Below are 56974 nucleotides of genomic sequence, written 5' to 3'. Positions count from 1 at the left end.
CGGCTTGTCGAGCGACGTCACCGGCTACTCCCGTCCAAGGGGTCTGAGTTCGTACTTCGGATTGAACAGCACCCTACGGCCCCGGCTCATCGAGATCCGGCCCGAGGCGATCAACTTGCGTCCCGGTTCTATGCCCACGATGGAGCGTCTGCCGAGCCAGACCACGTCCAGGGCGGCCGAACCGTCGAACAGCTCGGCCTCCAGGGCCGGGACTCCGGCCCGTGGGCGCAGAGTGACCGTGCGCAAGGTACCAGTAACCGTGACGATCTGTCGGTCGTGGCAGTCACCGATCCGCGTACAGCCCGCGGTCTCGGAGTCCTCGCGCAGCTCCTCGGACTCCAGGTCCTCCTGGGACGAGGAGAGCCGGTCGATCATGCGCCGGAACCGGCCCGCCGGCTTTTCGGAACGAGGAACAGCACTCATACCGAAAGCGTACCGGGGAGCACTGACGTCGGATGAACGTGTGCGCCCACCAGTGCTCATTCGCGCACCAGTGCCCTTCCTGTATCCCTACCCGCCCTGTACCCCTTCCCGCGGGGACTACTTCTCGAACCGGTATCCCATCCCCGGCTCCGTGATGAAGTGCCGAGGATGCGAGGGGTCCATCTCCAGCTTGCGGCGCAGCTGTGCCATGTAGACCCGCAGGTAGTTCGTCTCGGTGCCGTACGACGGTCCCCACACCTCCTGGAGGAGCTGCTTCTGGCTGACGAGGCGGCCGGTGTTGCGCACCAGCACCTCCAGCAGGTGCCACTCCGTGGGGGTGAGCCGTACGTCCCGTCCCTCCCGGTTGACCTTCTTGGCGGCCAGGTCGACCGTGAAGTCCTCGGTGTCGACGACGACGTCGTCCTCGCCGCCCCCGGTCGGCTCGGCGCGGCGCACCGCGGCGCGCAGCCGGGCCAGCAGTTCGTCCATGCCGAAGGGCTTGGTGACGTAGTCGTCGGCGCCCGCGTCGAGCGCCTCGACCTTCTCGTCCGAGGAGTGCCGGGCCGAGAGCACCAGGATCGGCACCCGGGTCCAGCCGCGCAGCCCCTTGATCACCTCTACGCCGTCCATGTCGGGCAGCCCGAGGTCGAGGACGACGACGTCGGGATGGCGGGCGGCGGCGAGCTGGAGCGCGCCGGCGCCGTCGGCGGCCGCGTCGACCTCGTAGTGCCGTGCCTTCAGGTTGATCACGAGGGCACGTACGATCTGCGGCTCGTCGTCGACCACGAGCACCCTGGTCATGAAGCCTGCCTTTCCGCTGTTGCCGTGGCCAGGTCGGGCAGGCTGTCCACCGCCCGGACCGTGAGCACCATGGTGAGTCCGCCGCCAGGCGTGTCCTCGGCGTTCAGTGTGCCGCCCATCGCCTCGGCGAAGCCGCGGGCGACCGCGAGGCCGAGGCCTACGCCCGCGCCGCGGGGAGCGTCGCCGTAGCGCTGGAAGGGCGCGAAGATGCGGTCCTTGGCCTCGTCCGGCACGCCGGGGCCGCGGTCCACCACCCGTACCTCCACCCGGTTCGCCATGCCGCTCGCGGACACCAGGACCGGTTCGTCGGCGGGGCTGTACTTGACGGCGTTCTCGACGAGGTTGGCGACCGCGCGCTCCAGCAGACCGGGGTCGACGGCGACCATGGGCAGCGTCTCGGGGATGTCCAGCTCGGCACTGCCCTCGGGTACGCCGCCCAGCGCCATCGGGACCACCTCGTCGAGGTCGATCTCGCGGATCAGCGGGGTGACCGTGCCGGTCTGCAGACGGGACATGTCGAGCAGGTTGCCCACCAGGTGGTCGAGCCGGTCGGCGCCTTCCTCGATCGCCTCCAGGAGCTCCGCCTGGTCCTCCTCCGACCAGGCCACGTCGTCGGACCGCAGCGAGGACACGGCGGCCTTGATCGCGGCCAGCGGGGTACGCAGGTCGTGGCTGACGGCGGCGAGCAGCGCGGTGCGGATGCGGTTGCCCTCGGCCAGCTCCTTGGCCTGGTCGGCCTCGTGCTGGAGGCGCTGGCGGTCCAGGACGACCGCGGCCTGGGCGGCGAAGGCGGCGAGCACCCGGCGGTCGGAGGCGGGCAGGACGCGTCCGGAGAGCGCGAGCGCCATGTGGTCGCCGACCGGCATGTCCACGTCCGCGTCCTCGGGCCGCTTCGGCGACTGGGGGCCCACGCTGCCCGCGCACGTCCACGGGTCGACGTCGCCGGCCCGCTCCAGCAGGGCGACCGACTCCATGCCGAAGGTCTCCCGGACCCGCTCCAGCAGGGCCTCCAGGCTGGTCTCGCCGCGCAGCACACTGCCCGCGAGGAAGGAGAGGATCTCCGACTCGGCGCGCAGCCGGGCCGCCTGGTGCGTGCGGCGGGCGGCGAGGTCCACGACGGAGGCCACCGACACCGCGACCCCGACGAAGATCGCGATGGCGACGATGTTCTTCGGGTCGGCGATCGTCAGCCGGTGCAGCGGCGGCGTGTAGTAGTAGTTCAGCAGCAGCGAGCCGAAGGCCGCCGAGGCGAGGGCCGGGAAGAGCCCGCCGAGCAGTGCCGCCGCGACCGTCACCGTCAGGAACAGCAACATGTCGTTGGCGAGGCCGAGGTCGATGGTGTTCAGCAGCAGAGCCAGCACCACCGGGCCGCCCACGCCGACCAGCCAGCCCCAGATGATCCGGGAGCGGCCGAGCCGCGCGCCCCGGGCGACCGGCAGTCCGCGCCCCTTGGCGACCTCGTCGTGGGTGACGATGTGGACGTCCAGGTCGGGGCCCGACTCGCGGGCGACGGTCGCGCCGACGCCGGGCCCGAAGACGTACTGCCAGGTCTTGCGGCGCGAGGAGCCGAGCACGATCTGGGTGGCGTTCACCCCGCGCGCGAAGTCGAGCAGCGCGACCGGTATGTCGTCCCCGACGACGTGGTGGAAGGTGCCGCCGAGGTCCTCTGCCAGGGTGCGCTGGACGGCGAGTTCCTTGGGCGAGGCGGAGGTCAGTCCGTCGCTGCGGGCTATGTAGACGGCCATGACCTCGCCGCCCGCGCCCTTCTCCGCGAGCCGGGCGGCCCGGCGGATCAGCGTGCGCCCCTCGGGACCGCCGGTCAGCCCGACCACGATCCGCTCCCTCGACCCCCAGATCTTCGAGACCCGGTGCTCACTGCGGTACTCGGTCAGGTACTCGTCGACCCGGTCGGCCACCCACAGCAGGGCGAGCTCGCGCAGCGCGGTCAGGTTGCCGGGGCGGAAGTAGTTGGACAGGGCCGCGTCGACCTTGTCGGACTTGTAGATGTTGCCGTGCGCCATACGGCGGCGCAGCGCGGGCGGTGACATGTCGACCAGCTCGATCTGGTCCGCCCGCCGTACGACCTCGTCCGGGACGGTCTCGCGCTGCCGTACGCCCGTGATCGACTCCACGACGTCGCCCAGTGACTCCAGGTGCTGGATGTTGACGGTGGAGACGACGTCGATCCCGGCGGCGAGGAGTTCCTCGACGTCCTGCCAGCGCTTGGCGTTGCGGGAGCCGGGGACATTGGTGTGCGCGAGTTCGTCCACCAGGGCGACGGCCGGGGCGCGGAGCAGTACGGCGTCCACGTCCATCTCGGTGAAGGAGGAGCCGCGGTAGTCGAGCTGCCTGCGCGGCACCTGCTCCAGACCGTGCAGCATCACCTCGGTGCGCGGCCGGTTGTGGTGCTCCACGAAGGCGACTACGCAGTCGGTGCCGCGCTCCACGCGGCGGTGCGCCTCGGAGAGCATCGCGTACGTCTTGCCGACGCCCGGTGCCGCGCCGAGGTAGATCCGAAGCTTGCCGCGTCCCATGGCCCCATTGTCTTCCTGTCACCGCTGTATACGCAGCGTCGACCTTACGGCCAACAATCTCGACAAATGGGGTAGGGAGTCGGCCGACGGCCGTCTTTGACGCAACCCTGATGCGCTGGTCGGCACGACCCGGATGCGCCGGTCGCCACAACCCTGATGCGCTGGTCCGGGCACTGCTCGGCCCGGCACTCGGCTCAGTGTTCGACGATCCCTCCGTCGCGCAGCTCCAGGACCCGATCGGCCAGGTCGAGCGGGGCCGCCGTGGAGGGGGCGACCAAGGCCGTCACCTGTTCGCCGCGGACGATCGCGTGCAGCAGCTCCATCAGGGCTCGGGCGGTCCCGGCGTCGAGTCCGGCCGCGAACTCGTCGGCGACCAGGAGCGCGGGTTCGCCCGCGAGGGCGCGCGCGATCGCCACGCGCTGGCGTTGCCCGCCGGTGAGCTCTCCGGGCCGGCGCGCCGCGTGGTCGGTGAGCCCGACGAGGGAGAGCAGCCGCGCGGTCCGCTCCTCGCGCGCGTGCTCCGCGACCCCGCGCAGCCGCAGCGGCACACCGACGTTCTCGGCGACCGTGAGCAGCGGGATGAGCCCCAGGGGCTGGAAGACGAAGCCGATCCGGTCCCGGCGCAGTCGCAGCAGGCCGTCCTCGCCGAGCCTGTCCAGTGCGAGCCCGTCGACGGTGATCCGCCCCGCGTCCGGTTCGTCGAGCCCGCCGACCAGGTTGAGCAGCGTGGTCCTGCCGGACCCGGGGCGGCCGGTGAGGGCGACGAGTTCGCCGCGTGGCACATCGAAGGAGACGCCGCGCAGGGCGGGTACGACGGCGGCTCCACCGCCGTACCAGCGATGCACGTTCTCGACGCGCACCATGGTCTTCGTGGCGACCTCGACCTGGCTCATGTCCCTCCCCGGTCAGCCGGGCGATTGCCTCCCCAGCCGTTCGGGCGCCCCGGTGACGGCACCGGGCGCCCGGCCGGAGAGGGCGTCAGTTGGGGTTGTCCCCGTCGGTGAGAGTCTCCCAGGCGACGAAGAGGTTGTTACTGCCGGACGGCCGGTTCTGCTCGGTCAGCTTCTGGGTGTTGGTCATGGCGATGCCCAGGCGGTTGTGCAGGGCGTTGTAGCCGGTCTCGGTCACCGGACCCAGCCCGAGGGTGAGGGAACCACCGCACAGCCAGCTCGGCACCGCCTCGCCCAGCTGGTACTTCGACTGGAATCCGAGCGCCTGCCGCAGCCGCTCGCCGACGTCGGTGCCGTACAGGTCCTCGCCCTGGATCCGGCTGGTCTCGGCGATGTGCGAGATGGCCGAGATGCCGTACCCGGTGTGCGTGAAGTCGCGGCAGGTCTCCTGAGTGAGCCCGGTGACGAAGGTGGACTGCCCCTGCCAGTAGTTGACGATCTTCGCGGTGGTGTCGAGGTTCTGGCTCGGGACGGTCTTGGGCAGCGCGCCGTCGGAGGAGAGGTAGATGTACGCGGCCGTACGGGTCCGGAACTTCGCCATGGCCTTGTCGTACGACGTCCGGTCCTCGAGGAAGACGGAGATGCCGACGGCGGCCTCCATCATCGACAGTTCCCAGTTCCCGTTGGAGTTGGAGCCGTTGATGACCTCGGGGAGGTAGACGGTGCGCAGCATGGTCGCGAAGCGGCCGGAGTTGGCCCAGGTGCCGGTGTAGGTGTACTTGATGAGCTCGGCGGCCTTGGGCCAGGAGGAGCCGGCCCAGCCGGTCTGCAGGGGCGCGTTGCTGTTGGTGTGCTCCTTGATCACGGCCGACCAGGCGTCCATCAGGGCGATCGACTTCTTCGCGTACCGGTCGTCGCGGGTGATGTACCAGGCGAGGGCGTCGGTGTACGCGGCTATCGCGTCCTCGCGCTCGTCCGTGCAGCCGTTGTTGGGGTTGGAGTAGGAGCCGCACTCCACGGTCGCGCGGGGCTTCGGGACGCGGTTCAGGTCGGCGTACTTGCTCGCCATCATCTGGTCGTACGCGGCCTTCCAGGGCTGGGCCCCGGCGTTGACCTTGGTGCGGGCGAAGTCCAGCTGGCTCTTGGAGACCGTGACTCCGGGGTGCGCGAAGGTGACGGGCGCGGCGTCGGCCTGTCGGGCGGCGGGCCAGGCGAGGGCGCCCGCGACGAGGGCGGTGACGGTGGCGAGGAGTGCGGTACGGCGCATGGTGGGGGGCCATCCGTTCTCTTATGTGAACGATGAACGCCTGTATGAACAGAGGCGCTGGGCCGAGACCATAGGTACAGACCAACTTCCCGTCAAGGGATCGCACACGAGAACCCGTCGAGAGTCCGCGCACGCGAAGCCGAGGGTCCGCGTATGCGAAGCCGAGGGTCCGCACACGAAGCCGAGGGTCCGCGCACGGGAAAAGGGCCGCACCCCCGTCGAGGGGTGCGGCCCTTTGAAGCCGTGTGGCTGTTCTGCCCGCGGAGCGTCCGGCGGACATGCTCCAGGGTCTAGCGGACTTCGGTGATCTCCGGTCCGCGCTGCAGCTGTCCCATGCCTCCGGAGAAGCGGGAACCGCTCTGCTCCTCCTGCTGGACACCCTCGGGCACCATCTGCGCGTCGTTCGGCAGCTTCAGGACGATCGGATCGCGCGGGGCCATCGGGCCCTCACCGCGTACGACGACCGTGTCCCGGAAGATCTGCTCCAGCAGGCCCGCGGCCTGCGGCTGCACGGCGCCCTGCCCGGAGATCACTCCACGCAGGAACCAGCGGGGGCCGTCCACGCCGACGAACCGCACGACCTGGAAACCACCCGTGCCGTCCGGCAGCTGCACCGGCACCTGCGCCCGCAGCTCCCAGCCCAGCGGGCCCTCGACCTCGTCGATGACACCGCCCTGCTGGGTGATGCCGGAGGCGATCTCCTCGCGCACCTCGCCCCAGATGCCCTCACGCTTGGGAGCGGCGAAGGCCTGCAGCTGGATGGCGCTGTCCTTGAGGACGACGGTGGCCGCGACGATCGCGTCGCCCGCGACCTCGACCCGCAGCTCCATGCCGTCGACTCCGGGCACGAAGAGACCGCCCAGGTCCACACGGCCCTCGGCGGGGTCCCGCACCTCCGAGTCGTCCCAGGGTCCGTCGGGTCGCGGCTCCGGCTCGAGCCTCACGCGCTCCCGCTCCGCCTCGTCCGCCTCAGTGTCGACGCTGTCGACGACCTGCTCGGCCTCGCCCGCCGCGTCCTCGGCGGCACTGCCCTTCTTGCGACGTCCGAACACGTCACTGTCCTTCCCGGTCGGATACGACCGAAGCGTATCGATTCCCACCCGTTGTGCTGCCCACGGCGGCATGACCACCAGTGGACCCGAAGCCCCCTGCGGCCCGCGCCGATTCGGGAAGTTCCGCGACCTCCTGGAAGCGGACCTTCTCGACCTGCTGGACGACCAGTTGAGCAATCCGGTCGAAGCGCTCGAACCGCACCGACTCGTGCGGGTCGAGATTCACCACGATCACCTTGATCTCCCCACGGTACCCGGCATCAACCGTCCCCGGGGCATTCACGAGGGCGACACCGCAGCGTGCGGCGAGCCCGGAACGCGGGTGCACGAAGGCCGCGTACCCCTCGGGCAGCGCGATGGACACGCCCGTGGGCAGTACGGCGCGCTCGCCCGGCTTCAGTTCACGGCTCTCGGTGGTGCGCAGATCGGCTCCCGCGTCACCGGGCTGCGCGTACTCGGGAAGCGGTACGTCCGGGTCGACGCGGCGGATCAGCACAGCGAGTTCTTGACGGGGCTCGCGGGTCACGGGTTCACCTCGAAGGCACGGACACGGCGGATCTGGTCCGGCTCGTTCATGGCGGCCCGGATCTCCTCCGGACGGCCGTTGTCGATGAAGTGGTCGACCTTGACCTCGACGAAGAGGGCGTCCGCACGAACGGCGACGGGCCCGTCGGGGCCACCGATCCGCCCGGTGGCAGTCGAGTAGATCTTGCGGCCGGCCACCGCCGTGACCTCGGCCTCGAGATACAGCACCGTGTCCACGGGGACGGGCAGGACGAAGTCGGTCTCCAGGCGGCCGGTGACCGCGATGGTGCGCAGCAGCCAGTTCAGCGAGCCGAGCGTCTCGTCGAGGGCGGTGGCGAGCACTCCGCCGTGGGCGAGCCCCGGGGCGCCCTGGTGGGCGGGCCGTACCGTGAACTCCGCCGTGACGGTGACACCCTCCCCCGCGCGGGCCTCCAGGTGCAGTCCGTGCGACTGCTCCCCGCCACACCCGAAACACTGTTCGTAGTGGGCGCCGAGCAGCTCGCCGGGGGCGGGCGCGTCGGGGTGTCGCACCGGCTCGACGGCGTCGGTGGGAGGCTTCAGAGCTGCGGAAGTACGACTCACAGCCGCAGACCTTACCCGCGCGTCCACCAAGTCTTCGCACCGTGCCAAGCTTGGCTTCATGCAGCTCTCCGCCTCCCCGTACGAAGAACGCCTCACCGCCCCCCGTAGCTGGTGGGCGATCTGCTTCCTGATCGGGATAGCGATGGCGCTGGTCTTCCTCCCCTTCGGCACGCTGCCGCTGCTGGCCGCGCTGGTCGGCGGCACCGCGGTCTCGGCGGTCGTGGCGAGCGCGTACGGGTCGATCCGCATCCGGGTGGTCGGTGACTCCCTGATCGCGGGCGAGGCCAAGATCCCGGTCGCGGCCCTGGGCGACGCGGAGATCATGGACCAGGAGGAAGCGCGCGCCTGGCGCACGTACAAGGCGGACCCGCGCGCCTTCATGCTCCTGCGGGCGTACATCCCCACGGCCCTCCGCGTCCAGGTCACCGACCCGGCCGACCCCACGCCGTACCTGTACCTGTCGACGAGGGAGCCGGAGCGCCTGATCGCGGCGCTCGACGCGGCTCGGGCCGCGGCGTAGGGCCTCCGGAAGCCGCGGCGCGGGACCTCCGCGATCAGGCGCGGGACCTCCGCGATCAGGGGTGCGGCTTCGAAGTCGCACCCCGAACCACCACGGCGCGCGACGGGTGCGCCCTCGCGTTGCGGTTACCCACCGGCGCACACCCCTTCACGGGCAGTGCGCCTCCGCACCCACTGCTTTCGGCCCATCTCGAGCCGGTGCCCCGCCACGCCGCTCACCTCGACTCGGCGGGCGGCCAATGGCAGGCGGGGCTCAGTGCCCCAGTTCCTTGGGGATCTCCCCCATCCGCAGGGGATCCGCCGGCTTCTCCAGGGGCGGCAGCTCGGCAAGCGCGTCCCACGGCACCTGGGACTTGCGCAGGTCCTTGCGGATACGTGCCGCCAGGCGCTTGGTGTCCCGGCGGTTCATGACCGCCCCCACCGCCGCGCCCACCATGAACGGCATCAGGTTCGGCAGATCCCGGACCATGCGTTTCATGATCTGCTGGCGCAGCTCGCGCTTCATCTGGCCGCCCAACGCGGCGTTGATCGTCGACGGTTTGGTCACGTCGATCCCGCGCTCGGAGGACCAGGAGTTCAGATACCCGGTACTGCGCTGTTTGAGGTTGCCCGGCGGCCGCAGGCCGTAGACCTCGTGGAGCTCGGCGATCAGCTTCAGCTCGATCGCGGCGACGCCGGTGATCTCGGCGGCCAGCTCGGTCGGCATCGCGGGCGGCACCGGCAGCATCGCGGCGGCACCGATCCCGGCGCCCACCGTGGACGTCGCGTTGGCCGCACCCGCGACGAGCTTGTCCGCGAGCTGTTCGGGGGTGAGACCCGGGAACTGCCTGCGGAGGGTCGCGAGGTCCCGTACGGGCACGCGGGGCGCGATCTCGATGATCCGGTCGGCGAGGTGGGACAGGCCCGCCCTGGCCTTGCTGCCGCCCTTCTGGACGCTCTTCATGACCCCGTCCCGAATGCCGGCCGCACGGCGGCCGGTCGCGGGAACGGCGACATCCGCCGGAACCGATTCGTCCGACGGTTCCGGATCGTCGGCCGGCATCACCTCGCCGGCTCGCTCGAAGGCGCCTGTCGGCGCTGTGGCGGGCGCCCGCTCGAGCGAGGCTGATCCTGGTCGGGAAGAGCCCCGCTCGTCGTCACGCACGCCTTCAGGGCCGTCTGAGGGCCCTTCGTCCGCTGCCCGGGAAGGGAAGCGGCGCTTCCAAGGTGGGGTCGAGCCAGTCACGGCCGACCCTGCCTCAGTCGCAGTCGCGGCAGATCGGCTGACCGTTCTTCTCGCGGGCCAGCTGGCTGCGGTGGTGCACCAGGAAGCAGCTCATGCAAGTGAACTCGTCCTGCTGCTTGGGCAGCACCCGGACGGCCAGCTCCTCGTTCGAGAGGTCGGCTCCGGGCAGCTCCAGGCCTTCTGCGGCCTCGAACTCGTCTACGTCGACCGACGACGTCGACTTGTCGTTCCGGCGAGCCTTCAGTTCTTCAAGGCTGTCCGAGTCGACGTCGTCGTCGGTCTTGCGTGGGGTGTCGTAATCCGTTGCCATGTCGCTCTCCCCCTCTGGGTGTCTGCGGTGTCTCAGCGCACGTAACGCGTGAGAGGCCGGACTTGTGCCCGACCTGAGGCGGAGATTTTGCCTCACATCAAGGTCTGTTACTCAATCGACACCCAACCGGACTCCTCATGAGTGATCGGCTTGGATGGCGATGCGGACCGTACACGGTCCGAAGGGCCCACTTCAAAGGCGTCCCACCGTGTACTTCCCGTGATCTGGACCCCCGAAAACCCGGATTTTCCCGGCTTTACGACAGCCTTCGTGACCACGGAGAGTAGATGGCCAGAAATTCGCCCTTGTGATCGATCACACACGGGCCTCCCGGATGGGCGACCAGAAAATTCCGCGCAAAGCGAACATCGTCGCGTGTCCGGGACATGTTCTCAGATCGGCAGGGTGACGCGCATCACGAGCCCACCTCCCTCGCGCGGCTCTGCCGCGATATGGCCCCCGTGTGCGCGGGCCACCGAACGGGCGATGGAAAGGCCGAGACCCACGCCCTTGTCGCTGCCCGTGCGCTCCGTGCGCAGCCGCCGGAAAGGCTCAAAAAGATTGTCGATCTCGTACGCGGGAACCACCGGGCCCGTGTTCGTGACCACCAGCACCGCCTGACCGTGCTGGACCCGCGTCGTGACCTCGACCCAGCCGTCCTCCGGCACGTTGTACCGCACCGCGTTCTGGACGAGGTTCAGGGCGATCCGCTCCAGCAGGACGCCGTTGCCCTGGACGACCGCCGCGGCGCGCTCCCCGCGGATCGCCACACCCTTGGCCGCGGCCTCGGCGTGCACCTGGTCGACGGCCTGTGTGGCGACCTCGGCGAGGTCCACGGGCTTGCGCTCGACGATCTGGTTGTCGCTGCGGGCGAGCAGCAGCAGGCCCTCGACGAGCTGCTCGCTGCGCTCGTTGGTGGCGAGCAGCGTCTTGCCTAGCTGCTGGAGCTCCACCGGGGCTCCGGGGTCGGACAGGTGCACTTCGAGGAGCGTGCGGTTGATCGCGAGCGGGGTGCGCAGTTCGTGCGAGGCGTTGCCGACGAACCGCTGCTGGGCGGTGAAGGCGCGCTGCAGCCGCTCCAGCATGTCGTCGAAGGTGTCCGCCAGCTCCTTCAGCTCGTCGTCAGGGCCGTCCAGCTCGATCCGCCGGGACAGGTCCGAGCCCGCCACCGCGCGCGCGGTGCGGGTGATCCGGCCGAGCGGCGACAGGACGCGGCCCGCCATCGCGTAGCCGAAGGCGAAGGCGATGATCGCGAGGCCGAGCAGAGCGAGCAGGGAGCGGCTGAGCAGGTCGTCCAGGGCCGTCTGACGCTGGTGGTCGATGCAGTTGCTGATCGCGACGTTGAACTCGTCGAGGGACAGATTGCCCGCCTGGACGGCGGGGCAGTTGTCGCTGCTCACCTTGATCGACGTACCGCTGACGATCTTGAAGAGCGGCTCGGCACCCGTGTTCAGGGCCTGCGCCGCGAGCAGATAGATGATCGACAGCAGCATGATGCCGGCGATCAGGAACATGCCGCCGTACAGCAGCGTGAGCCGTATGCGGATCGTCGGGCGCAGCCAGGGGAACGGGGGCTCCGCCCTTCTGGGGTCCCAGGTGGGCTTCGGAGGCGCCGCAGGGGGCGCGGGCGTCGTGGCCACCGCGGATCAGATCCGGTAGCCGGAGCCGGGCACCGTGACGATGACCGGGGGCTCCCCGAGCTTGCGGCGCAGGGTCATGACGGTGACACGGACGACGTTGGTGAAGGGGTCCGTGTTCTCGTCCCAGGCCTTCTCCAGGAGCTGCTCGGCGGAGACGACGGCGCCCTCGCTGCGCAACAGCACCTCCAGGACGGCGAACTCCTTGGGCGCGAGCTGGACCTCCTTGCCGTCGCGGAAGACCTCGCGCCGGTTGGGGTCGAGCTTGATCCCGGCGCGCTCCAGGACGGGCGGCAGCGGCACGCTCGTACGACGCCCGAGAGCACGCACGCGTGCCGTCAGCTCGCTGAACGCGAACGGCTTGGGGAGGTAGTCGTCGGCGCCGATCTCCAGGCCCTCGACACGGTCGCTGACGTCGCCGGAGGCGGTGAGCATCAGCACGCGCGTGGGCATGCCGAGCTCGACGATCTTGCGGCAGACGTCGTCGCCGTGCACGAGCGGGAGGTCACGGTCGAGAACGACCACGTCGTAGTCGTTGACGCCGATGCGCTCCAGGGCGGCCGCACCGTCGTACACGACGTCGACGGCCATGGCCTCCCGGCGCAGTCCGGTGGCCACCGCATCGGCGAGCAGCTGCTCGTCCTCGACGACGAGTACGCGCACGTCGCTGTCCTTCCTCTGTCCACCCGCGTAGCGCCTCTCGGCACACGTGGGCAGGGGGGTCTGTCATGGGTAAGGCCTCCATCCTGCCCTTTTCGGCCATAAACCGGCTGTAAGACGGGTGAGAGGCGCCCGCTGGGACGGTCTCGGGCTCCCGGGAATGCGAGATTTTCTCGACGGGTTGAGGTTTCCACGGAAGGGAGCGGGGGGAGGACGGCTTTACACCCCGCGATCACGCTCTGCATGTGGCAAGCCACCTAGTGGTACGTCCAACCGCTTCCGCAGAGCGGGCGTGGGTGTCCGGCACCGTCGCCGCCCAGCCCGGGCAGCGCTGGGCACCCTCTGGAGACGTGATCGCCCCTTCCCAACGGCACACCCCCGTGCCACCGACCCACGACCCAGGACGAGGGGGCGCAGCATGGACGCATTCACCGCAGGACTTCTGCAGCGCATAAGGGCGACCGAGTCCGACCTGACGCGGGCTCGCGAGACAGGCGACGACTTCCTCGCGGAGGTCGAGCAGGCCGAGCTCGAGGACCTGCGCCGCCTTGCCGCCGAGCACGGTGTGGAGGTCGGCGCGTCGCGCGTCTGAGCAGTTCGTACAAGAGCGGGGCCCCGGCATCGATCCAGTGCCGGGGCCCCGCTCCGTTGTTGTGCGTACCGAATCCCGTAGCCGCTGTACGCACCGGGAACGGCGGGTGTCCTCAGTCGTGCCAGGCGCCGAACTCCTCCAGAAGCCGCTGGAGGGGCTCGAAGACGCCCGGGGAGGCCGCGACCGCCAGATCGCCCGCGGGGCGCTCTCCGGGGCGTCCACCGGTCAGGGCGCCCGCCTCACGGGCGATCAGGTCGCCCGCCGCGAGGTCCCAGGGGTGCAGACCGCGCTCGTAGTAGCCGTCGAGGCGGCCCGCGGCGACGTCGCACAGGTCGACCGCCGCCGAACCGCTGCGCCGGATGTCGCGCAGCAGGGGGATCAGCCGGTGGGCGACCTCGGCCTGGTGGACCTTGACCTCGGTCACGTAGTTGAAGCCGGTCGAGACCAGGGCCTGGTCCAGGGGCGGCGACGGGCGGCAGGTCAGCCGGCGCTCGCCGACCCAGGCCCCGGTGGCCCGGGCGCCCCGGCCGCGCACGGCGCTGTAGGTCTCGCCGCGCATCGGTGCCGCGACGACTCCGACGACGGTCTCGCCGTTCTGTTCGGCCGCGATGGACACCGCCCAGGTCGGCAGCCCGTAGAGGTAGTTCACCGTGCCGTCGAGCGGGTCGACGACCCAGCGGATGCCACTGGTGCCCTCGCTGGAGGCGCCCTCCTCGCCGAGGAAGCCGTCGTGGGGGCGGTGCTGGGAGATCAGGTCGGTGATCAGCTTCTCGGCGGCGATGTCCATCTCGGTGACGACGTCGATCGGGCTGGACTTGGTGGCGGCGACCCTGAGGTCCGCCGGGCGGCCGTCCCGCAGCAGCTCTCCGGCGCGGCGGGCGGCGTCGTGGGCGAGCTGGAGCAGTTCGGTGTGCAGGGGCTCGATCAAGGGGCTCCTCAGGCGTACGGGCTGTCGGCGCCCGCGGCGGCGGGCTTGGGGGCGCGGGCCGGACAGCAGCCCACAGGGCACAGGCCGTGGCTCGCGCCGAGCGCGCCCAGGGCGCAGGGTGTCACCCGCAGCCCGTTCTCTGTCGCGGCGCGCTCCAGGACGAGGTCGCGGATCGCCGCGGCGAAGCGGGGGTCGGCGCCCACGGTGGCCGAGCGGCGCACGGGCAGCCCCAGCTCCTCCGCCTTGGCCGTCGCCTCCGTGTCGAGGTCGTACAGCACCTCCATGTGGTCCGAGACGAACCCGATGGGGGCCATCACGACGGCCGGGACCCCGGCCCCGTGCAGCTCCTCCAGGTGGTCGCAGATGTCGGGCTCGAGCCACGGGATGTGCGGGGCTCCGGAGCGCGACTGGTACACCAGCTGCCAGGGGTGCTCGATCCCGGTCTCCTCGCGCACGGCGTCGGCGATCAGCTTCGCCACGTCCAGGTGCTGCTTGACGTAGGCGCCGCCGTCTCCGTGGTCCTCGGCAGGGCCGGAGGTGTCGGCGGCGACGGTGGGGATGGAGTGCGTGCTGAAGGCGAGGTGCGCGCCCGCCCGTACGTCCTCGGGGAGCTCGGCCAGGGACTTCAGGACGCCCTCGATCATGGGCTCCACGAAGCCGGGGTGGTTGAAGTAGTGCCGCAGCTTGTCGATCTTCGGCAGCTCCAGGCCCTCGGCCTCCAGGGTCGCCAGGGCGCTGGCGAGGTCCTCGCGGTACTGCCGGCAGCCCGAGTACGAGGCGTACGCGCTGGTGGCGAGGACGAGGACACGGCGGCGGCCGTCGGCGACCAGCTCGCGCAGGGTGTCGGTGAGGTACGGCGCCCAGTTGCGGTTGCCCCAGTACACCGGCAGGTCAAGGCCGTGGTCCGCGAAGTCCTTGCGGAGGGCGTCGAGCAGGGCACGGTTCTGGTCGTTGATCGGGCTGACCCCGCCGAACAGGAAGTAGTGCTGCCCCACTTCCTTCAGCCGTTCCTTGGGGATGCCTCTCCCCCGCGTCACGTTCTCCAGGAACGGAACCACGTCGTCCGGGCCTTCGGGGCCGCCGAACGAGAGCAGGAGCAGGGCGTCGTAGGGGGTGGCATCGAGCACATCTGGCATGCGTCCGATCCTGCCATCCATCGTCGACAGCCGGACAACAGCCACATGGCAAGCGGAATCGGGAAGCATCCGAGGGAGTGCGTTAGGGTCCCCTAACCCGTAAGCTGTATCGGCCATCTACACGCCTTACCGGAGTCCGGCCGCACGCGGTGACCGTGCGGCCGGGCCGAGCCCACCGGAGACCCCTCGTGCCCAGCCCGTACCGCGCCCTGTTCGCCGCCCCCGGCTCCAAGGGCTTCTCCGCCGCGGGCTTCCTCGGCCGGATGCCCCTGTCGATGATGGGCATCGGCGTGGTGACGATGATCTCCCAGCTCACCGGGCGGTACGGGCTCGCGGGCGCGCTGTCGGCGACCATGGCGCTCGCGGCCGCGGTGATGGGCCCGCAGGTCTCCCGGATGGTGGACCGGCACGGCCAGCGGCGGGTACTGCGCCCCGTCACCCTGTTCGCGCTCGCGGCGGCCGCCGGGCTGCTGCTGGCCGCGCGCTTCGAGTGGCCGGACTGGGTACTGTTCCTCTGCGCGGCCGGGATCGGCTGCGTCCCGAGCATCGGCGCGATGATCCGGGCCCGCTGGGCGGCCCTCTACGGGGGCACCCCGCAGTTGCACACCGCGTACTCCTTCGAGTCCGTGGTGGACGAGATCTGCTTCATCCTCGGGCCGATCATCTCCATCGGCCTGTCCACGGTGTGGTTCCCGGAGGCCGGGCCGCTGCTCGCCGCCTGCTTCCTGGCGGCGGGCGTCTTCTGGCTGACCTCCCAGCGCGCGACCGAACCCGTACCGCACCCGCGTGATCACCACAGCAGCGGTTCGGCGCTGCGCGCGCCCGGACTCCAGGTCCTGGTGGCCACGTTCGTGGCGACCGGAGCGATCTTCGGGGCCGTGGACGTGGTCACCGTGGCCTTCGCGGAGGAGCAGGGCCACAAGGGTGCCGCGAGCGTGGTTCTGGCCCTCTACGCGGCGGGCTCCTGCGCGGCGGGAGCCGTGTTCGGACTGCTGCACTTCAAGGGGGCGCCCGAACGTCGGTGGCTGCTGGGCATATGCGCCATGGCCGTGAGTATGATCCCCCTGCTACTGGTCGGAAACTTGCCGTTTCTGGCCGTGGCGCTGTTCGTTGCGGGCCTGTCCATCGCTCCCACGATGATCACGACGATGTCCCTCATCGAACAGCACGTACCACGCGCGAAACTGACCGAGGGCATGACCTGGGTGAGCACCGGACTCGCGGTCGGGGTCGCGCTCGGCTCCTCCGTGGCCGGCTGGGTGATCGACGCCGCCGGTGCGAAGGCCGGGTACGGGGTTCCGGCGGTGTCCGGAGCCGTCGCGGTCGCGGTCGGATTCCTCGGGTATCGCCGGCTGAGCAGGCCGGTTCCGCAGCGGGAGGGGACCCATGAGCACCACAGTGAGCGGGAAGAGCGGCACGTGGCGTAACTGGGCGGGGAACGTCACCGCCCGTCCCGTACGGGAGGTCGCCCCCGCTTCGGTCGAGGAGCTCTCCGCGGCCGTACGCAAGGCGGCCGACGACGGTCTGAGGGTCAAGGCCGTCGGCACCGGGCACTCCTTCACCGCCGCCGCCGCGACCGACGGCGTGTTGATCCGCCCTCAACTGTTGACCGGCATCCGCAACATCGACCGCGAGGCCGGGACCGTCACCGTTGAGGCGGGCACCCCGCTCAAGCGTCTCAACGTGGCTCTCGCGCGCGAGGGACTGTCGCTCACGAACATGGGCGACATCATGGAGCAGACGGTCTCGGGCGCGACCAGCACCGGCACGCACGGCACGGGCCGCGACTCGGCCTCGATCGCCGCGCAGATCAAGGGACTTGAGCTGGTCACCGCGGACGGTTCGCTCCTCACCTGCTCCGAGGTGGAGAACCCCGACGTCTTCGCGGCGGCCCGGGTGGGCATCGGCGCCCTGGGGATCGTCACCGCGATCACCTTCTCCGTAGAGCCCATTTTCCTGCTCACGGCCCGCGAGGAGCCGATGACCTTCGACAAGGTCACCGCCGACTTCGACGAACTCTTCACCGAGAACGAGCACTTCGAGTTCTACTGGTTCCCGCACACCGGCAACTGCAACACCAAGCGCAACAACCGCAGCGCCGGCCCCGAGAAGCCGATCGGGCAGATCGGCGGCTGGATCGAGGACGAGTTCCTCTCCAACGGGGTCTTCCAGGTGGCCAATCTGGTCGGCCGCGCCGCGCCCGCCACCATCCCGACGATCGCGAAGATCTCCAGCCGCGCGCTGTCCGCGCGGACCTACACCGACATTCCCTACAAGGTCTTCACCTCTCCGCGCCGGGTGCGCTTCGTGGAGATGGAGTACGCCGTTTCGCGCGAGGCACTCGTCGAGACACTGCGCGAGTTGAAGACGATGGTCGAGCGCTCGTCGCTGCGGGTCAGCTTCCCGGTCGAGGTGCGCACGGCCCCCGCGGACGACATCGCGCTCTCCACGGCGTCCGGGCGGGAGAGCGCCTACATCGCCGTCCACATGTTCAGGGGTACGCCCTATCAGGCGTACTTCACCGCGGCCGAGCGGATCTTCACGGCGCACGAGGGCCGCCCGCACTGGGGCAAGGTGCACACCCGTGACGCGGAGTACTTCTCGAAGGTGTATCCGCGCTTCGGCGAGTTCACGGCGCTGAGGGACCGCCTTGACCCGGATCGGCGCTTTGGGAACGACTACTTGCGTCGGGTGCTGGGCTCGTAGGCGAACCGTTCGTGGGCGCCGGGGTGTCGGCCGGCGCCTGCGAAGCGGCACCGGAACTCGGCGTCGGCGCAGGGGATGTGGCACGGCCGTCACCCCGAGTGGCGCCGGTGCCGAACCCGCCTTCGGTGCCGGGAGTGCTGTCGGTGGCCGACGGCTCCCTCGGCGAGGACCCGCTCGAAGGGCTCGAAGGCGTCGTACCGGGCTTCGGGTACGAACCGGAGCCGCTGCCCTTGAGGGCGTCACCGACGGTGGTGCTCGTGCCGTCGCCGCTGAAGTTCTGCCCCGACACCAGCTCGTACGTCGTGATCCCCGCCATCGTGACGCCGAAGACGAGGGCCGCCGCGACCACCGGCCGCTTCCAGCTCTTGACCCGGGCGCGATAGACGGTGCCCTCGGTGAACGCCCCCGGTACCGGAGCCTGCTGGGGCCTCGGCTTCGTCTGGACCGTGGCGTCGCGGAGCTGTTCGCCGGTGCGCTTGAAGAAGTGCTGGAAGACGGTGCCCCCACAGGTGGCGATCGCGCTGACCACTCCGGCGCCCAGGATCGTCCCGTACACCCCGAAGTAGGAGGCGAGTTTGGCCGCCACCACCGCGGCCACGGCGCTGCCCGCCACTTGCGGAAGGCTCAGCTCCACCCGCTTCCCGCGCGGTGCCCCCTCATTGGCGCTCTGTCCCTCGCCGGCATCCGACTTCTCACGCATCCCCGGACCTTGCCTGCCTTTCCCGTACTTCTCGACCGCTTGCACGAGAAAGGGACGGACAGGCGAAACGTTTAGTTCCGTTTCTGGCGATTACGTGAAGTACGACACGTTTCAAGGTCACGAATACGGCACAGTGGACGACCAACTACCACCCCTCACTAGAAGTTGGGCGGCGTGCCGATCCACGCACATGGCCCGAATGGAGTACTGTTGCGAGCCCTGGGTCCGGACTCCCGCCAGGGTGTCCGGGGCCTGACAGGACCGCCGGGAGGGGGCTCGTTGCACAGGGTGATGGAGTTCGTCACTTAGCGTTGCGAATAGGTAACCGTGCCATAACGGCGACCCCGGGCCCGTGCCCGACACGCCGGGCAACTCGGCAAGGTTGTGGCAGGCTGCACCCGGGCAGGCCACACTCGACTAGCGGAAGCAGCGACGCACGTGACGTCGGCAGGCACCACCCGGGAGGTCCCCATGCCCGAACTGCGTGTCGTGGCCGTCTCTAACGACGGCACACGGCTGGTGCTGAAGGCTGCGGACAGCACGGAGTACACGCTTCCGATTGACGAGCGTCTGCGCGCCGCTGTTCGCGGCGACCGTCCCCGCCTCGGCCAGATCGAGATCGAGGTGGAGAGCCATCTCCGCCCCCGAGACATCCAGGCGCGGATACGTGCCGGCGCCTCCGCGGAGGAAGTCGCGCAGCTCGCGGGAATCCCCGTCGACCGGGTGCGTCGCTTCGAGGGCCCCGTGCTCGCCGAGCGTGCCTTCATGGCCGAGCGGGCCCGGAAGACTCCTGTCCGCCGCCCCGGTGAGAACGCCGGACCCCAGCTCGGTGAGGCCGTCCAGGAACGGCTGCTGATCCGGGGCGCCGAGAAGGACACCGTCCAGTGGGACTCGTGGCGTCGTGACGACGGCACGTGGGAAGTGCTGTTGGTCTACCGGGTCGCGGGCGAGCCGCACTCGGCGAGCTGGACGTACGACCCGCCCCGGCGGCTCGTCCAGGCCGTCGACGACGAGGCGCGCTCGCTGATCGGCGAGTCCGACGACCTCGCGGCGCCCGAGCCGAGCTTCCCGTTCGTCCCGCGCATCGCACGGCTGCCGCGCGACCGCCCCCTGGATCGTGCCCTGGACCGGCAGATGGAGCGCCCGAGCCTGCCCGGGCCCTCCCCCGAGCCGGTCGAGGAGAGCGTGAGCGACCGCGACTCGCTCACCAGCCTCCTGGAAGCGGTGCCCAGCTTCCGGGGCGACATGGTGGTGCCCGAGCGGCCCGCCCCCACGGAGCTCCCGGCGACGGAGGAGCCGCCCACCGAGCCGGAGGCGGAGGAGCCCCCGGCCCCCGCGGCCTCGGCCGGTGCCGGTTCCGCCTACGCGGACGTGCTCATGCCCCGCTCGGTCGGCAGCCATCGCGACCGTCTCGTCGGCGCGACCGACCGCCAGGCCGAGGCCGACGGCGTCCGCCCGGGCCGCAGAGCGGCGGTCCCGAGCTGGGACGAGATCGTCTTCGGGACGCGACGGAAGAAGCAGGACTAGTCAGTTGTACGGCAAAGGGGCCCGCGCCACGCTGGAGCGGGCCCCTTTGCCGTTACTGGGGGTCGGGGCCCACCGCGACCGGACGGCTGCCGTCCCGCGACCACTCCGACCAGGAGCCCACGTACAGCGCGGCCGGGATGCCCGCGACAGCGAGCGCCAACACCTCGTGGGCGGCGGACACGCCCGAACCGCAGTAGACGCCGACCTCCGAAGTGCCGGTCACACCCAGGGACTTGAAGCGCTCCGCGAGCTCGCCCGATGGCCTGAACTCGCCGGTCTCCGTGACGTTCTCGGTGGTCGGCGCCGAGACCGCGCCCGGGATGTGCCCGCCCACGGGGTCGATCGGCTCGACCTCGCCCCGGTAGCGCTCACCGGCCCGGGCGTCGAGCAGCAGCCCCGTACGGGCGAGCGCGGCGGCCCCGTCCGCGTCCAGCAGCGGCCGGGAGCCCGGCACCGGCTCGAAGGTTCCGGCGGCGGGCTTGGGGACCTCCGAGGACACCGGCCCGCTCCAGGCGGCCAGCCCGCCGTCAAGCACGCGCACCGACGGATGCCCCGTCCAGCCCAGCAGCCACCAGGCCCGCGCGGCGGCCCACCCCACGCCACCGTCGTACACGACGACATCCCTGTCCGCGGACACCCCGGCGGCCCGCATCGCCTCGCTGAAGACCTCCAGGTCGGGCAGCGGATGGCGGCCACCCGCGCCCGGCTCCCCGGCCAGTTCGGCATCCAGGTCGACGAAGACCGCGCCGGGGATGTGCCCTGCCGCGTAGGCGGCCCGGCCGTCGAAGGGGGCGGCCCCGGCGGCCGTCGCCGTGGAGAGCTGCCAGCGGATGTCGAGCACGACCGGCGGGTTCGGTCCCGCCAGGTCGCTCGCGAGTTCGGATGCGGAGATGATGGCGTTCATAGCCACCATCCTTGCGTACGGGGTGGCCCCGGCGTCCAGGTCCGGCTACTCTGCTCGGCCGGACAGGTCCGATCACCGGGCGTACGGGATCGGGCACATGCTGTACAGCCGATGGACACTCCCCGGCAATCGCGCGGAAACGGATGGGAAACGGCTCATCGGGCATTCTCCGGCAGTGGACCGCTACACGATGACGCCGCCGGGGCGCGCAGGGTGACGGGTGGTGCGAGCATCGGCACGGGGCGTGCACGCGCGCGATTGCGGTACGCGTGTTGGTAGGCGGAAGGTGAACGGCCACCGCGAGGGGCCGAGAAGAGAGTGACGATGACCGAGGCACGGGAGTCGGCCGGCCCGAACGGCACCACGAACGCTCGGCACGCACCCGGCGTGCCCTGCTGGGTGAGCCTGATGGTGCACGGGATGGCCACGACCCAGGAGTTCTACGGAGAGCTGTTCGGCTGGGAGTTCCAGCCGGGACCGCGGCAGCTCGGCCCGTATGCGCGGGCCCTGCTCGACGGCCACGAGGTGGCGGGAATCGGACAGATGCCACCCGACCGGCATCTGCCGATCGCCTGGACGCCGTATTTCGCCTCGGAGGACGTGAACCACACCGCCGAGTCGGTACGGCACTGCGGTGGCACCGTGGGCGTGGGTCCCCTGGACGCCGGAGAGGCCGGGCGGCTGCTGATCGCCTCGGACCCCACGGGCGCCGTCTTCGGGGTCTGGCAGGCGGCGGCCCATCTGGGCACGGCGCTCCACGGGGTGCACGGCACCCCCGCCTGGATCGAGTTGGTGACCCGCGACACCGAGAGCGTCGTCAAGTTCTACCAGGGGGTCTTCGGACACGAGGCGGAGCCTGTCGTCTCGGCCGACTTCGACTACATGACCCTGCACATCGACGGCCGCCCGGTGGCCGGCATGCACGGCGTCGGTCACGGCCTGCCCCGCGACCGCGGCCCGCACTGGCTGACGTACTTCGAGGTCGCGGACGTGGACGAGGCCGTCGCCCAGGCCGTCGACCTCGGCGGACACCTCCTCAAGGCGGCCCACGACTCGCCCTACGGGCGGGTGGCCACGGTGGCGGACCCGGAGGGGGCGGTGTTCTCGGTGATCCGCACCGAGCGTTGATCCACGCCGCGCGCTGAGAGTCAGGCGGAGGCGATCGGCAGTACGTCGGGCGAGAGGGCGCCCGCGCGGGCCGTCGCCGCCGTCATCCGGCGCCGGTGGTGTCGGCGGCACAGGACCTCGTAGCCGATGTCCTCCGCCTGATTGACGTCACCGACGACCACCTGGGCGCCCTCGACGACCATTTCGCCGCCTATCGTGCGGGCGTTGTGGGTGGCGCGGGCGCCACACCAGCACAGGGCCTCGACCTGGAGGACCTCGACCCGGTCGGCGAGCTCCACGAGGCGCTGGGAGCCGGGGAAGAGCTTGGAGCGGAAGTCGGTGGTGATGCCGAACGCGAAGACGTCCACCCCCAGGTCGTCGACCACCCGGGCCAGTTGGTCGATCTGCCGGGGGGCCAGGAACTGCGCCTCGTCCGCGATCACGTAATCCGCCCGGCCGCCCTGGGAGAGGTGGTCGACGAGGTAGGCGTACAGGTCCTGGTCGTCCGCGACCTCCACGGCGTCCGTGACCAGGCCGAGGCGCGAGGAGAGCTTGCCCTCCCCCGCGCGGTCGTCGCGCGTGAAGATCATGCCCTGCAGGCCCCGGGCCGAGCGGTTGTGCTCGATCTGGAGAGCCAGCGTCGACTTCCCGCAGTCCATCGTTCCGGAGAAGAACACCAACTCGGGCATGGGGAGTTGAGCACCTTTCGGCAAGAAGGGAGACGGGCGCGGGAGAGACGGGCGGGAACGGTCAGGTACGTACTTCCAGGAGCGGAACGTGCTGCTCCACCGGTGCCATCGAACCGTGATTGCCGACCATCGCCGACTCCTTCGGCTCCCGCTCGGTCGCGACGATCAGGACGTCGTCGCAGGCCGCCGCCACGACGTCGCCGATCCGGGCGTACACCCGTTCGTCGACCTGCGGCCCGAACCAGCCCGCCGCGATCGCCTCGTCGCGTGAAGCCACCCAGAACTGCTCGCCGAGCACCTCGCGCCAGCAGGTCAGGACGTCCGCCTCGGCACCCGGGACGGCGTAGACGTGCCGGGCCCGGGCCTCGCCGCCCAGCAGGGCGACTCCCGCGCGCAGCTCCCAGTCCTCGTCGAAGTCGATGCGGTGCTGCTCGTCGAAGGGGATGTCGATCATGCCGTGGTCTGCGGTGATGTACAGCGCCGCGCGCGGCGGCAGTTGCTCCGCGAGGCGCTGGACCAGGCGGTCGACGTACATCAGCTGGCCGCGCCAGGGGTCCGAGTCGACGCCGAAGCGATGCCCCTTGCCGTCCACCTCGGCGTAGTAGGTGTACACCAACGAGCGGTCGCCGGCGGCCAGTTGTTCGGCCGCGAGGTCCATGCGCTCCTCGCCGGACAGCCGCCCGTGGAACGTTCCGCCGCTCAGGGCGATCTTCGTGAGCGGGGTGTTCTGGAAGGTCGGGGACGAGACCTGGGCCGTGTGCACACCCGCCGCGTCCGCGAGCTGGAAGACGGTGGGGTACGGCTGCCAGGCGCGGGGTTCCGTCCAGGGACTCCAGCGCAGCTGGTTCATCAGCTCGCCGGTCCGCGGGTTGCGCACGGTGTAGCCGGGCAGGCCGTGCGCTCCAGGCGGCAGGCCCGTGCCGACGGAGGCCAGGGAACTCGCGGTGGTCGCCGGGTAGCCGGCGGTGATCGGGCGGCCGGTGCCGCCGCGTGAGCTTCCGAGGAGGGAGCTCATGAAGGGGGCCTCGTCAGGGTGCGCCTTCAGTTGCTCCCAGCCGAGACCGTCGATCAGGAAGACGCAGTTCCGGTCGGCTTCGGTCAGTTCCGGTATGGCGGTGGTCATGCCGGGGACACCCATGCCTGCGGCGAGCGTGGGCAGCAGATCGGCGAGCGAGCCCGCGCCGTACTCGGGGACGGGTGCGGAATCGATGGCCAGCGGTTCCGGGTGGTCCCAGGTGGGCAGAGCCATCAGCGGGTGATGTCCGCGGTCGCCTCGGAGAGGGACTGCGCGAAGGCGAGGGCCTGGCGCACCGTCTCCGGGCCGTCCCCGGCCTCGCTGACGCGCAGGCTCAGGTCGTCCGCCGTCGAGTTGCCCGTGTAGCCGTGGTCCGCCTCGCAGTTGGGGTCGCCGCAGGCCGCGGGCTCCAGGTCGATGCGGGCGACCGCGCCCCAGCCGATGGTCAGGACGACCTCGCGGGGCAGCGTGCCCGGCGTGTACGACTCGGGGTTGGCGACGACCCGGCTGACGACGACCGACGAGATCCGGCCGAGTTTCACGGACTCGGTCGAGGTCGTGGCGTACGGCGTCGGTGAGGTCGTGTCCGCGTTCTGCTCGTCGGTGTGGCTCACGATGAAGCGGTTGCCGGTGAGGACGAGCACGGTCACGTGCCGGCGCACCTCGTTGGCGTCGAACGTCGTCTCCTGGTGGACCAGGTACGACCGGATGGTGTCGCCGCCGATCGCGGCCTCCACCGCCTCGGCCACGAGGGCCGGGTAGTAGCCGCTGCGCTCGATCGCCGCTCGCAGCCCCTGGGTCGTCGTACTGGTCTTGGCCATGACGTCCATCCTACGGTGGCCCACTGACTGCGAGGCACCGCTCGCGGGTGTCTGTCGTGGACGGATCAGAACGATTCCGCGACGGCGGCGGGGCCGGTACGGCTCGGGCGGCTGGACCGGTACGCCTCAGACGACGGGAAGCGTGCGGGGGCCGAGGTCGTCGCGGACGGGGGCGCGGGCCAGCCGCACGGTGGCGCCGAGCACGCTCAGGCCGCGCGGGGCGACCACCACCGGCTCCAGGGAGACGGCGACGACCTCGGGGTGGTCGTCGACCAGCCGCGAGACGCGCAGCATCAGCTCTTCGAGGGCCACGGTGTCGACCGGCGCCGAGCCACGCCAGCCGAACAGGAGCGGCGCCGTCCGGATCGACCGGACCAGCGAGCTCGCGTCCCGGTCGGTGACCGGAACCAGTCGGTGCGCCGTGTCCCCGAGCAGCTCCGACGCGGCTCCGGCCAGGCCGAACGAGAGCACCGCTCCGGCCGCCGGGTCGATGACGGCCCGTACGACCGTGTCGACCCCGCGCGGCGCCATGCTCTGCACGACCGGGCGCAGTACGTCGGGCGTTCCGAAGAGGTCGGTCAACTCCGTGTACGCCCTCCTCAGTTGCGCCTCGTCCGTCAGGTCCAGGCGTACGCCGCCCAGGTCGGCGCGGTGTCTGAGGTGCGGTGCGGTGGTCTTGAGGGCCACGGGGTAGCCGAGGGTACGCGCGGCCGCTGCGGCCTCGTCGGGCGTCGGCGCGGGCAGTGCCCGGTGTACGTCGATGCCGTAGCGCCCGAGCAGCACGCAGGCGTCCTCGGGGGCGAGCGTCAGTCCCGAGCCCCGGGAGAGCAGCTCGTCGATCTGCTCGGCGGCGCCCTTCTCGTCGATGTCCTCGTACTCGGGGACCTTGCCGGGGTCGGCCACCTCGCGCCGCCACTGGGCGTACTTCACGGCCTCGCCGAGGGCGCGGACGGCGCGCTCGGCGGCGGGGTAGGCGGGGATGAGCCGGGGGCTCGCCTCCGGGGGGCCGCTCACCGCGGTGGCCGGGCGTTCGGCGGGACGGGGTGCCTGACCCGCGCCCGGCGCCGTGGACGCCGCCTGTGGTGCGGTGCTGGCCGCCGCCGACAGGGCCTCCGCGAGCCCACCGAGCTCGACGTGCACCACGAGCACCGGCTTCGCCGGGGCCGAGGCCGAGGCCGATCGCAGGGCCTTTGCCAGGGCCGCGTCCTGGGCCGACGTCTCCCCCACCGCCGGGATGGCGGTCACCACCACGGCGTCGCACCTGTCATCGGCGAGGGCTTTCGTCAGCGCCCTGTGGAAGTCCTCCGCCGAGGCCGCGGTGGTCAGATCCAGCGGAGGAAGCGGTCGCAGTCCTTCGGCGAGGCACGCGTCGAACGTCAGCAGCCCCAGGGACTCCGAGTTGCCGAGGATCGCCACCCGGGGACCCGCGGGCAGCGGCTGGCGGGCCAGCAGGAGCCCCGCGTCGACGAGCTCGGTGATCGTGTCGACCCGGATCACCCCGGCCTGCCGCAGCAGCGCGGACACGGTGGCGTGCGGCAGCCGTGTGGCGCGTACGGCATGCCCCTGGGGAGCGGCGGCGTGCCGCGCGCCCTGGACCACGACCAGCGGCTTGGCCGCCGCCGTCCGCCGGGCGAGGCGGGTGAACTTGCGCGGGTTGCCGATGGATTCGAGGTACATCAGGGCGACGTCGGTGTCCGGGTCGTCGTACCAGTACTGGAGTACGTCGTTGCCGGACACGTCCGCCCGGTTCCCGGAGGAGACGAAGGTGGACACTCCGGTCACGCCGGTGACGCCGCCGCCGCGCCGGTGCAGCCGGGAGAGCAGGGCGATCCCGATCGCGCCGGACTGGGCGAACAGGCCTATCCGCCCGGGGCGCGGCATCTCGGGCGCGAGCGAGGCGTTGAGGCGCACCTCGGGGGAGGTGTTGATGACCCCGAAGGCGTTCGGTCCGATGATGCGCATCCCGTACGTACGGGCCTGGCGGACGAGCGCGCGCTGGCGCTCGCGTCCGGCGGGGCCGCTCTCGGCGTACCCGGCGGAGACGACCACGAGGCCCTGCACCCCGTGCTCGCCGCACTCCGCGACGACTTCGGGGACGTACGGCGCGGGCACGGCGACGACCGCGAGGTCGACGGGCTCGGCGATGTCGCGGACGGAGCGGTGGGCCGGAACGCCGTCGAGCTCCTTCTCCTGGAGTGCCTTGTTCACCGCGTACAGGCGCCCGGTGAAGCCGGCCTCGCGCAGGTTGTCGAGGACGCTGCGCCCCACCCCGCCGGGGGTGCGGCCCGCTCCGATGACGGCGACCGAGCCGGGCGCGAGCAGTCGCTGCACGGACCGCGCCTCGGCGCGCTGCTCCCGCGCGCGCTGCACGGCGAGCGAGCGGTCGGTGGGTTCGAGGTCGAACTCCAGGCGTACGACGCCGTCCTCGAAGTGCCGCTTCTGCTGGTACCCGGCGTCCGTGAACACCTTGATCATCTTGCTGTTGGCGGGCAGCACCTCGGCGGCGAAACGGCGGATGTCCCGCTCTCTGGCGACGGCCGCGATGTGCTCCAGGAGGGCCGAGGCGACGCCGCGGCCCTGGTGGGCGTCCTGCACGAGGAAGGCGACCTCGGCCTCGTCCGCGGGTAGGGAGGCGGGCCGACCATCGGCATTAATACGGTCATAGCGTACGGTGGCGATGAACTCGCCGCCGACCGTGGCCGCGAGTCCCACCCTGTCCACAAAGTCGTGGTGCGTGAAGCGGTGGACATCCTTGGCGGACAGGCGCGGGTAGGGCGCGAAGAAGCGGTAGTACTTCGACTCGTCCGAGACCTGCTCGTAGAAGCTCACCAGCCGCTCGGCGTCGTCGACGGTGATGGGCCTGATGCGGGCGGTGCCGCCGTCGCGCAGCACCACGTCGGCCTCCCAGTGGGAGGGGTACTCGTGCCGGTCCGACGAGGTCTGCATGGGCCCCAGAGTACGGCTCGCGTCCGACAACGGCGCGAGGCAGGCTAGGGGCACCGAAGTCGGATCCAGGCCGGGGTCCGACGCGGAGTCCGGGACAGGTTCGACGCCTGCTCCGGGCTCGCTTCACGTTGTGGAACACTGGTCTAGACAACCCTGAACACCGAAGGGCAGCATCACATGGCTGAGCGCCGCGTCAACGTCGGCTGGGCCGAGGGCCTCCACGCCCGTCCCGCCTCCATCTTCGTCCGGGCGGCCACGGCCTCCGGTATCCCCGTGACGATCGCCAAGGCGGAGGGCAACCCCGTCAACGCGGCCTCCATGCTGGCGGTCCTCGGCCTGGGCGCCCAGGGCGGCGAGGAGATCGTCCTCGCCTCGGACGCCGAGGGCGCGGACGCCGCGCTCGACCGGCTGGCGAAGCTGGTGGCGGAGGGTCTCGAGGAGCTCCCCGAGACCGTCTGAGAAAGAGCCCCCACGCGGGGTTCCTCAATTGATGGCGGGAGTGGTCTTCGCACCAAAAGACCCCGCCCCGCACACATTCGAAGGGCTCGCCTGAAAACATCGGGCGGGCCCTTCGCTTTTCCCAATTGCGGGCAGCAGAAATAATCCCCCGCGAATTACCCCTCTTTGTATACGGCGCCGGTGTTAATGACGCACGCCCGTCATGTTTACGGGATGTTGCGAAGTCCTCACACGCTCCGGGCGGTCTCCCCCGCCGGGAAATCGCAGCCGGTGCGCGACCGTCGCACGCTCGGTGTGCAGCGCCGTGACGGCCCGCGCCCGCTCGCTGTCGCCGCGCGCCACCGCGTCCACGATCCCGCCGTGCTCCGCCCAGGACTCCGCCGGATTGGCCGGCGCCTCGACCGCGTACATCCAGGCGATCTTGTGCCGCAGCTGGGCCAGCGTGGAGGTCAGCGCGGGGCTGCCGGAGGCCTGCGCGAGGGTCTCGTGGAACCAGCCGCCGAGCGAGCGCAGATCCTCGCTGTTCCCCCTCCTGGCCCGCTCCTGACCCAGTCTGACCAGGCCGCGAAGCACCTTGAGGTGGGCCTCGGTGCGCCGCTGCGCGGCCCTCGCGGCGCCCAGCGGCTCCAGGAGCATGCGCATCTCCAGCAGGTCGGCGGCCTCCTGCTCGGTGGGTTCCGCGACGCACGCGCCCGCGTGCCGACGGGTGACGACGAAGCCCTCGGCCTCCAGCGTGCGCAGGGCCTCGCGCACGGGGACCCGCGAGACGCCGTAGCGGCGCGCGAGCAGTTCCTCGGTGAGCCGGCTGCCGCGCTCGTAGACACCCGCGACGATGTCGTCACGGATCGCCGTGCATACCGAGTGCGCGGGAATGCGCATGACCGGACCTCCGCCTTAATCCCCGCGAAACGCGGTCGATTGACGCTTGTTCAGTGACTCTATTGCAGAGAGCCGGAATTTCCGATGGCGGGCCGGAATCCATGGATATTTTTTGGACAGACAGCAGTTCGAAACGACGAAGCCCCGGCTGAGGGGAGCCGGGGCTTCGGAAGTGTTGACGCCGGTCGTCAGACGTTCACGGTGCGCGAGCGTCGGAGGATCACGCCGTGCGAGCGTCAGACGTTCAGGCCGTGCGAGCGGAGGTAGGCGACCGGATCCATGTCGGAGCCGTACTCCGCCGTCGTGCGGGCCTCGAAGTGGAGGTGCGGCCCGGTGGTGTTCCCGGTGGAGCCGGAGAGGCCGATCTGCTGGCCCGGGGTGACCGTCTGCCCCACGGAGACACCGATGGACGACAGGTGGCCGTACATCGTGTAGGTGCCGTCGTGCATCTTCAGGACGATCTGGTTGCCGTAGGCACCGCCCCAGCCGGCCGTGACGACCGTGCCGGAGCCGACCGCGTGCACCGAGGTTCCGGAGGCGGCGTGGAAGTCGACGCCGGTGTGGCTGCCGGAGGACCAGAGGCTGCCGCCGGTCTTGTAGCCGGTGGAGATGTACGAGCCGGTGACCGGCAGGACGAAGGTGTTGAGGCGCTTGCGCTCGGCGGCGCGGGCGGCACGCTCCTTGGCCTCGCGCTCCTGCTTCGCCTCCTCGGCGGCCCTCTTGCGCGCGGCTTCTTCGGCCTTCTTGCGCGCGGCAGCCTCGTCGGCGGCGCGCTGCTGGGCGGCGGCCTGCGCGTCGATCTGGGCGGCGACCCTGTCGCCGAGGGTGACGGCCTGGGTCAGCCCGGTCTGTTCGACGGAGGCGTCCGCGGCGAGCGCCGGGGCGGCCAGGGTTCCGATGACACCGGTGGTGGTGAGCGCGGCGACGCCGACGGCGTTCTTGGTGGAGCGCTTCACGCGGCTCGGACGGCGGTGTTTCCCGGGGCCACAGGTGAACGCCATGTAGGGGTTGATCCTTTCCTTCCCTCTCGCCTACCGGGTTAGCTGACGGGTTCGGAGCAGGAAGGTCTCCTACGGACCCCCTCCAGGGAGGGCGCCCGATTCACCCCAGGGACTACGTGTGGGTCCCCGGCTCCCCTGGCTCGCGCCGTACGGGGACTCGGCGATGACTGTCCGGTGCCGCGGGCGCGGCGCACTGCCTGACGAACAGCCGCACCGACGCTAGACGGGGCGTCTTTCAATCAACAAACGGATCACGGCTTTTGTAGTGCATGCCACAGGGCAGACGGGCAACCTCCCTACCAATACGGACATCTTGGGGATGAAGGCCGAGCGGAACCCGAGCGGAAATCCGAGCAAAAAGGGGCCCGGGCGACTCTTCGGTCACCCGGGCCCTACGGAGTCACGCTCTTCCGCTCCGCGTGCGGCTCGGCTTCCCGCCGGCCGCTACTGAGCGGCTGCTCCGCCGAACCTCTACTCCGCTGAAACGACGGTCACTTCACCGATTCCGAGGGCCTTGACGGGCTCCTGGATCTGCGCGGCGTCACCTACGAGGACGGTCACCAGACGGTCCACCGGGAAGGCGCTCACGGCGGCCGCGGTGGCCTCCACGGTGCCGGTCGCGGCGAGCTGCTGGTACAGCGTCGCCTGGTAGTCGTCCGGCAGGTACTGCTCGACCTGGTCCGCGAGCGTGCCCGCGACGGCCGCCGCGGTCTCGAACTTGAGGGGCGCCACCCCCACCAGGTTCTGTACGGCGATGTCGCGCTCGGCGTCCGTCAGGCCCTCGGCGGCGAGGGTGCGCAACACCTTCCAGAGGTCGTCGAGCGCCGGGCCGGTGTTCGGGGTGTCCACGGAGCCGCTGATGGCGAGCATCGCGATACCGGTTCCGTCCGGCGCGGCACGCAGGACCTGGCCGAACGCCCGCACACCGTAGGTGTAGCCCTTTTCCTCGCGCAGGACGCGGTCCAGGCGCGAGGTGAGGGTGCCGCCGAGGCAGTACGTGCCGAGCACCTGGGCGGGCCACACACGGTCGTGCCGGTCGGCGCCGACGCGGCCGATGAGCAGCTGCGTCTGGACCGCGCCGGGGCGGTCCACGATGATCACACGGCCGGTGTCGTCGGCGGCCACCGGCGGCACGGGGCGCGGCTCGGCGGACGAGCCGGTCCAGTCGCCCAGCGTCTCGGCGAGCAGCGCGTCGAGGTCGACTCCGGTCAGGTCGCCGACGATCACGGTGGCGGCCGTGGCGGGACGTACGTGCTTGTCGAAGAAGGCGCGTACGGCCGTCGAGTCGATCTTCTGGACGGTCTCCTCGGTTCCCTGGCGCGGGCGCGACATGCGCGAGGTCGCCGGGAACAGCTCCTTGGAGAGCTCCTTTGCGGCACGCCGGGCCGGGTTGGCCGTCTCGTGCGGGATCTCGTCGAGCCGGTTGCGCACCAGCCGCTCGACCTCGCTTTCCGCGAACGCCGGTGCCCTCAGGGCGTCGGCGAGCAGCCCGAGCGCCTTGGGCAGGCGCGAGACGGGCACTTCGAGCGACAGCCGTACGCCGGGGTGGTCGGCGTGCGCGTCGAGAGTGGCGCCGCAGCGCTCGAGCTCGGCGGCGAACTCCTCGGCGGAGAGCTTGTCGGTGCCCTCGGAGAAGGCGCGCGCCATGATCGTGGCGACGCCGTCGAGGCCCGCGGGCTCGGCCTCCAGCGGCGCGGCGAGCAGCACCTCGACGGCGACGACCTGCTGGCCGGGGCGGTGGCAGCGCAGCACGGTCAGGCCGTTGTCCAGCGTGCCGCGCTCGGGCGCCGGGAAGGCCCAGGGCTTGGGCTGACCCGCCTGGGGCTGCGGGTGGAAGTCCATGGTGGCGAGCTCGGTCACTTCGCCGCCTCCTCGTCCTCTTCGGTGGTGTCGGCTGCGACCGGCTCGTACACGAGCACCGCGCGGTTGTCGGGGCGCAGGCGGGACTTGGCGACCTCCTGGACCTCCTTGGCCGTGATGTCCAGGACGCGCTGTACGGCCGTCAGGGCGAGCTGCGGGTCGCCGAACAGGACGGCGTACCGGCACAGTTCGTCGGCGCGGCCCGCGACCGTGCCGAGCCGGTCCAGCCACTCGCGCTCCAACTGGGCCTGGGCGCGCTCCATCTCCTCGTCCGTGGGACCCTCCTCGGCGAACCGGGCGAGCTCCTCGTCGACGGCGGACTCGATCACCGGGACCTCGACGTCACCGGACGTCTTCACGTCCAGCCAGCCCAGGGAGGGCGCTCCGGCGAGGCGCAGCAGGCCGAACCCGGCCGCGACGGCGGTGCGGTCGCGGCGTACGAGCCGGTTGTAGAGCCGGGACGACTCGCCGCCGCCGAGGATGGTGAGCGCCACGTCGGCCGCGTCGGCCGCACGCGAGCCGTCCTCCGGGAGCCGGTAGGCGGCCATCAGGGCGCGCGCCGGAACCTCCTCCTCGACGACCTCGCGCAGCTGCTCGCCGATGACCTCGGGCAGCGAACCGTCGCGCGGGGCGGGCTTGCCGTCGTGCCCGGGGATGGAGCCGAAGTACTTCTCGATCCAGGCGAGCGTCTGCTCCGGGTCGATGTCCCCGACCACGGAGAGCACCGCGTTGTTCGGCGCGTAGTAGGTGCGGAAGAAGGCGCGCGCGTCCTCCAGGGTCGCCGCGTCCAGGTCCGCCATCGACCCGATCGGGGTGTGGTGGTACGGGTGGCCCTCGGGGTAGGCGAGTGCGGTCAGCTTCTCGAAGGCGGTGCCGTAGGGCACGTTGTCGTAGCGCTGGCGGCGCTCGTTCTTGACGACGTCCCGCTGGTTCTCCATGGACTCGTCGTCGAGGGCGGCCAGCAGCGAGCCCATGCGGTCGGCCTCCAGCCAGAGGGCGAGCTCCAGCTGGTGGGCGGGCATCGTCTCGAAGTAGTTGGTGCGCTCGAAGCTCGTCGTTCCGTTGAGGGAGCCGCCCGCGCCCTGCACCAGTTCGAAGTGGCCGTTGCCCTTCACCTGACCGGAGCCCTGGAACATCAGGTGCTCGAAAAGGTGAGCAAGGCCGGTACGGCCCTTGACCTCGTGCCGTGAGCCGACGTCGTACCAGAGGCACACCGCCGCGACCGGGGTCAGGTGGTCCTTGGAGAGCACCACGCGCAGGCCGTTGGCCAGGCGGTGCTCGGTCGCTGTCAGGCCGCCGGAGCCTGCCTCAGCTGTGGCCGTGTGACCCATGGGCATGTACGTCCCTTCGATCGCGGAAACTGCAGAATTCCTGCCGGTCCTGCCACTGTATGCAAGCGCGCCGACAGGTGGCGAAGTTCCCGCACCTCGTACGCCGAGAGCGAGAATTCCTGAGGTGGGAGGCCGGACTTCCGTTCACCGTGAGCGATCGGAACGGGGCGCCGTGGAGCCTCTATGGACGGGTCGCGGTCGGCGTTGTCAGTGCGGCGGTCCACAATGGTGCGCGTCAGAACCCGTTCATGCCCCGGCAGAGACTGTGAAGGAGCCGCAGCAGCGATGGCCCGCCGCAGCACGAAGACCCCGCCGCCCGACGACTCGTACGAGGAGAAGATCCTCGACATCGACGTCGTGGACGAGATGCAGGGCTCCTTCCTCGAATACGCGTACTCGGTCATCTATTCGCGAGCCCTGCCGGACGCCCGTGACGGCCTCAAGCCCGTGCACCGCCGCATCGTGTACCAGATGAACGAGATGGGGCTGCGCCCCGACCGCGGCTATGTGAAGTGCGCCCGCGTCGTCGGCGAGGTCATGGGTAAGCTCCACCCGCACGGCGACGCGTCGATCTACGACGCGCTGGTGCGCCTGGCCCAGCCCTTCTCCATGCGCCTGCCGCTGGTCGACGGCCACGGCAACTTCGGCTCGCTCGGCAATGACGACCCGCCGGCCGCCATGCGTTACACCGAGTGCCGGATGGCCGACGCCACGTCACTGATGACCGAGTCCATCGACGAGGACACGGTCGATTTCGCGCCGAACTACGACGGCCAGGAGCGGGAGCCCGACGTCCTTCCGGCGGCGTACCCGAACCTGCTGGTCAACGGCTCGTCCGGGATCGCCGTCGGCATGGCGACGAACATGCCGCCGCACAACCTCGGCGAGGTCATCGCGGCCGCCCGCCACCTGATCCGCTATCCGGGCGCCGACCTGGACACGCTGATGAAGTACGTGCCGGGCCCCGACCTGCCCACGGGCGGCCGGATCGTCGGCCTCAACGGGATCAGGGACGCCTACGAGTCGGGCCGCGGCACCTTCAAGATCCGCGCCACGGTGTCGGTGGAGGACGTCACGGCGCGCCGCAAGGGCCTCGTCGTCACCGAACTGCCCTTCACCGTCGGCCCGGAGAAGGTGATCACCAAGATCAAGGACCTGGTCAACGCCAAGAAGCTCCAGGGCATCGCCGATGTGAAGGACCTCACCGACCGTTCACACGGACTACGCCTGGTCATCGAGATCAAGAACGGCTTCGTGCCGGAAGCGGTCCTGGAGCAGCTCTACAAGCTGACGCCGATGGAGGAGTCCTTCGGCATCAACAACGTGGCGTTGGTGGACGGCCAGCCGCTCACCCTGGGCCTCAAGGAGCTCCTCGAGGTCTATCTCGACCACCGCTTCGACGTCGTGCGCCGCCGCAGTGAGTTCCGCCGCAGCAAGAAGCGCGACCGTCTCCACCTGGTCGAGGGCCTTCTCGTCGCCCTCTTGGACATCGACGAGGTCATCCGCCTCATCCGCTCCAGCGACAACTCGGCGCAGGCGAAGGAGCGCCTGATCGAGCACTTCTCCCTGTCCGAGATCCAGACGCAGTACATCCTGGACACGCCGCTGCGCCGCCTGACCAGGTTCGACCGCATCGAGCTGGAGTCGGAGCGCGACCGGCTCAACGGCGAGATCGACGAGCTGACCGGCATCCTGGACTCGGACGCCGAGCTGCGCAAACTGGTCTCCGGAGAACTGGCCGCGGTCGCCAAGAAGTTCGGTACCGACCGGCGCACGGTGCTGCTGGAGTCCGCGGGCACCCCCGCCGCGACGGTCTCGCTCCAGGTGGCCGACGACCCGTGCCGGGTGCTGCTGTCCTCGACGGGTCTGCTGGCCCGTACGGCCAATGGCGACCCCTTCGGGGAGGCCGAGGACGCCAAGCGCACCAAGCACGATCTGATCGTCTCCGCGGTCCCGGCGACGGCCCGCGGCGAGATCGGGGCGGTCACGTCCTTGGGCCGTCTGCTCCGGCTGAACGTGATCGACCTGCCGCGACTGCCGGAGACGGCGTCGGCGCCCAACCTCTCCGGAGGCGCGCCGATCGCGGAGTTCCTGTCCTCCCTGGAGCCGGGCGAGACGGTGGTCTGCCTGACGACGCTCGACGAGTCCTCGCCCGGCCTGGCGATCGGCACCGAACAGGGCATCGTGAAGCGTGTGGTCCCCGACTACCCCTCGAACAAGGAGGAGTTGGAGGTCATGACCCTCAAGGACGGCGACAGGATCGTCGGCGCGGTCGAACTGCGCACCGGCGAGGAGGACCTCGTCTTCATCACCGACGACGCCCAGCTGCTGCGCTACCAGGCCTCGCAGGTCCGCCCGCAGGGCCGGGCGGCGGGCGGCATGACGGGCATCAAGCTCACCGAGGGCGCGAAGGTGATCTCCTTCACCGCGGTCGACCCGGCGGTGGACGCGGTGGTCTTCACGGTGGCGGGCTCGCGCGGCACGCTGGACGACTCCGTCCAGACCACGGCCAAGCTGACGCCCTTCGACCAGTACCCGCGCAAGGGCCGCGCCACGGGTGGCGTGCGCTGCCAGCGGTTCCTGAAGGGCGAGGACTGCCTCTCGCTGGCCTGGGCGGGCGCGGTTCCGGCGCGGGCCGCGCAGAAGAACGGCACGCCGGCCGAGCTGCCGGAGATCGACCCGCGCCGTGACGGCTCGGGAGTGTCGCTGGCGAAGACGGTGTCGGTGGTGGCGGGCCCGGTGTAGATCAACCGGTCTCTTCGAGACCGTCGGGCTCCGCGTCCTGTACGTGGCTGTCCTGTGCGTAGTGGTCCTGTGCGTGGCTGTCCCGCACGTAGCGGAGGACGCCCCACATGCTGTGTTCGTCGGCGTGTGGGGCGTCCGCTTTGCACGCCTCCAGCTCCTTGGTCAGAGCCGTGGTGTCGATGCCGGAGCCGATCAGCACGAGCTGGGTGAGGCGTGCCTCGGCCAGGGCCCAGGGCTCCGGGTAGAAGCGCAGAAACCGCCCGACGGCATGCACGGCGTACCGGTTGGCCCGGTCCTGGACGCCGAAATCGACGTAACCCTTGATGCGGTAGAGCCCCTCGGGCCTGCTGTCGAGGAAGTCCATCAACTCCCGGGGACCGAGCGGCACTTCGGAGCTGAAGGAGAGGGATTCGTAGGCGGAGTGCAGGTGGTCGTGGTGCCCCTGGGGTTCGCTCTCGTCGTGCCGGTGGAGGTCGTCGAAGGACAGCTGCCCGATGCGCTCCTCGCTCGGCCTGCAGTCGAAGAGGAACTCGGGGTCGACGCGGCCGTAGGTGGCGGGCACGACGGCGGCCCGGTCGACAAGCCCGCGTACGGTACGCAGCACGCGCTCACCGTCGTCGGCACGGTCGATCTTGTTGACGACGACGAGGTCGGCGAGGGCGAGATGCCGGTCGATCTCGGGATGCTTCTCGCGCGTACCGTCGAACTCGGCCGCGTCGACCACCTCGACGAGGCCCCCGTAGACGATCCGCGGATGCTCACTGGCCAGCACCATCCGCACGAGTTCCTGGGGCTCGGCGAGGCCGCTCGCCTCGATGACGATGACGTCGATGCGGGCCGAGGGCCGGGTCAGCCGCTCGAGGTACTCGTCGAGCTCACTGGCGTCGACGGCGCAGCACAGGCATCCGTTCCCCAGCGAGACGGTGGAGTCCCCCAGCGCCCCGGCCACGGCCATCGCATCGATCTCGATCGCCCCGAAGTCGTTGACGACGGCGCCGATTCGGCTGCCTCCGCTGCGGTGCAGGAGGTGGTTGAGCAGGGTGGTCTTGCCTGAGCCTAGAAAGCCGGCGAGGACGACGACCGGGATCTGCCGGGCGGACGTTCCGTCGACGTGGAACTGGTCACCGTAGGCCTGGTCGATCGGGACCTGACCTGAGGTCTGGTCGATAGGGACCTGACCCGAGGTCTGGTCGGTCGGGACCTGCTGCGGGCTGGGCTGGCTCAACGGGCGACCTCTTTCACACCGACGCGTGCACCGGCTCATGAACCGGCTCTTGGACGAGGACGGCTCGTACACCGGCGCTCGTACGGGGAATGGCTGCCGACCAAGGATACGAGTGGGAGAATCCCCGCGAAGTGAACGATTGCCGGCGGCGCTCGCGGAGCACACGGCCGGCGTGGCACTGCCGCCACCTGTACCTCCCTGCGTGCGCCTCGTCTCCGCCTCCCCGGCGATCAGATCCGCCTGGCGACATCGGGAAACGTCAAGGACCACGAACCGAGTTGGCCGAGCGACGAGCGAACTACCGCATGTCGATAAACTGATACATCCAGGCAACCTGCACCTGCCGCACTTCGCGGACACCCGGCTTGGCACCCGGGTAGCCTGCCCGCAGTCCGCTCCGGAAACGACACATGGACCAGCGCGGCACTTCTCTGAGCAAGGATGCGTCCCCACAAGGACAGCCCACTCATGAGCGCGCCGCTGGACACGAGCACAAGGCCATCAGCCCTGGCCGCGTCCAGCGCACCCTCACGGCCCACCCCCGACTGAACCAGGACCCGCCGTTGAAGATCGTGCGTCGACTCGGAGTCTCCCCTCGGGAGCGCAACTGCGCCACTGGGCAGACCTGCCCTGACATCTTCGAACTGAGCGACGGAAGCTTCGCCGTCATCGGCACCGACGCCACAGCCGCTCTCGAGAGCGAACTGCCGCCCGACTCCGCGCGTGCAGACTACGAGCGCATCGTCATCATCACCCGGGAAACCCTCGTCCGCGCGAAGGCCGACATTCCGGCCGCGTGACCGAGACGGACCCCTGGCTCGGGCAACGGTCTGCCACTGCGACAGCGGCAGACCGTTGCCCAGCGGGTTCCCTGCTTGTCGCGACGGTGAAGACCCGCGAAGATGGTGCTCCGCCGCGCAGCGAGACTCCGCAGCGACAGGGGGGGAGGATGCCCAGCAACCGCGGAACGGTCAGACAGTACGGGCTCCATTGGGGCAGCGTCGGTATTGCCGTCGTGGCCCTCGTCCTCGCGACCCCGTTCGCGTTGAACTCCCTGGCCCCCAAAGATCTGGACTGGGGGCGGCTGAGCGACATCAGTCAGACGTACGGCGCCATCTCCGCCTTCGTCTCCGCGGCAGCCCTGATCGGTGTGGCGCTTTCCCTCGTCTATCAGGCACGGCAGACCCACATACAGAACGAGGAAGCCCATCGCTCGGCACACCGGGAGTTGGTTCTTCTCACCCTGAGCGACCCCGCGTACCAAGTGTGCTGGGAGCCGCCCAACACGCGCATGACGGAAGAACGGTGGCGGCAGCTCCTCGTCGCCAACTTGATCGTCAGCATGTGGAGCAGCGACTACAAGCTGGGGCTCTACGACGACCGCACCATGCTCGCCGTGCTCAGCGACTACTTCCGTGGCGAGATCGGCCGCGCCTACTGGCACAACAGTGGACCGTCCTGGCGCGCCTACTTCAACGAGAGTCGTCATGCTCGGCAGCGGCGATTCGTCAACCTCGCGGAGAAGGCTTACACGACCGCTGTCGCCGCAGGTCCGCCTCTCCTCACCCGCGACTACTTCGAGCCGCCGAGCACTCCCGCAACCCAGTGAGTTCAGGCTGCGGAAGCCGCCGCTCCGGGGTGAGTCGGCCGATGGCCCGTCAAGAGGCGTCGGGAACCGGTGCCGGGGCCGGCTTCCCCACATACCGTGCCGCCGGACGGATGATCTTCGGGTCCTCCGCCTGTTCCAGGATGTTGGCGCTCCAGCCGACGACGCGGGCCGCGGCGAAGGTGGGGGTGAACATCTCCCGCGGGAGGCCGCACAGTTCCATGACCACGCCCGCGTAGAACTCCACGTTGGTGTGGAGTTCGCGGCCGGGCTTCAGCTCGGCCAGGATCGCCTCCACCCGGTGTTCGACCTCGACGGCGAGATCGACCAGAGAACCGCCGAACTGCCGGGCGATACCGCGGAGCATGCGGGAGCGGGGGTCCTCGGTGCGGTACACCGCGTGCCCGAAGCCCATGATGCGATCGCCCGCGAGGACTCGTTCACGGATCCAGGAGTCGATACGGTCGGAGGTGCCGATCGCATCGAGGGTGTCCAGAGCCCGGCTCGGCGCACCACCGTGCAGCGGGCCCGACAGCGCCCCGACCGCACCCACCAGGCACGCGGCCACGTCCGCCCCCGTCGACGTGATCACCCGCGCGGTGAAGGTTGACGCGTTGAATCCGTGATCAATGGTTGATATCAAGTACTGCTCGACCGCCCGAGCCTGCGCCGGGTCCGGCTCCGAGCCCGTCAGCATGTAGAGGTAGTTCGCGGCGTACCGCAGGTCGTCACGCGGTTCCACCGGCTCCAGCCCCCGCCCGAGCCGAAACAGCGCGGTGAGCAGCGTCGGCACGGCCGCGCACGCCGCCAGCGTGTCCGCACGACGCCGGTCGACGTCGATGTCGTACACCGGCCGGAACCCCAACGCCGCGCCGAGCAGCGACAACGCGGTCCGCAGTCCCGCGAGCGGTCCGGACGGACCGGTCGCCGCGGCGATCGCCGGCAGCGCCGCGCGCACCTCGTCCGGCAGCCCACGCAGTGCCGCGGTCCGCGCGGCGAAGGTGGCACCGCGCGCCGCGTCCGGCAGTTCACCGTGGACCAGTAGATGCCAGACGTCCTCGAACCCGCGGGTCTGCGCGAGTTCGACGGCCGAGTACTGGCGGTAGTGGTAGAAGCCCTCCCGCCCCCTGACGTCGCCCAGCGTGGTGTCGGTGACGACGACGCCCGAGAGTCCCCTCGGTATGTCGACAGGGGTGATGGGCGGTGCGGTCGTTGCCCGGTTGTTCGGCATGCTTTCCTCCCTGAACTTGATGCGACTGTCCATGCTTGACTCAATCCCTGTCAATATTGATTGAATCAATATACTGATACATAGATCGATGCACAGATACGGTGGCGTCCATGAGGGATCGAGAACCGGCAGGGTTGACACGCGAAGGCCACGGAGGCCACGAAGACCCCCGAGGCCACGAAGGTCGGCGGCTCAGCACCCGGGAGACCGCCGAGCTGCTCGGCGTGAAGCCCGAGACCGTGTACGCGTACGTGAGCCGCGGTCAGCTCAGCAGCCGCCGCGACCCCGGAGGTCGCGGCAGCACCTTCGACGCCAAGGAGGTGGCGGCGCTGGCTCGGCGCAACAGACGTGGGTCCAGCGGGAGTTCGAACACCGGCGGCGAGCTGTCCGTCCGTACCCACATCACTCTCATCGACAAGGACCGGTACTACTACCGAGGCGTCGACGCGACCGAGCTGGCCGCGCGTCACTCCTACGAAGAGATCGCCGAATGGCTGTGGACCGGAGAGCTGCGCCCCGGCGTCACGTTCACCGCCCCGGAGGCGTCCGTCACCGCCGCCCGCCGCGCCGTGGACGCGCTGCCCGAGCACAGCGGCCCCACGGACCGGCTCCGGGTCGCCGCGATCGCCGCCTCGGCCGCCGATCCACTGCGCTTCGACCTCTCGGAGAGCGCCGTCCTCGGCACCGCGCGCACCCTCATCCCCACCCTCGTCGCCGCCCTCCCGCCCCTGCGTCACGACCACCGCGACGAAGGCCCGCTGGCCCACCGGCTGTGGGGACGCCTTACCGGCCGGACTCCCGACGAGGCGTCACTTCGAGTGCTGGACACGGCACTCGGCCTGCTCGTCGACCACGACCTGGCCGCCTCGACGCTCGCGGTGCGGGTCGCCGCCTCGGCGCGGGCACACCCGTACGCCGCCGTCTCGGCGGGCCTCGGCGTGCTCGAAGGCCCGCTGCACGGCGCGGCCAGCGGTCTCGCCCACCGGCTGCTCCTCGACGTCCTCGACCAGGGCACCGCGGCTCCCGTGGTCGCCGACGAGCTGCGCGCCGGACGCCGTGTCCCCGGGCTCGGCCACCGGCTCTACCCCGGCGAGGACCCGCGCGCGCGTGCCCTGTTCGTCCTCCTGGAGGAGGTCCCGGGCGCGGCGCCCGCCTTGGCGGCGGCCCAGGACATCGTGACCACCACCGCCCGGCACACTCCCCTGCACGCCAATGTCGACCTGGCGCTGGCCGTCCTCACGGTCTCCTCCGGCATGTCCGCCTCCGCCGGGGAGACGGTCTTCGCCGTCGCGCGAACAGCGGGATGGATCGCCCACACCCTGGAGGAGTACGAGGAACGCCCGCTTCGCATGCGCCCGAGTGGCCACTACGTAGGGGCGCGGCCGCCGCAGCCACTCCCCGAGTGAGCCCCGGAGCGCCCCACAGCGCTCCGAATGCGCCCAAAGTGCGCCCCCATACGCACGGTCGGAAGTCTCCCTGGGCGAAGTCAGGTTAGGCTCACCTCTGTGAGTACGTGCACGACCGTGTCCCGGGACCTCGACGAGCCCCTCGCGGGGACCGCGGCGACCGCGAGGACATGGCTGCTCCTCGAACAGCCGGGCCCCTGGGGTGCCAAGGCGCTCACGTCGAGCCACCTGGACCCGGCGCTCGGCCGCGCACTCGAGGCCGCGGCCCAGGACACCGGGGTGCGGATCGCACTCATCCGCCGCCCCGGGCGGCACGCCGACTGCGGTACGCCCGCCGAGCGCCAGGTGTACGCGGCTCACACCGCCCCGGGCAACGTGTGGCTGCACAGCGCCACGACGTGCGCTCCCGAGCGGTTGCTCGACCTGGACTTCACCGCGCTCGGCACGGGAGACCCGCGCACCTTCGACACGGCGCTCCAGGGTCGGCGCCACACGGGCGACCCGCTCGCGCTCGTCTGCACCAACGGCAAGCGCGACCGCTGCTGCGCACTCCTGGGCCGGCCCCTCGCGGCGGAACTCGCCGCCTCGGGCGTGGCGGGCGCGTGGGAGGTCACCCACCTCGGCGGTCACCGCTTCTCGCCCACCCTGCTCGTCCTGCCGTTCGGCTACGCCTATGGGCGGGCCGAGGCCCACGCGGTCAAGGAGATCCTCCAGGGCGTACGGCAGGGCCGCGTCGTCACGGAGGGCTGCCGTGGCAACTCGGCGTGGGAGCGGCCCGGGCAGGCGGCGGAGCTGGCCGTGCGCAGGGCCTGCGGAGAGCACGCCGCGGAAGCCCTCGGCGTCGTGCGCACGGACGGCGCGGCGCCGCGCTGGGAGGTGACCGTCGCCCACACCGACGGGCGCCTGTGGCGCGTCATCGTCGCGCAGGGCGCCTCACTGCCGCCCCGCCCGGAGAGCTGCGGTTCGGCACTGGGTTCCCCGGCCCGGATGGACGTGGTGGCCGTACGGGAGATGCCCCGGGCCGCGATCCCCATGGCCTGTTGACCGAAGCTCCTGAACGGGCCGGCCCATACCCGCCGACCACGGCTTCCCCACACGCCGCTCAAGAGATCCACGCCACACTCCCTTCGGCGCGGCGCGCGCTCCCCCGTACCGTCATGGGTATGAGCCCCACTCCCCCCGCACGACGACTGCGCCTCGGTCTGCCGCGGCGGGCGTTCTCACAGGTGCTGCTGATGCAGGTGGCGATAGCCGCCGGGGTCGCCGTGCTCGTGACCGGGCTGTTCCTCGCCCCGCTCAGCGCCCAGCTCGACGACGAGGCCATGCGCCGGGCGCTCGCGATCGCGCAGACCACGGCGGCCCAGCCGCAGATCGCCAGGGACCTGCAGACGACCCTGCCGTCCGTGAAGGGCCCCGTACAGGTCGCCGCGGAACGGATCCGCAAGGCCAGCGGGGCCGAGTACGTCGTGGTGATGAACACGCACTGGGTGCGCTGGTCGCACAAGGACACCTCACAGATCGGCGAGGTCGTCTCGACCAGCCCCAGGAAGGCCCTGGCCGGCAAGGACGTCATGGAGATCGACACCGGCACGCTGGGGCGCTCGGCCCGCGGCAAGGTACCGCTGCGCGACGCCGACGGGCACATCATCGGCGCGGTCTCGGTGGGCATCAAGTACGACAGTGTGCGCGCCCGGCTGATCCACGCGATCCCGGAACTCCTCGCGTACGCGGGCGGGGCGCTGGCCGTCGGCGCGTTCGCCGCGTACCTGCTCTCCCGACGGGTCCAGCGGCAGACCCGTGACCTGGCCTTCTCCGACATCTCGGCGTTGCTCGCGGAGCGCGAGGCGATGCTGCACGGCATTCGGGAGGGCGTCATCGCCCTGGACCGTGCCGGCCGCGTACGGCTCCTCAACGACGAGGCGCAGCGCCTGCTCGGGCTCGACGCGCAGGCCATCGGCCGGCCGCTCGACGACGCGCTCGGGCCGGGCCGCACGACCGATGTGCTGGCCGGACGGGTCACCGGCACGGATCTGCTGACGGTGCGCGGTCAGCGCGTCCTGGTCGCCAACCGCATGCCGACCGACGACGGCGGCGCCGTGGCCACCCTGCGCGACCGCACGGAACTGGAGCAGCTGGGCCGTGAACTCGACTCGACCCGCGGTCTGATCGACGCCCTGCGCGCGCAGGACCACGAGCACGCCAACCGGATGCACACGGTCCTGGGGCTGCTCGAGCTGGAGATGTACGACGACGCCGTGGAGTTCGTCGGCGAGGTGGTCGGCGACCACAGGGTCACCGCGGAGCAGGTCACCGAGAAGATCCACGATCCGCTGCTGGCCGCCCTGCTGGTCGGCAAGGCCACGGTGGCGGCCGAGCGCGGGGTGGCGCTCTGGGTCGCGGACGGTACCCGGCTGCCCGACCGGCTGGTCGACCCGCGGGGGCTGGTCACCGTCGTGGGCAACCTGGTCGACAACGCACTCGACGCCGTCGCGGGCACCCCGCACGCGCGTGTGGAGGTCGAATTGCGCGCCGAGGGACGCACGGCCGTACTGCGCGTACGGGACACCGGGCCCGGAATTCCGGCGGAGCGGCGAGAGCTGATCTTCACGGACGGGTGGTCCACCAAGAAGCCACCCGCGCACGGCAAACGCGGACTCGGGCTCTCCCTGGTGCGCCGGCTCGCCGAGCGGCAAGGAGGCAGCGCGGAGGCGGCGGAGGCCGACGGAGGGGGCGCGCAGTTCACGGTCGTACTGCCGGAAGCGCTCACGGAGGCCGGTCTCGGGTCGGCGGAAGGTCCCATGTTGGCGGAAGGTCTCGTGCCGACAGAAGGCCTCGTGCCGGGCCCGGAGGGCGAACCCGGCCGCGGGCCCGCACCGGAACTCGTACGACAGCCGGACGCGTTCTCCAAGGACACCACCGGCGCCACCGCCGCCACGACCGCCGAGGAGGAGTCGCGATGATCGAAGTCCTGGTCGTGGACGACGACACGCGGGTCGCGCGGGTCAACGCCGCGTACGTCGACAAGGTGCCGGGCTTCCGTGCCGCCGGCGAGGCGCACAGCGCCGCCGAGGCGCTGCACCGGATGGAGACCCTGCCCCACCTGGACCTGGTCCTCATGGACCACTACCTGCCCGACGAGACGGGCCTCGCGGTCGTCCAGGAGATGCGGCGGCGCGGCCACCAGACCGACGTCATCATGGTGACCGCGGCCCGCGACATCTCGACCGTCCAGGCGGCCATGCGGCAGGGCGCCCTCCAGTACCTGGTCAAGCCGTTCGCCTTCGCGGGCCTGCGCGCCAAGCTGGAGGCGTACGCGGATCTGCGCCGCACACTCGACGGCGGCGGCGAGGCCGAACAGGCCCAGGTGGACCGGATTTTCGGCGCCCTGTCGGCGAGTGCGGAGCCGAACCTGCCCAAAGGACACTCCCCCACGACCGCGGAGCTCGTCCGGCGGGCCCTGGTGACCGCCGAGGGGCCGCTGTCGGCCCAGGAGATCGCCGAGGAGACCGGGCTGAGCCGCCAGACCGCCCAGCGCTATCTGAAGCTCCTGGAGCGCACGGGACGGGCCAGGCTGACCCTCAAATACGGCGACGCGGGCCGCCCGGAGCATCGCTACGTCTGGGCGACCCGCGCCTGAGGGCACGGCCGAAGAGGGGGAGGTCCTGAAGAGGCGGCCACGGGGCGGGGGAAGAGGCCGCGCCCCGCTCCGGGCCCGCGGCGGCCTTAGCCAGTGACGGCCTTCTTCACGAACTCCGTGGTGTACGTCTTGCTCAGGTCCACCTTGGCGTTCTTGATGTTGGGGTTGAACGCCTTGAGCACCTTCTCGACGGTCGCAGGGCCGTCCACGGGCATCACGCCGTCCTTGGTGAACATCGGCAGCGTGCTCTGGATGGCGGTCGCGTAGAGCGTCTTGTTGCCCTGGGAGTAGTCGGCGGGCATCTTGGCGGCGATCTCGGAGGCGCTGTGCGTGGACATCCACTTGAGGGTCTTCACGAAGGCGTTGGCCAGCTTCTGGACCGTCTCCTTGTGGCCGTTCACCCAGTCCGTCTGCATGTAGAGGCTGGACGAGGGATACGGCCCGCCGAGCGCCTCCTGCGATCCGCTCGGCGTACGCATGTCGATGAGCACCTTGCCGAGGCCCTTCTGCAGGACCGTGGCGACGGTCGGGTCCGTCGTCATGCCGCCGTCGATGGCCCCCTTCTGGAGCGCCGAGACGAAGGTCGGACCCGCGCCCACGGCGACCGGCGCGAACTCGCTGACCTTCACACCGTTCTTGACCGCGAGGTACTTGGTGAGGAAGTCGGTGGAGGAACCGAGCCCCGTGACGCCGAGCTTCTTGCCCTTGAAGTCCTTGGGCGAGGTGAGGTCGTCCGCGCGCTTGTTGGAGACGATCTCCACCTCACCGGGCGCGTGCGAGAACTGCACGACGGACTCCACGGCCTTGCCCTTGGTCTGCAGGTCGAGAGTGTGGTCGTAGAAGCCGACGGCGCCCTGGACCTGTCCCGACACGAGTGCGGTCTCCGCCTGCACACCGGCCGGCTCACTCAGGAGTTCGACATTCAAACCCTCGTCGTTGAAGTAGCCGAGCCGCTGCGTAAGCATCGCCGGCATGTAGATGACCTTGTCCAGGCCACCGACCATGATCTTGACGTGCTCCCCCTTGCCGCCGCCCCCGTTGCTGCCGGAGTCGGCGGTGGTGGAGGCCGCGTCGTTGGCGCAGGCGGTGAGCGAGGAGAGGGCGAGCAGACCGGCGGCTGCCAGCGCGGAGTATCTGGCGGTCTTGCGCATGATGGGTCACGTCCTTGTGAGAGGGCAGTGCGGGAAAAGGGGTGCCCTGGAGAGCGCTGAGCGAAAAAGGGGGCACCCTGGAGAGCGCTGAGAGGAGATCGGGCGCCCAGAAGAGCTCCGAGAGGAACTCCGGCTCCGTGGGCGGGTGTTGTCGTCCGCCGATCAGCTCTCGGAGTCCGACGGCTTCCAGCGGAAGATGCGGCGCTCGGCGAAGGTGAGCAACCCTTCGGCCAGCAGGGCGACGACGGCGAGGATGACCATCGCGGCGTACACACCGGCCGCGTTGAAGGTGCCCTGGGACTGCGCGACGAGCAGGCCGATGCCCTTGGTGGCGCCGATGTACTCGCCGACGATCGCACCGATGAGGGCGAAGCCGAAGCTGACGTGGAGGCTGGTGAAGATCCACGAGGTGGCGGAGGGGATGACGACCTGGAGCGTCACCCGGCGGTCGCTCGCCCCCAGGATCCGGGCGTTGGCGACGAGGTTGCGGTCGACCTCACGGGCGCCTTGGAACGCGTTGAAGAAGACCGGGAAGAAGACCAGGACCACGGCCGAGGCGACCTTGGAGGCCGGCCCGAGCCCGAACCAGATCACGAAGATCGGCGCCAGGACGATCCTGGGTATGGAGTTGAGCACCTTGATGTATGGACCAAGGACATCGGCGAGGAAGGCGATGCGGCCCAGCGCGATACCGAAGACCACGCCGGCCACGACTCCGATGACCCAGCCGAGCAGTGCCTCCTGGAGCGTGTACCAGACCTGCTCGCCGAGTGAGCCGAGCGCCGTCCCGTGGGTCACCCAGGTGTAGACCTGGTCCCAGATCTTCGACGGCATGGAGAAGTTGAACGGGTCGATGATCTTGGCGCGTGCGAACACCTCCCACAGGCCGAGCACGGCGACCAGGAGCACCGCACGGGCGACGGCGACGATCATCCTGCGTCGACGGGCGGCACGGGCACGGGAGTGGGCGCGTCCCGGCTTGGCGGGCTCGGTGGCGGTCGCCGCGACGACGGTCTCGGGCATGACGTCAGGCGACATTCGCGGCGCCCCTCTCTCGGGTGATGCGGACCTCTTCACCGAGGGACTCCCAGATCTCGCGGTAGATCTCGATGAACCGCGGCTCCAGGCGCACCGATTCGACCTTGCGCGGCCTCGGCAGATCGATGTCGAAGACCTGCTTCACGGTGGCGGGGCCCGCGGTCATCACGACGACCTTGTCGGCGAGCGCGATGGACTCCTCCAGGTCATGGGTGACGAAGACGACCGAGGCACCCGTGCCCTCCCACAGCTCCAGCAGCTCGTCCGACATCAGGGCCCTGGTCTGCACGTCGAGCGCCGAGAACGGCTCGTCCATCAGCAGGATCTCGGGGTCGTTGACGAAGGTCGCGGCGAGGGCGACGCGCTTGCGCTGACCGCCGGAGAGTTGGTGCGGGTAGCGGTCCTCGAAGGCCGACAGACCGACCCTGGCCAGCCATTCGCGGGCCCGCTGCTTGGCCTCCGTCTTCGGCACACCGCGAAATCGCGGGCCCGCCATGACGTTGGACAGGACCGTGCGCCAGGGGAAGGTGGCGTCCTGCTGGAAGACGAAACCGACCTTGTCGCCGACGCCCGCGACCGGCTCACCGGCCACCAGGACCTCGCCCTCGGTGGGCTCCTCCAGACCGCTCACCAAGGTCAGGGTGGTGGACTTCCCGCAGCCGGTGGGGCCGACGACCGCCACGAACTCGCCACGGCCGATGGTCAGATCGAGCTCCCTGACCGCCGTGTGCAGACCCCCTGACGGGGTCTTGAAGATCTTGCTCGCGCCCCGCAGCTCAATGGCGGGGCTGGTGTCTGCGCTCATGGCCCGGGACCGTAGATGTGGCGCGGGCCACAGCATCAGTCTTCTGGGCGCAAGGCCTTCTTATGCTTGCAAGAGTCTGTTGTGCTCGTTTTGCTCGCGCTACAACAGCGGAGCCGAAACACGGGCTTAACGCTCGCCAGGCCTTGAGAGAAAGAGGCCCGATGATTGACGTCCTGGTCGTGGACGACGACTTCCGCGTCGCTGAGATCAACGCGAAGTACGTGGGGAAGGTTCCCGGATTCCGGGTGGCCGCCCGCGCGCACAGCGCTGCCCAGGCCCTGGCCGCCGTGGAGCGCGCGCCCGTCGACCTGGTACTGCTCGACCACTATCTGCCCGATCAGACGGGCCTCGAACTGGTACACCGCATGCGCGAACGCGGCCACGGCACCGACGTCATCATGATCACCGCGGCCAGCGATGTGACAACCGTGCAGGCCGCGATGCGCCTGGGCGCCCTGCACTATCTGGTCAAGCCGTTCACCTTCGCCGCGCTGCGCACCCGCCTCGACTCGTACGCGGCCCTGCGGCGCACCGTCGACCGGGTCGGCGGGCGCGGCGTGGCGGGTCAGGAGCAGGTCGACCGGATCTTCAGCGCCCTGCGCACCACGCCCGTCCCGTCGTCGCCGGGGCTGCCCAGCGGCCACTCGGAACCCACCACGGACCTGATCTGCGGTGTCCTCCACCGCGCGAGCCAGCCGCTGTCGGCCCACGAGGTCGCGGCCGAGACCGGGCTCAGCCGCTCCACCGCCCAACGCTATCTGCGCCACCTCGAACAGGCGGGACGGCTGCGCCTCTCGCTCAAGTACGGCGACACTGGCCGCCCGGAACACCGGTACGCCTGGCTGGCGCCCTAAGTCCTGTCGTCGCATTCCCGTCTGCCCCACGTCGAGCCCATGGCTGGCACCCACCCGGCGCACTCCGTACGTCGCTGGGCCGTACGTCGCCGGGGGGCGCCCCCGCTCGCTGGGGGGCGCCCCCCGGACACTCACCTGAGGCCGCCTCAGACCGCCCCAGCTCCTGTCAGCGAGCGCACCTCGGTCTCCGCGTGCTTGGCCTCGTCCGGGGGCTCCGCGGACGTGACCGTGCCCAGCCAGCCCGCCAGGAAGCCGAGCGGAATCGACACCAGGCCGGGGTTCTGCAACGGGAAGTACTGGAAGTCCACGCTCGGGAACAGCGAATCGGGACTCCCCGACACCACCGGCGACAGCAGGACGAGCAGCAGCGCGGGTACCAGGCCCCCGTACACGGCCCAGACGGCGCCGCGGGTCGTGAAACTCCGCCAGAACAGCGAGTACAACAGCACCGGCAGGTTCGCGGACGCGGCGACCGCGAAGGCAAGGCCCACCAGGAAGGCCACGTTCAGGTCGCGGGCCAGCAGCCCGAGCGCGATCGCGACCACCCCGATGCCCACCGCCGCCGTACGCGCCACGGCGACCTCGCTGCGGGGCTTCGCATGCCGACGGCGCAGCGAGGCATAGAGGTCGTGGGCCACGGACGCCGAGGACGCCAGGGTGATCCCGGCGACGACCGCGAGGATCGTTGCGAAGGCAATGGCCGCGACGACGGCAAAAAGAACCGTTCCTCCCGCAGAGTTCGCGCCGCCGCCCAGATCAAGCGCGAGCAGCGGAACCGCCGTGTTGCCCGCCGCGTTCGCTCCCCGCACCGCCTCCGGGCCGACGATCGCCGCCGCGCCGAAGCCCAGCACGATCGTCATCAGGTAGAAACCCCCCATGAGCCCGATCGACCAGACCACCGAGCGCCGCGCGGCCCGTGCGGTGGGCACGGTGTAGAAACGCGACAGGATGTGCGGCAGCCCGGCCGTTCCGAGCACCAGCGCGAGCCCCAGGCTGATGAAGTCGAAGCGCGCCGTCCAGTCCCCGCCGTACTTCAACCCGGGTGCGAGAAACGCGTCACCGTGCCCGCTGCGCTCCGCCGCCGAACGCAGCAACTCGTTCACGTCCCCGTGGAACCGCACCAGGACGAGCACGGTCAAGGCGATGGAACCGCTCAGCAACAGGACCGCCTTGACGATCTGAATCCACGTGGTGGCCCGCATCCCTCCCAGCGACACATAGATCACCATGAGCGCGCCGACGCCGACCACCGTCCAGTTCCGCGCGGCCTCGCTCGAGCCTCCCAGCAGCAGCGCGACCAGGCTGCCCGCCCCGACCATCTGCGCCACCAGATACAGAACGGACACGGTCACCGAGGAGGTTCCCGCCGCGATCCGCACCGGCCGTTCGTTCATCCGGGCCGCGACAACGTCGGCGAGCGTGAACCGCCCGCAGTTGCGCACCAGTTCGGCTACCAGGAACAGGACGACCAGCCAAGCGACGAGAAACCCGACGACGTACAGCAGCCCGTCGTAGCCGTAGAGCGAGATGAGCCCGGTGACCCCCAGGAACGACGCCGCCGACATGTAGTCGCCCGAAATGGCAAAACCATTCTCCATCGGCGAGAACAACCGGCCGCCTGCATAGAACTCCTCGGCCGACCCGTGCCGGTTGCGACTTACCCACGTCGTGATCCCCAGCGTCACGGCCACGAACGCGCTGAACAGCAGCAGCGCGAGCGTCTGATGGTTACCGGTCACCGCTCACCGCCTCTGACGCTCCGGGTCAGCTCCTGGGTGTCCCAACGCAGATCGAGCGCGGCCCGGTCCCTGCGCAGCCGCGCATGCCGCGCGTACGCCCAGGTGAGCAGAAACGTGCTGAGGAACTGCCCGAGCCCCGCCACCATCGCCACGTTCACCGCGCCGGCGACGGGCCGGGCCATGAACCCGGGCGCCGTCGTCGCCGTCACCACATAGCCCACGTACCAGGTGAAGAACACGGCGACGCCCGGCACCACGAACCTCCGGTACCGGCTGCGCACCTCCTGGAAGGCCGCGCTGCGCTGCACCTCCAGATAGACGTCGGCCGTCCCCCCCGTGCGGCCTTCGTGCTCCAGGCGCGCGGACGGCACGGTGGGAGCGGGCGCGCCCGTGCCGTCCAACTCACCCCAGCCGGAGGCGAGCGCGTCGTACCAGGGGTCATCGAACCGGACCTCCCCGGTATCGCGACCGTCGTGCTTCTCCACCGAACTCTCCTTGTCCGCGACCCTTTTTCGGTCGCGTGCCCAAGGATGGACAGATCGGGAAGATCCCGGACTCTTCTCTCCGCGCTCTTCACCCCATCAGGTGACTCATCGCGTCGGTGGCCGTACGAGACCCTTCCCAAAGGCGTACCGCACCGCCTGAGCACGGTCCTTGAGGCCCGTCTTGGCGAAGAGGTTGTTGATGTGGGTCTTCACGGTGGCGGTGGAGACATGCAGCCTGCGAGCGATCTCCTGGTTGGTGAGGCCCTCGGCGATCAGCAGCAGCACCTCGGTCTCCCGCGTGGTGAGCCCATCGGGCGGCTCCACGGGCACATCGGCCGCGGGCGCCGGCTCCGACAGCCGTTCCAGCAGTCGCCGTTGGATACTCGGCGAGAGTCCGGCGTCCCCCGACAGCACGCTCTCCACCGCGCGCACGATCTCGTCACCGCCCGCGTCCTTGGTGAGATAGCCACGGGCTCCCGCTCTGAGCGCGGGGAACAGCGACTCGTCGTCCGCGTACGTGGTGAGCACGACGACCTGTGTCCCCGGATGCTCGGCGCGAATGCGCCGGGTCGCCTCCACGCCGTCGCAGCGCGGCATGCGCAGGTCCATCAGCACGACGTCCGGGGCGAGCTCGGCCACAAGTGCCACGGCCTCGTGGCCGTCCCCGGCCGCACCCACGACCTCGATCCCCGGCAGCAGGCCCAGCAGCATCACAATGCCTTCGCGCACCACGGTCTGGTCGTCCGCCACCACGACCCGAGCCGGCTTCCTGGTCTCCTCCTCCGTCATACGGGCACCCTCAGCGTCACCACGAACCCCTCCTCGTCCGGCCCCGCCTCCAACGAGCCGCCCAGCAGCTCGGCACGCTCCCGCATGCCCAGCAGACCGTACCCGGCACCCGCACCGCTGAGTTCGCCCGGCGGTCCTCCCGAGTCCCGTACGCCCAGGGTCACTTCGTGCTCGCCGTACTCGAGCCGCATATGGACCTTGGCGCCCGGCGCATGCTTGCGGACGTTCGTCAGGGCTTCCTGCGCCACCCTGCGCACCGCCTGCGATGCCTCGGCGGGCAGCGGCTGCCGTTCACCCGCGACGGTGATGTCGGCGCCGTCCGCCGTGGCGACCAGCTCGCTCAGGAAGTCCTCCACCGGGGACATCTCCCCCCGAAGGGCGGAGAGCGCCTGCCGGGTCTCGGCCAGCCCCTCACGGGCCATCCCACGTGCAGCCACCACCCGCTCGAGGATCTGCTCCCGGTCGGCACCCCGCTCGATCAGCAGCCGGGCCGCCTCCAGATGCACCATCTGCGCCGAGAGACTGTGCGCCAGGACGTCGTGGATCTCCCGCGCGATCCTGGCCCGCTCCGCGAGCGCCGCGGACTCCGCCTCGGCCACACGAGCCGCCCGTTCCTGAGCGAGCAACCGCTGGGCACTGCCGCGGGCCTCCGCGTCGAGACGCAGCACGTATCCGGCCAGGGCCAGACCCCCCGCGGTGGCCGCCGTGGTCAGCCAGACGTCGTTGTTGACCGCCGCGAACGCGCCCAGTGCCACGGAGGCGGCAGGCAGTGCCGCCGCGAGAGGCAGCCTCTCTGTGGCGCTGACGGCGCACCCGCACCACAGAACGATGGCCGGCACCCGGAAGCCCGTGCTCACTCCCACCGTCGCGATCGCGAGCAGCAGGGCAAACAGTGCCAGAGACGGCAGCAAACGGTGTTCGAGCGTGGTCCGCCAGAAGGCCCACGCCGCCAGCCCGCAGACGAGGACCCCCAAAACGCCCGCCGCGATCTTCCAGGCGCCCAGATGACCGCTCGTGAAGGTCGTCCACAGGAGCAGGCCGAGGGCGAAGAGGCGCGCGGCCCAGGCGAGCGCGCGCCTGGGCTTGGCCACTCCGGCTCGGGACAGCGCCTCGCGGGAGGGCCAGCGCTTCAAGGCGTTCTCCGTCACACGCGCTCCTTCCACGAGCCCTGGGGCACGTCGTCACCGTACGCCGTCGCCTGCGCGACGGCCGGGTGCAGAGACTGAGAGCGCCAGGCCAGAATCCCGGAGCGGACCAGCAGAGTGGCCGCGAGGGCGAGCAGCAGGGCGGAGCTGTCCTGATGGACGCCCAGCAGGGTGCCGATGCCGAACAGCCCCAGGCGCAGGGCTATGCCCACACCCCAGACAGCCGCGCTGGCCTTGGTGCTCTTGCTCCACAGCGAACCATCCGGCTCCGCCCATATCCGTGTCGTCCACCCCCACGCGGCTCCGATGGCCAGCCCGATGAACAGCTCCGTCCCCAGCAGCAGAATCGCCTCGGTCCGATGGTGGATGTCGATCAGGCCCGGCTCACGCAGAGCGATCACGGCCAGGACGGCGGGCACGATCCACCAGCGCCTGTCCGTGCTGATCCTGCGCGTACGGAACTGGCGCGCGACGACCAGCACAACAACGGCGAGGATCACCAAGGCATTGACGAGCCCGGACATCACGACCTCCGTGGGCGAGGAAGAACGGGTCCCGACAGCGAGCGCTGTCGACGCCTTCGACGCTACGGAAATCGGCAGCTCAGCAGATCGGAGCCGGGGTGGATCGCGGGTGGATCCACACCCACCCCGCCCCTCCACCCACGGGTGGAGCCCCCACGGCCCGCACCCGCCAACCGCGCTCCTCGCCCCCGCCGCCGCTGCCCGTTACCCGTCCCATCCCTGGGGGCTGCGCCCCCCCAGACCCCCCTGTCGGCCTGAACGGCCTCGTCGTCAAACGCCGGACGGGCTGAAGGACGCACGCCAACCCTTCTCACGGGCGCGGGAAACGGCACGCCGCCCAGCCCCACCCACCCGCAGCCGGGCCTCCCACGGAAGGGCCCGTGGCGGTGCGTGGCAAGCGCGTCGCTTACGCCCGGATCGAGCAGCGGCTCCCTTGCCCGGCCCGCGTCCGATCCGGCGGCGACGGGCTCGACGTACCGCCACGGCCCCGACCCACCACAGCCACCCGGCACCGCCGGCGCAGCGCCTACGCGTCGATACGCGACCGATCCAGCGTCGCCGCAGAGCTGGAGATGAACTCCTTACGAGGAGCGACATCGTTCCCCATCAGCAGGTCGAAGACCTGCTCGGATGCCTCCAGGTCGGAGATGTTGATCCGCCGCAGCGTCCGGTGGCGCGGGTCCATCGTCGTTTCCGCCAGCTGATCGGCGTCCATCTCGCCAAGACCCTTGTAACGCTGGATCGAGTCCTTGTAGCGCACGTTCTTGCGCTGCAGCTCCAGCAGCGTCTCGCGCAGCTCACGGTCCGAGTACGTGTAGACGTACTTGTCCTGGCCCTTCTTGGGCTGACTCAGCTCGATGCGGTGCAGCGGCGGCACCGCCGCGAACACCCGCCCCGCCTCGACCATAGGCCGCATGTACCGCTGGAACAGCGTCAGCAGCAGAATCCGGATGTGCGCGCCGTCGACGTCGGCGTCGACGAGCAGGATGATCTTCCCGTACCGCGCCGCGTCGATGTCGAACGTCCGCCCGGACCCGGCCCCTATGACCTGGATGATCGCGCCGCACTCGGCGTTCTTGAGCATGTCCGTGACGGACGCCTTCTGGACGTTGAGGATCTTGCCGCGAATCGGCAGCAGCGCCTGGAACTCGGAGTTCCGGGCCAGCTTGGCGGTGCCGAGCGCGGAGTCTCCCTCGACGATGAACAGCTCGCTGCGCTCGACGTCGTCGCTGCGGCAGTCCGCGAGCTTGGCGGGCAGCGAGGAGGACTCGAGGGCGGTCTTCCGACGCTGAGCGTCCTTGTGCTGGCGGGCCGCGATCCGCGTACGCGCGGCAGCGACGGCCTTCTCCATCACGACCCGGGCCTGCGCGGCCGCGTCCCGCTTCGTGGTGGTCAGGAAGGCCTTGAGTTCGTTGGAGACCACGTTCGTCACGATCCGGCGGGCCGCCGAGGTACCGAGGACCTCCTTGGTCTGGCCCTCGAACTGCGGCTCCGCGAGGCGCACGGTGACGACGGCGGTCAGGCCCTCCAGGGCGTCGTCCTTGACGATGTCGTCCTCGGCGACCCGCAGCAGCTTCTTGGCCCGCAGCACCTCGTTCATCGTCTTGGCGACGGCCTGCTCGAAACCGGCGACGTGGGTGCCGCCCTTGGGCGTGGCGATGATGTTCACGAACGACTTGAGGTTCGTGTCGTAGCCGGTGCCCCAGCGCAGCGCCACATCGACGCCCAGCTCACGGGTGACCTCGGTGGGCGTCATCTGCCCATGGTCGTCGAGGACCGGGACGGTCTCCTTGAAGGTGCCCTGCCCGGAGAAGCGGAGGACGTCGCATACGGGCTTGTCGGTGGCCAGGTACTCGCAGAACTCGCTGATGCCGCCGTCGAAGCGGAAGGACTCCTCGCCCTTGCTGCCGCCCTCGCCGAGCCCGTATTCGTCACGGACGACGATGGTCAGACCGGGCACCAGGAACGCGGTCTGGCGGGCGCGCTGGTGCAGGTTCTCCAGGGAGAGCTTGGCGTCCTTGAGGAAGATCTGTCGGTCGGCCCAGTAGCGCACGCGCGTGCCGGTGCGGGTCTTGGGGATCCGCTTCAGCTTGCGCAGCCCGCTGGTCGCATCGAAGGCGGCCTCGGGACCGTCCGCCTTGAACGCTCCCGGGGTGCCGCGACGGAAGCTCACCGCGTGGGTGTGGCCGCCACGGTCCACCTCGACGTCCAGACGGGCGGAGAGCGCGTTCACCACGGAGGCACCCACGCCGTGCAGACCGCCGGAGGCCGCGTACGAACCGCCTCCGAACTTGCCGCCCGCGTGCAGCTTGGTCATCACGACCTCGACGCCCGACATGCCGGTCTTGGGCTCCACGTCGACCGGGATGCCGCGGCCGTTGTCCCGCACCTCCACCGAGGCGTCGTCGTGCAGGATCACGTCGATGTGGTCACAGTAGCCCCCGAGGGCCTCATCCACGGAGTTGTCGATGATCTCCCACAGGCAGTGCATGAGACCGCGGCTGTCGGTCGAGCCGATGTACATGCCGGGGCGCTTGCGTACGGCCTCGAGCCCCTCGAGGACGAGCAGGTGCCGCGCGGTGTAGTTGGAACCGTCCCGGTCTGCTCCGGTCAGCAACGCTGTGGACGGCACGGACGTGTCGGCGGTCACGCGGTTCGCTCCTCGCTGAATTTCAGATGGGACCCTTTTGGGTAAGGGGCCGGCTTCGGTCTCCGGTCAGAGGGTACCGAGGCCTGGTAGAGCCGTTGTAACGCCACCCTCGCATGAACTCAGACTAGTCCAGGCTCGCATGAGTGTTCGATCCCTCGATGGAGTGAAGTACATATCACGTTCCCTTCCAGGCATGAACCATTTAGGCTCCGGGCACGTCCTCATGAACAACCGGCAAGCCAGCCGGGGAGGACTGACCCTGACAGACAGCGCGAACCCGTAAGACACAAAGACACGTAATACGGCTCATTCGCCGCCACCCGGCAGCAGACAGCCGCCCCGGAAGAATTTTTCGAGGAAAAGCCACGAGCGGGAACGTTTTCGGCCTGGTTGGATGTTGACCCTGGTACGACAGCTCGTCGAGCTAGAGAAGAGGCGACGTGACTACTGTTCTGACCCCCGCGAGCCCGCTGACGGCCGCTGACCGCTGCGACCGTTGCGGCGCCCAGGCATATCTGCGCGTCGTCCTCCTCAGCGGCGGTGAACTGCTCTTCTGCGCCCACCACGGGCGTAAGTTCGAGCCGGAACTCAAGAAGATCGCCGCTGAGATACAGGACGAGACGGAGCGACTGACGTCGGTCCCGGCAACGTCCAACGACGAAGAACGCTGACACTTCGCGTCAACGACGACGAGCCAGCTCTGGCAATAGGCCGGTGTACGGGCGGTCACCCTGCTACTCGGGGTGGCCGCCCGTATGCGTACCGCTTCCCGGCGGTGCGGTGCACCCACCAGAGCCCGTGGGGGGGGGGGGGGGGGGGGGGGGGGGCGGGGGGGGGGGGGGGGCCCCGCGCCGCGGGCGCGGGGGGGGGGGGGGGGGGGGGCGCGCCCCCCCCCCCCCCCCCCCCGCCCCCCCCCCG

General features: G+C 70.4%; 52 protein-coding genes and 1 riboswitch (1 of these 53 cut by a window edge). Of the genes, 16 read left to right on the top strand and 36 right to left on the bottom strand.

Going from position 1 to position 56974, the window contains the following annotated elements:
• From ACIQTP_RS12850 to ACIQTP_RS12810, 9 genes are all read right to left on the bottom strand, one after another.
• Positions 1-21 carry the 5' portion of a DUF3159 domain-containing protein gene (locus tag ACIQTP_RS12850; RefSeq protein WP_168496478.1) on the bottom strand. 747 nt of this gene lie to the left of the window's left edge, so 21 of the gene's 768 nt are visible here — the first part of the coding sequence; its start codon is at positions 19-21; its stop codon lies beyond the left edge, outside the window.
• 3 nt (positions 22-24) lie between these two features.
• Positions 25-423 (bottom strand): OB-fold nucleic acid binding domain-containing protein, encoded by a 399-nt coding sequence (locus ACIQTP_RS12845; RefSeq protein ID WP_079090087.1) that lies wholly within the window; start codon positions 421-423, stop codon positions 25-27.
• 117 nt (positions 424-540) lie between these two features.
• Positions 541-1224, bottom strand: coding sequence for a response regulator (locus ACIQTP_RS12840; protein ID WP_402038614.1), 684 nt, complete (start codon positions 1222-1224; stop codon positions 541-543).
• The gene (locus ACIQTP_RS12835; protein ID WP_403399195.1) at positions 1221-3758 is read right to left on the bottom strand and encodes an ATP-binding protein; all 2538 of its coding nucleotides are present in this window, start codon (positions 3756-3758) and stop codon (positions 1221-1223) included. Before ACIQTP_RS12835 ends, ACIQTP_RS12840 begins: the two co-directional genes overlap by 4 nt.
• A gap of 194 nt (positions 3759-3952) precedes the next feature.
• A complete protein-coding gene (locus tag ACIQTP_RS12830) occupies positions 3953-4651 on the bottom strand; it encodes an ABC transporter ATP-binding protein (protein WP_403399193.1) in 699 nt (232 codons plus the stop codon).
• Between the two features lie 85 nt (positions 4652-4736).
• On the bottom strand, positions 4737-5915 hold the full coding sequence (locus ACIQTP_RS12825; RefSeq protein ID WP_403399191.1) for an alginate lyase family protein: 1179 nt from the start codon (positions 5913-5915) through the stop codon (positions 4737-4739).
• A gap of 290 nt (positions 5916-6205) precedes the next feature.
• The gene (locus ACIQTP_RS12820) at positions 6206-6967 is read right to left on the bottom strand and encodes a DUF3710 domain-containing protein (RefSeq protein ID WP_266430079.1); all 762 of its coding nucleotides are present in this window, start codon (positions 6965-6967) and stop codon (positions 6206-6208) included.
• A gap of 1 nt (position 6968) precedes the next feature.
• Entirely contained in the window at positions 6969-7493 is a 525-nt protein-coding gene (gene dut, locus ACIQTP_RS12815) for a dUTP diphosphatase (protein WP_402038624.1), read from the bottom strand.
• Positions 7490-8074: a PaaI family thioesterase gene (locus ACIQTP_RS12810; protein ID WP_403399188.1), complete on the bottom strand. Its 585-nt coding sequence runs from the start codon at positions 8072-8074 to the stop codon at positions 7490-7492. Before ACIQTP_RS12810 ends, dut begins: the two co-directional genes overlap by 4 nt.
• Before the next feature lie 58 nt (positions 8075-8132).
• Here ACIQTP_RS12810 and ACIQTP_RS12805 point away from each other — a divergent pair, with 58 nt between their 5' ends.
• Positions 8133-8594, top strand: a complete 462-nt coding sequence (locus ACIQTP_RS12805) for a DUF3093 domain-containing protein (RefSeq protein ID WP_402038628.1) — start codon at positions 8133-8135, stop codon at positions 8592-8594.
• A 252-nt stretch (positions 8595-8846) separates the two neighbouring features.
• Here ACIQTP_RS12805 and ACIQTP_RS12800 read toward each other — a convergent pair whose 3' ends face one another.
• The 4 genes from ACIQTP_RS12800 to ACIQTP_RS12785 form a co-directional block, all read right to left on the bottom strand.
• Positions 8847-9818 carry a hypothetical protein gene (locus tag ACIQTP_RS12800; protein WP_403399186.1) on the bottom strand — a complete coding sequence of 324 codons (972 nt, stop codon included), beginning with the start codon at positions 9816-9818 and terminating at the stop codon, positions 8847-8849.
• 13 nt (positions 9819-9831) lie between these two features.
• Complete coding sequence (locus ACIQTP_RS12795) at positions 9832-10128, bottom strand: DUF4193 domain-containing protein (protein ID WP_003997302.1); 297 nt, start codon at positions 10126-10128, stop codon at positions 9832-9834.
• Positions 10129-10520: 392 nt separating this feature from the next.
• Positions 10521-11768 carry a sensor histidine kinase gene (locus tag ACIQTP_RS12790; protein WP_403399184.1) on the bottom strand — a complete coding sequence of 416 codons (1248 nt, stop codon included), beginning with the start codon at positions 11766-11768 and terminating at the stop codon, positions 10521-10523.
• A gap of 6 nt (positions 11769-11774) precedes the next feature.
• Positions 11775-12428, bottom strand: a complete 654-nt coding sequence (locus ACIQTP_RS12785) for a response regulator transcription factor (RefSeq protein ID WP_010983842.1) — start codon at positions 12426-12428, stop codon at positions 11775-11777.
• Between the two features lie 415 nt (positions 12429-12843).
• Between ACIQTP_RS12785 and ACIQTP_RS12780 the strand changes: the two genes are divergently transcribed.
• A complete protein-coding gene (locus ACIQTP_RS12780) occupies positions 12844-13017 on the top strand; it encodes a hypothetical protein (RefSeq protein ID WP_165854003.1) in 174 nt (57 codons plus the stop codon).
• A 112-nt stretch (positions 13018-13129) separates the two neighbouring features.
• Here the strand turns inward: ACIQTP_RS12780 and ACIQTP_RS12775 are convergent, their stop codons facing one another.
• Together ACIQTP_RS12775 and ACIQTP_RS12770 are read right to left on the bottom strand one after the other, a co-directional pair.
• Positions 13130-13945, bottom strand: coding sequence for an inositol monophosphatase family protein (locus ACIQTP_RS12775; RefSeq protein WP_403399181.1), 816 nt, complete (start codon positions 13943-13945; stop codon positions 13130-13132).
• An 8-nt stretch (positions 13946-13953) separates the two neighbouring features.
• Complete coding sequence (locus ACIQTP_RS12770; RefSeq protein WP_403399178.1) at positions 13954-15081, bottom strand: ferrochelatase; 1128 nt, start codon at positions 15079-15081, stop codon at positions 13954-13956.
• Between the two features lie 188 nt (positions 15082-15269).
• Between ACIQTP_RS12770 and ACIQTP_RS12765 the strand changes: the two genes are divergently transcribed.
• Positions 15270-16508, top strand: coding sequence for an MFS transporter (locus ACIQTP_RS12765; RefSeq protein WP_403399176.1), 1239 nt, complete (start codon positions 15270-15272; stop codon positions 16506-16508).
• Entirely contained in the window at positions 16468-17787 is a 1320-nt protein-coding gene (locus ACIQTP_RS12760; RefSeq protein ID WP_403399174.1) for a D-arabinono-1,4-lactone oxidase, read from the top strand. The genes ACIQTP_RS12765 and ACIQTP_RS12760 overlap by 41 nt, the downstream gene beginning before the upstream one ends.
• Here ACIQTP_RS12760 and ACIQTP_RS12755 read toward each other — a convergent pair.
• Positions 17711-18487 carry a hypothetical protein gene (locus ACIQTP_RS12755; protein ID WP_403399172.1) on the bottom strand — a complete coding sequence of 259 codons (777 nt, stop codon included), beginning with the start codon at positions 18485-18487 and terminating at the stop codon, positions 17711-17713. The genes ACIQTP_RS12760 and ACIQTP_RS12755 overlap by 77 nt on opposite strands.
• Positions 18488-18958: 471 nt before the next feature.
• On the opposite strand from ACIQTP_RS12755, the gene sepH reads away from it, so the two are divergent.
• Entirely contained in the window at positions 18959-20014 is a 1056-nt protein-coding gene (gene sepH, locus ACIQTP_RS12750; RefSeq protein WP_403399170.1) for a septation protein SepH, read from the top strand.
• Between the two features lie 52 nt (positions 20015-20066).
• Here the strand turns inward: sepH and ACIQTP_RS12745 are convergent, their stop codons facing one another.
• Positions 20067-20918 (bottom strand): sulfurtransferase, encoded by an 852-nt coding sequence (locus ACIQTP_RS12745; protein WP_403399168.1) that lies wholly within the window; start codon positions 20916-20918, stop codon positions 20067-20069.
• A gap of 324 nt (positions 20919-21242) precedes the next feature.
• Between ACIQTP_RS12745 and ACIQTP_RS12740 the strand changes: the two genes are divergently transcribed.
• On the top strand, positions 21243-22046 hold the full coding sequence (locus ACIQTP_RS12740) for a VOC family protein (protein ID WP_403399166.1): 804 nt from the start codon (positions 21243-21245) through the stop codon (positions 22044-22046).
• Positions 22047-22066: 20 nt separating this feature from the next.
• On the opposite strand, the gene ACIQTP_RS12735 is transcribed toward ACIQTP_RS12740, so the two are convergent.
• The 4 genes from ACIQTP_RS12735 to ACIQTP_RS12720 all read right to left on the bottom strand — a co-directional run bounded on the left by ACIQTP_RS12735 (position 22067) and on the right by ACIQTP_RS12720 (position 27496).
• Positions 22067-22714, bottom strand: a complete 648-nt coding sequence (locus tag ACIQTP_RS12735; RefSeq protein ID WP_402038652.1) for a thymidine kinase — start codon at positions 22712-22714, stop codon at positions 22067-22069.
• Between the two features lie 61 nt (positions 22715-22775).
• Positions 22776-23963, bottom strand: a complete 1188-nt coding sequence (locus ACIQTP_RS12730) for an alkaline phosphatase family protein (protein ID WP_054229917.1) — start codon at positions 23961-23963, stop codon at positions 22776-22778.
• Complete coding sequence (locus tag ACIQTP_RS12725; protein WP_402038655.1) at positions 23963-24550, bottom strand: DUF5998 family protein; 588 nt, start codon at positions 24548-24550, stop codon at positions 23963-23965. Before ACIQTP_RS12725 ends, ACIQTP_RS12730 begins: the two co-directional genes overlap by 1 nt.
• Positions 24551-24676: 126 nt before the next feature.
• On the bottom strand, positions 24677-27496 hold the full coding sequence (locus ACIQTP_RS12720) for a GNAT family N-acetyltransferase (RefSeq protein ID WP_403399163.1): 2820 nt from the start codon (positions 27494-27496) through the stop codon (positions 24677-24679).
• 177 nt (positions 27497-27673) lie between these two features.
• On the opposite strand from ACIQTP_RS12720, the gene ACIQTP_RS12715 reads away from it, so the two are divergent.
• Complete coding sequence (locus ACIQTP_RS12715) at positions 27674-27955, top strand: HPr family phosphocarrier protein (protein ID WP_054229914.1); 282 nt, start codon at positions 27674-27676, stop codon at positions 27953-27955.
• Between the two features lie 183 nt (positions 27956-28138).
• Here ACIQTP_RS12715 and ACIQTP_RS12710 read toward each other — a convergent pair whose 3' ends face one another.
• The 4 genes from ACIQTP_RS12710 to ACIQTP_RS12695 all read right to left on the bottom strand — a co-directional run bounded on the left by ACIQTP_RS12710 (position 28139) and on the right by ACIQTP_RS12695 (position 33032).
• Positions 28139-28834 (bottom strand): GntR family transcriptional regulator, encoded by a 696-nt coding sequence (locus tag ACIQTP_RS12710; protein WP_168496450.1) that lies wholly within the window; start codon positions 28832-28834, stop codon positions 28139-28141.
• A gap of 236 nt (positions 28835-29070) precedes the next feature.
• On the bottom strand, positions 29071-29835 hold the full coding sequence (locus ACIQTP_RS12705) for a M23 family metallopeptidase (protein WP_403399161.1): 765 nt from the start codon (positions 29833-29835) through the stop codon (positions 29071-29073).
• 12 nt (positions 29836-29847) lie between these two features.
• Positions 29848-30008, bottom strand: a riboswitch (cyclic di-AMP (ydaO/yuaA leader).
• Positions 30009-30306: 298 nt separating this feature from the next.
• A complete protein-coding gene (locus tag ACIQTP_RS12700; RefSeq protein ID WP_403399159.1) occupies positions 30307-31695 on the bottom strand; it encodes a M16 family metallopeptidase in 1389 nt (462 codons plus the stop codon).
• Complete coding sequence (locus ACIQTP_RS12695; RefSeq protein ID WP_402038665.1) at positions 31692-33032, bottom strand: M16 family metallopeptidase; 1341 nt, start codon at positions 33030-33032, stop codon at positions 31692-31694. Before ACIQTP_RS12695 ends, ACIQTP_RS12700 begins: the two co-directional genes overlap by 4 nt.
• A gap of 279 nt (positions 33033-33311) precedes the next feature.
• Here ACIQTP_RS12695 and ACIQTP_RS12690 point away from each other — a divergent pair, with 279 nt between their 5' ends.
• On the top strand, positions 33312-35771 hold the full coding sequence (locus tag ACIQTP_RS12690) for a DNA topoisomerase (ATP-hydrolyzing) subunit A (RefSeq protein ID WP_403399157.1): 2460 nt from the start codon (positions 33312-33314) through the stop codon (positions 35769-35771).
• Position 35772: 1 nt separating this feature from the next.
• On the opposite strand, the gene ACIQTP_RS12685 is transcribed toward ACIQTP_RS12690, so the two are convergent.
• On the bottom strand, positions 35773-36912 hold the full coding sequence (locus ACIQTP_RS12685; RefSeq protein ID WP_403399818.1) for a CobW family GTP-binding protein: 1140 nt from the start codon (positions 36910-36912) through the stop codon (positions 35773-35775).
• Between the two features lie 647 nt (positions 36913-37559).
• Here ACIQTP_RS12685 and ACIQTP_RS12680 point away from each other — a divergent pair.
• Complete coding sequence (locus tag ACIQTP_RS12680; protein ID WP_402038669.1) at positions 37560-37796, top strand: hypothetical protein; 237 nt, start codon at positions 37560-37562, stop codon at positions 37794-37796.
• A gap of 149 nt (positions 37797-37945) precedes the next feature.
• Positions 37946-38605 carry a DUF6082 family protein gene (locus tag ACIQTP_RS12675; RefSeq protein ID WP_403399155.1) on the top strand — a complete coding sequence of 220 codons (660 nt, stop codon included), beginning with the start codon at positions 37946-37948 and terminating at the stop codon, positions 38603-38605.
• Positions 38606-38654: 49 nt separating this feature from the next.
• Here the strand turns inward: ACIQTP_RS12675 and ACIQTP_RS12670 are convergent, their stop codons facing one another.
• Positions 38655-39833 (bottom strand): citrate synthase, encoded by a 1179-nt coding sequence (locus ACIQTP_RS12670; RefSeq protein ID WP_403399152.1) that lies wholly within the window; start codon positions 39831-39833, stop codon positions 38655-38657.
• Positions 39834-39943: 110 nt separating this feature from the next.
• Here ACIQTP_RS12670 and ACIQTP_RS12665 point away from each other — a divergent pair, with 110 nt between their 5' ends.
• The 4 genes from ACIQTP_RS12665 to ACIQTP_RS12650 all read left to right on the top strand — a co-directional run bounded on the left by ACIQTP_RS12665 (position 39944) and on the right by ACIQTP_RS12650 (position 44876).
• Positions 39944-41239, top strand: coding sequence for a citrate synthase (locus ACIQTP_RS12665; protein ID WP_403399151.1), 1296 nt, complete (start codon positions 39944-39946; stop codon positions 41237-41239).
• A gap of 99 nt (positions 41240-41338) precedes the next feature.
• Positions 41339-42283: a sucrase ferredoxin gene (locus ACIQTP_RS12660; RefSeq protein ID WP_403399149.1), complete on the top strand. Its 945-nt coding sequence runs from the start codon at positions 41339-41341 to the stop codon at positions 42281-42283.
• A 119-nt stretch (positions 42284-42402) separates the two neighbouring features.
• Entirely contained in the window at positions 42403-44199 is a 1797-nt protein-coding gene (locus ACIQTP_RS12655) for an ATP-binding protein (protein WP_403399146.1), read from the top strand.
• Positions 44196-44876, top strand: coding sequence for a response regulator (locus tag ACIQTP_RS12650; RefSeq protein WP_402038683.1), 681 nt, complete (start codon positions 44196-44198; stop codon positions 44874-44876). The genes ACIQTP_RS12655 and ACIQTP_RS12650 overlap by 4 nt, the downstream gene beginning before the upstream one ends.
• A gap of 86 nt (positions 44877-44962) precedes the next feature.
• On the opposite strand, the gene ACIQTP_RS12645 is transcribed toward ACIQTP_RS12650, so the two are convergent.
• From ACIQTP_RS12645 to ACIQTP_RS12635, 3 genes are all read right to left on the bottom strand, one after another.
• Positions 44963-46027, bottom strand: coding sequence for an ABC transporter substrate-binding protein (locus ACIQTP_RS12645; protein ID WP_403399143.1), 1065 nt, complete (start codon positions 46025-46027; stop codon positions 44963-44965).
• A 162-nt stretch (positions 46028-46189) separates the two neighbouring features.
• Positions 46190-47065, bottom strand: coding sequence for an ABC transporter permease (locus tag ACIQTP_RS12640; RefSeq protein WP_403399141.1), 876 nt, complete (start codon positions 47063-47065; stop codon positions 46190-46192).
• Positions 47055-47870, bottom strand: a complete 816-nt coding sequence (locus ACIQTP_RS12635; protein WP_054229902.1) for an ABC transporter ATP-binding protein — start codon at positions 47868-47870, stop codon at positions 47055-47057. The genes ACIQTP_RS12640 and ACIQTP_RS12635 overlap by 11 nt, the downstream gene beginning before the upstream one ends.
• A 161-nt stretch (positions 47871-48031) precedes the next feature.
• Here ACIQTP_RS12635 and ACIQTP_RS12630 point away from each other — a divergent pair, with 161 nt between their 5' ends.
• Complete coding sequence (locus ACIQTP_RS12630) at positions 48032-48724, top strand: response regulator (RefSeq protein WP_403399138.1); 693 nt, start codon at positions 48032-48034, stop codon at positions 48722-48724.
• A 146-nt stretch (positions 48725-48870) separates the two neighbouring features.
• Here ACIQTP_RS12630 and ACIQTP_RS12625 read toward each other — a convergent pair whose 3' ends face one another.
• The 6 genes from ACIQTP_RS12625 to ACIQTP_RS12600 form a co-directional block, all read right to left on the bottom strand.
• Positions 48871-50463, bottom strand: coding sequence for a cation acetate symporter (locus ACIQTP_RS12625; protein ID WP_403399136.1), 1593 nt, complete (start codon positions 50461-50463; stop codon positions 48871-48873).
• The gene (locus tag ACIQTP_RS12620; protein WP_403399134.1) at positions 50460-50948 is read right to left on the bottom strand and encodes a DUF485 domain-containing protein; all 489 of its coding nucleotides are present in this window, start codon (positions 50946-50948) and stop codon (positions 50460-50462) included. The genes ACIQTP_RS12625 and ACIQTP_RS12620 overlap by 4 nt, the downstream gene beginning before the upstream one ends.
• A gap of 105 nt (positions 50949-51053) precedes the next feature.
• Positions 51054-51737, bottom strand: coding sequence for a response regulator (locus ACIQTP_RS12615; RefSeq protein ID WP_403399132.1), 684 nt, complete (start codon positions 51735-51737; stop codon positions 51054-51056).
• Positions 51734-52885: a sensor histidine kinase gene (locus tag ACIQTP_RS12610; protein WP_403399130.1), complete on the bottom strand. Its 1152-nt coding sequence runs from the start codon at positions 52883-52885 to the stop codon at positions 51734-51736. Before ACIQTP_RS12610 ends, ACIQTP_RS12615 begins: the two co-directional genes overlap by 4 nt.
• Positions 52882-53406 (bottom strand): DUF1453 domain-containing protein, encoded by a 525-nt coding sequence (locus ACIQTP_RS12605; RefSeq protein ID WP_403399128.1) that lies wholly within the window; start codon positions 53404-53406, stop codon positions 52882-52884. Before ACIQTP_RS12605 ends, ACIQTP_RS12610 begins: the two co-directional genes overlap by 4 nt.
• A 526-nt stretch (positions 53407-53932) precedes the next feature.
• The gene (locus tag ACIQTP_RS12600) at positions 53933-56056 is read right to left on the bottom strand and encodes a DNA topoisomerase IV subunit B (RefSeq protein WP_352051115.1); all 2124 of its coding nucleotides are present in this window, start codon (positions 56054-56056) and stop codon (positions 53933-53935) included.
• A gap of 440 nt (positions 56057-56496) precedes the next feature.
• On the opposite strand from ACIQTP_RS12600, the gene ACIQTP_RS12595 reads away from it, so the two are divergent.
• Positions 56497-56727 carry a hypothetical protein gene (locus ACIQTP_RS12595; protein WP_075030622.1) on the top strand — a complete coding sequence of 77 codons (231 nt, stop codon included), beginning with the start codon at positions 56497-56499 and terminating at the stop codon, positions 56725-56727.
• Positions 56728-56974: the final 247 nt, after the last annotated feature.

It is taken from the genome of Streptomyces sp. NPDC090798, assembly GCF_044768965.1.
GTDB lineage: Bacteria > Actinomycetota > Actinomycetes > Streptomycetales > Streptomycetaceae > Streptomyces.
The sequence above is the reverse complement of the archived record's forward strand: the minus strand, read 5'-3'. Positions and strand labels throughout refer to the sequence as shown.

Bases quoted from the DNA above. Each gene is read 5' to 3' on its own strand.
- ACIQTP_RS12845 (WP_079090087.1), bottom strand. From the start codon at position 423: ATGAGTGCTGTTCCTCGTTCCGAAAAGCCGGCGGGCCGGTTCCGGCGC.
- ACIQTP_RS12840 (WP_402038614.1), bottom strand. From the start codon at position 1,224: ATGACCAGGGTGCTCGTGGTCGACGACGAGCCGCAGATCGTACGTGCC.
- ACIQTP_RS12835 (WP_403399195.1), bottom strand. From the start codon at position 3,758: ATGGGACGCGGCAAGCTTCGGATCTACCTCGGCGCGGCACCGGGCGTC.
- ACIQTP_RS12830 (WP_403399193.1), bottom strand. From the start codon at position 4,651: ATGAGCCAGGTCGAGGTCGCCACGAAGACCATGGTGCGCGTCGAGAAC.
- ACIQTP_RS12825 (WP_403399191.1), bottom strand. From the start codon at position 5,915: ATGCGCCGTACCGCACTCCTCGCCACCGTCACCGCCCTCGTCGCGGGC.
- ACIQTP_RS12805 (WP_402038628.1), top strand. From the start codon at position 8,133: ATGCAGCTCTCCGCCTCCCCGTACGAAGAACGCCTCACCGCCCCCCGT.
- ACIQTP_RS12795 (WP_003997302.1), bottom strand. From the start codon at position 10,128: ATGGCAACGGATTACGACACCCCACGCAAGACCGACGACGACGTCGAC.
- ACIQTP_RS12780 (WP_165854003.1), top strand. From the start codon at position 12,844: ATGGACGCATTCACCGCAGGACTTCTGCAGCGCATAAGGGCGACCGAG.
- ACIQTP_RS12770 (WP_403399178.1), bottom strand. From the start codon at position 15,081: ATGCCAGATGTGCTCGATGCCACCCCCTACGACGCCCTGCTCCTGCTC.
- ACIQTP_RS12760 (WP_403399174.1), top strand. From the start codon at position 16,468: ATGAGCACCACAGTGAGCGGGAAGAGCGGCACGTGGCGTAACTGGGCG.
- ACIQTP_RS12755 (WP_403399172.1), bottom strand. From the start codon at position 18,487: ATGCGTGAGAAGTCGGATGCCGGCGAGGGACAGAGCGCCAATGAGGGG.
- sepH (WP_403399170.1), top strand. From the start codon at position 18,959: ATGCCCGAACTGCGTGTCGTGGCCGTCTCTAACGACGGCACACGGCTG.
- ACIQTP_RS12745 (WP_403399168.1), bottom strand. From the start codon at position 20,918: ATGAACGCCATCATCTCCGCATCCGAACTCGCGAGCGACCTGGCGGGA.
- ACIQTP_RS12740 (WP_403399166.1), top strand. From the start codon at position 21,243: ATGACCGAGGCACGGGAGTCGGCCGGCCCGAACGGCACCACGAACGCT.
- ACIQTP_RS12735 (WP_402038652.1), bottom strand. From the start codon at position 22,714: ATGCCCGAGTTGGTGTTCTTCTCCGGAACGATGGACTGCGGGAAGTCG.
- ACIQTP_RS12730 (WP_054229917.1), bottom strand. From the start codon at position 23,963: ATGGCTCTGCCCACCTGGGACCACCCGGAACCGCTGGCCATCGATTCC.
- ACIQTP_RS12725 (WP_402038655.1), bottom strand. From the start codon at position 24,550: ATGGCCAAGACCAGTACGACGACCCAGGGGCTGCGAGCGGCGATCGAG.
- ACIQTP_RS12720 (WP_403399163.1), bottom strand. From the start codon at position 27,496: ATGCAGACCTCGTCGGACCGGCACGAGTACCCCTCCCACTGGGAGGCC.
- ACIQTP_RS12715 (WP_054229914.1), top strand. From the start codon at position 27,674: ATGGCTGAGCGCCGCGTCAACGTCGGCTGGGCCGAGGGCCTCCACGCC.
- ACIQTP_RS12710 (WP_168496450.1), bottom strand. From the start codon at position 28,834: ATGCGCATTCCCGCGCACTCGGTATGCACGGCGATCCGTGACGACATC.
- ACIQTP_RS12705 (WP_403399161.1), bottom strand. From the start codon at position 29,835: ATGGCGTTCACCTGTGGCCCCGGGAAACACCGCCGTCCGAGCCGCGTG.
- ACIQTP_RS12695 (WP_402038665.1), bottom strand. From the start codon at position 33,032: ATGCCCATGGGTCACACGGCCACAGCTGAGGCAGGCTCCGGCGGCCTG.
- ACIQTP_RS12690 (WP_403399157.1), top strand. From the start codon at position 33,312: ATGGCCCGCCGCAGCACGAAGACCCCGCCGCCCGACGACTCGTACGAG.
- ACIQTP_RS12675 (WP_403399155.1), top strand. From the start codon at position 37,946: ATGCCCAGCAACCGCGGAACGGTCAGACAGTACGGGCTCCATTGGGGC.
- ACIQTP_RS12670 (WP_403399152.1), bottom strand. From the start codon at position 39,833: ATGCCGAACAACCGGGCAACGACCGCACCGCCCATCACCCCTGTCGAC.
- ACIQTP_RS12665 (WP_403399151.1), top strand. From the start codon at position 39,944: ATGAGGGATCGAGAACCGGCAGGGTTGACACGCGAAGGCCACGGAGGC.
- ACIQTP_RS12655 (WP_403399146.1), top strand. From the start codon at position 42,403: ATGAGCCCCACTCCCCCCGCACGACGACTGCGCCTCGGTCTGCCGCGG.
- ACIQTP_RS12650 (WP_402038683.1), top strand. From the start codon at position 44,196: ATGATCGAAGTCCTGGTCGTGGACGACGACACGCGGGTCGCGCGGGTC.
- ACIQTP_RS12645 (WP_403399143.1), bottom strand. From the start codon at position 46,027: ATGCGCAAGACCGCCAGATACTCCGCGCTGGCAGCCGCCGGTCTGCTC.
- ACIQTP_RS12640 (WP_403399141.1), bottom strand. From the start codon at position 47,065: ATGTCGCCTGACGTCATGCCCGAGACCGTCGTCGCGGCGACCGCCACC.
- ACIQTP_RS12635 (WP_054229902.1), bottom strand. From the start codon at position 47,870: ATGAGCGCAGACACCAGCCCCGCCATTGAGCTGCGGGGCGCGAGCAAG.
- ACIQTP_RS12630 (WP_403399138.1), top strand. From the start codon at position 48,032: ATGATTGACGTCCTGGTCGTGGACGACGACTTCCGCGTCGCTGAGATC.
- ACIQTP_RS12615 (WP_403399132.1), bottom strand. From the start codon at position 51,737: ATGACGGAGGAGGAGACCAGGAAGCCGGCTCGGGTCGTGGTGGCGGAC.
- ACIQTP_RS12605 (WP_403399128.1), bottom strand. From the start codon at position 53,406: ATGTCCGGGCTCGTCAATGCCTTGGTGATCCTCGCCGTTGTTGTGCTG.